This is a genomic window from Pseudomonas sp. SR18 (assembly GCF_023701505.1).
GTDB lineage: Bacteria > Pseudomonadota > Gammaproteobacteria > Pseudomonadales > Pseudomonadaceae > Aquipseudomonas > Aquipseudomonas cyclaminis.
Map to the genome: position 1 here is coordinate 1 of NZ_JAMQAU010000027.1, position 49,281 is coordinate 49,281.

42 protein-coding genes and 1 tRNA gene are annotated in these 49,281 nt (G+C 60.0%); 20 read left to right on the top strand and 23 right to left on the bottom strand.

Annotation, left to right across the window (positions count from 1 at the left end; all coding sequences use genetic code 11):
• The first annotated feature begins 34 nt into the window (after window positions 1–34).
• Both NDJ82_RS27570 and NDJ82_RS26615 read left to right on the top strand, forming a co-directional pair.
• Window positions 35–5,818, top strand: coding sequence for a type I secretion C-terminal target domain-containing protein (locus tag NDJ82_RS27570; RefSeq protein WP_250926617.1), 5,784 nt, complete (start codon window positions 35–37; stop codon window positions 5,816–5,818).
• 124 nt (window positions 5,819–5,942) lie between these two features.
• Complete coding sequence (locus NDJ82_RS26615) at window positions 5,943–6,281, top strand: tryptophan synthase subunit beta (protein ID WP_158879018.1); 339 nt, start codon at window positions 5,943–5,945, stop codon at window positions 6,279–6,281.
• A 52-nt stretch (window positions 6,282–6,333) separates the two neighbouring features.
• Here NDJ82_RS26615 and lapD read toward each other — a convergent pair whose 3' ends face one another.
• Together lapD and lapG are read right to left on the bottom strand one after the other, a co-directional pair.
• Window positions 6,334–8,280 (bottom strand): cyclic di-GMP receptor LapD, encoded by a 1,947-nt coding sequence (gene lapD / locus NDJ82_RS26620; protein WP_112193008.1) that lies wholly within the window; start codon window positions 8,278–8,280, stop codon window positions 6,334–6,336.
• 11 nt (window positions 8,281–8,291) lie between these two features.
• Window positions 8,292–9,008, bottom strand: coding sequence for a cysteine protease LapG (gene lapG / locus NDJ82_RS26625; protein WP_250926618.1), 717 nt, complete (start codon window positions 9,006–9,008; stop codon window positions 8,292–8,294).
• A 267-nt stretch (window positions 9,009–9,275) separates the two neighbouring features.
• On the opposite strand from lapG, the gene bcsQ reads away from it, so the two are divergent.
• Complete coding sequence (bcsQ, locus tag NDJ82_RS26630) at window positions 9,276–10,235, top strand: cellulose biosynthesis protein BcsQ (RefSeq protein WP_250926619.1); 960 nt, start codon at window positions 9,276–9,278, stop codon at window positions 10,233–10,235.
• A 241-nt stretch (window positions 10,236–10,476) separates the two neighbouring features.
• Here the strand turns inward: bcsQ and NDJ82_RS26635 are convergent, their stop codons facing one another.
• The 5 genes from NDJ82_RS26635 to NDJ82_RS26655 all read right to left on the bottom strand — a co-directional run bounded on the left by NDJ82_RS26635 (window position 10,477) and on the right by NDJ82_RS26655 (window position 14,640).
• Window positions 10,477–11,664, bottom strand: a complete 1,188-nt coding sequence (locus NDJ82_RS26635) for a methyltransferase (protein WP_250926620.1) — start codon at window positions 11,662–11,664, stop codon at window positions 10,477–10,479.
• Complete coding sequence (locus tag NDJ82_RS26640) at window positions 11,645–12,334, bottom strand: ABC transporter permease (RefSeq protein WP_099583882.1); 690 nt, start codon at window positions 12,332–12,334, stop codon at window positions 11,645–11,647. The genes NDJ82_RS26635 and NDJ82_RS26640 overlap by 20 nt, the downstream gene beginning before the upstream one ends.
• Window positions 12,334–13,026: an ABC transporter permease gene (locus NDJ82_RS26645; RefSeq protein ID WP_099583881.1), complete on the bottom strand. Its 693-nt coding sequence runs from the start codon at window positions 13,024–13,026 to the stop codon at window positions 12,334–12,336. Before NDJ82_RS26645 ends, NDJ82_RS26640 begins: the two co-directional genes overlap by 1 nt.
• Before the next feature lie 74 nt (window positions 13,027–13,100).
• Window positions 13,101–13,853, bottom strand: a complete 753-nt coding sequence (locus NDJ82_RS26650) for an ABC transporter substrate-binding protein (protein WP_003187758.1) — start codon at window positions 13,851–13,853, stop codon at window positions 13,101–13,103.
• Window positions 13,854–13,866: 13 nt separating this feature from the next.
• Window positions 13,867–14,640: an ABC transporter ATP-binding protein gene (locus tag NDJ82_RS26655; protein WP_065925764.1), complete on the bottom strand. Its 774-nt coding sequence runs from the start codon at window positions 14,638–14,640 to the stop codon at window positions 13,867–13,869.
• Window positions 14,641–15,193: 553 nt separating this feature from the next.
• On the opposite strand from NDJ82_RS26655, the gene gabP reads away from it, so the two are divergent.
• Window positions 15,194–16,585 (top strand): GABA permease, encoded by a 1,392-nt coding sequence (gabP, locus tag NDJ82_RS26660; protein ID WP_250926621.1) that lies wholly within the window; start codon window positions 15,194–15,196, stop codon window positions 16,583–16,585.
• Between the two features lie 72 nt (window positions 16,586–16,657).
• On the opposite strand, the gene NDJ82_RS26665 is transcribed toward gabP, so the two are convergent.
• Window positions 16,658–17,071 carry a hypothetical protein gene (locus NDJ82_RS26665; protein WP_099583879.1) on the bottom strand — a complete coding sequence of 138 codons (414 nt, stop codon included), beginning with the start codon at window positions 17,069–17,071 and terminating at the stop codon, window positions 16,658–16,660.
• 309 nt (window positions 17,072–17,380) lie between these two features.
• Between NDJ82_RS26665 and NDJ82_RS26670 the strand changes: the two genes are divergently transcribed.
• From NDJ82_RS26670 to NDJ82_RS26680, 3 genes are all read left to right on the top strand, one after another.
• Window positions 17,381–17,554, top strand: a complete 174-nt coding sequence (locus NDJ82_RS26670; RefSeq protein WP_250926622.1) for a type II toxin-antitoxin system RelE/ParE family toxin — start codon at window positions 17,381–17,383, stop codon at window positions 17,552–17,554.
• Between the two features lie 59 nt (window positions 17,555–17,613).
• Window positions 17,614–18,579: an arsenic resistance protein gene (locus NDJ82_RS26675; protein ID WP_250926623.1), complete on the top strand. Its 966-nt coding sequence runs from the start codon at window positions 17,614–17,616 to the stop codon at window positions 18,577–18,579.
• Between the two features lie 87 nt (window positions 18,580–18,666).
• A complete protein-coding gene (locus NDJ82_RS26680; protein WP_250926624.1) occupies window positions 18,667–20,271 on the top strand; it encodes an ArnT family glycosyltransferase in 1,605 nt (534 codons plus the stop codon).
• Window positions 20,272–20,324: 53 nt separating this feature from the next.
• On the opposite strand, the gene NDJ82_RS26685 is transcribed toward NDJ82_RS26680, so the two are convergent.
• The 5 genes from NDJ82_RS26685 to NDJ82_RS26705 form a co-directional block, all read right to left on the bottom strand.
• Window positions 20,325–20,645, bottom strand: coding sequence for a hypothetical protein (locus tag NDJ82_RS26685; RefSeq protein WP_099583874.1), 321 nt, complete (start codon window positions 20,643–20,645; stop codon window positions 20,325–20,327).
• 416 nt (window positions 20,646–21,061) lie between these two features.
• Window positions 21,062–21,137: transfer RNA gene (locus tag NDJ82_RS26690), tRNA-Phe, on the bottom strand.
• A gap of 103 nt (window positions 21,138–21,240) precedes the next feature.
• Window positions 21,241–21,513: an oxidative damage protection protein gene (locus NDJ82_RS26695; RefSeq protein ID WP_057010599.1), complete on the bottom strand. Its 273-nt coding sequence runs from the start codon at window positions 21,511–21,513 to the stop codon at window positions 21,241–21,243.
• A complete protein-coding gene (gene mutY, locus NDJ82_RS26700; RefSeq protein ID WP_099583872.1) occupies window positions 21,510–22,577 on the bottom strand; it encodes an A/G-specific adenine glycosylase in 1,068 nt (355 codons plus the stop codon). The genes NDJ82_RS26695 and mutY overlap by 4 nt, the downstream gene beginning before the upstream one ends.
• Complete coding sequence (locus NDJ82_RS26705; RefSeq protein ID WP_250926625.1) at window positions 22,574–24,787, bottom strand: AsmA family protein; 2,214 nt, start codon at window positions 24,785–24,787, stop codon at window positions 22,574–22,576. Before NDJ82_RS26705 ends, mutY begins: the two co-directional genes overlap by 4 nt.
• A gap of 325 nt (window positions 24,788–25,112) precedes the next feature.
• Here NDJ82_RS26705 and NDJ82_RS26710 point away from each other — a divergent pair, with 325 nt between their 5' ends.
• From NDJ82_RS26710 to NDJ82_RS26740, 7 genes are all read left to right on the top strand, one after another.
• Entirely contained in the window at window positions 25,113–26,774 is a 1,662-nt protein-coding gene (locus NDJ82_RS26710; protein ID WP_158879025.1) for an OFA family MFS transporter, read from the top strand.
• A gap of 233 nt (window positions 26,775–27,007) precedes the next feature.
• Window positions 27,008–27,601 carry an imidazoleglycerol-phosphate dehydratase HisB gene (gene hisB / locus NDJ82_RS26715; protein ID WP_003218037.1) on the top strand — a complete coding sequence of 198 codons (594 nt, stop codon included), beginning with the start codon at window positions 27,008–27,010 and terminating at the stop codon, window positions 27,599–27,601.
• A complete protein-coding gene (gene hisH / locus NDJ82_RS26720; protein WP_065910792.1) occupies window positions 27,601–28,239 on the top strand; it encodes an imidazole glycerol phosphate synthase subunit HisH in 639 nt (212 codons plus the stop codon). The genes hisB and hisH overlap by 1 nt, the downstream gene beginning before the upstream one ends.
• Window positions 28,240–28,497, top strand: coding sequence for a DUF2164 domain-containing protein (locus tag NDJ82_RS26725; protein WP_028615366.1), 258 nt, complete (start codon window positions 28,240–28,242; stop codon window positions 28,495–28,497).
• 39 nt (window positions 28,498–28,536) lie between these two features.
• On the top strand, window positions 28,537–29,274 hold the full coding sequence (gene hisA, locus NDJ82_RS26730; RefSeq protein ID WP_048723388.1) for a 1-(5-phosphoribosyl)-5-[(5-phosphoribosylamino)methylideneamino]imidazole-4-carboxamide isomerase: 738 nt from the start codon (window positions 28,537–28,539) through the stop codon (window positions 29,272–29,274).
• Between the two features lie 9 nt (window positions 29,275–29,283).
• Window positions 29,284–30,054, top strand: a complete 771-nt coding sequence (hisF, locus tag NDJ82_RS26735; protein WP_003171107.1) for an imidazole glycerol phosphate synthase subunit HisF — start codon at window positions 29,284–29,286, stop codon at window positions 30,052–30,054.
• A 66-nt stretch (window positions 30,055–30,120) separates the two neighbouring features.
• Window positions 30,121–30,876 carry a substrate-binding periplasmic protein gene (locus NDJ82_RS26740; RefSeq protein ID WP_099583868.1) on the top strand — a complete coding sequence of 252 codons (756 nt, stop codon included), beginning with the start codon at window positions 30,121–30,123 and terminating at the stop codon, window positions 30,874–30,876.
• Here NDJ82_RS26740 and NDJ82_RS26745 read toward each other — a convergent pair.
• From NDJ82_RS26745 to gpmI, 5 genes are all read right to left on the bottom strand, one after another.
• The gene (locus NDJ82_RS26745) at window positions 30,857–32,134 is read right to left on the bottom strand and encodes a Vps62-related protein (protein ID WP_250926626.1); all 1,278 of its coding nucleotides are present in this window, start codon (window positions 32,132–32,134) and stop codon (window positions 30,857–30,859) included. The genes NDJ82_RS26740 and NDJ82_RS26745 overlap by 20 nt on opposite strands.
• 71 nt (window positions 32,135–32,205) lie before the next feature.
• On the bottom strand, window positions 32,206–32,991 hold the full coding sequence (locus tag NDJ82_RS26750; protein WP_250926627.1) for a divergent polysaccharide deacetylase family protein: 786 nt from the start codon (window positions 32,989–32,991) through the stop codon (window positions 32,206–32,208).
• Between the two features lies 1 nt (window position 32,992).
• Window positions 32,993–34,321, bottom strand: coding sequence for a S41 family peptidase (locus tag NDJ82_RS26755; protein ID WP_099583866.1), 1,329 nt, complete (start codon window positions 34,319–34,321; stop codon window positions 32,993–32,995).
• A 30-nt stretch (window positions 34,322–34,351) separates the two neighbouring features.
• The gene (locus tag NDJ82_RS26760) at window positions 34,352–35,647 is read right to left on the bottom strand and encodes a murein hydrolase activator EnvC family protein (RefSeq protein ID WP_099583865.1); all 1,296 of its coding nucleotides are present in this window, start codon (window positions 35,645–35,647) and stop codon (window positions 34,352–34,354) included.
• A 259-nt stretch (window positions 35,648–35,906) separates the two neighbouring features.
• Entirely contained in the window at window positions 35,907–37,433 is a 1,527-nt protein-coding gene (gene gpmI, locus NDJ82_RS26765; protein ID WP_250926628.1) for a 2,3-bisphosphoglycerate-independent phosphoglycerate mutase, read from the bottom strand.
• Window positions 37,434–37,584: 151 nt separating this feature from the next.
• Here gpmI and NDJ82_RS26770 point away from each other — a divergent pair, with 151 nt between their 5' ends.
• Genes NDJ82_RS26770 through secB form a run of 3 tightly spaced genes read left to right on the top strand, consistent with a single transcriptional unit; the run spans window position 37,585 to window position 38,776 of the window.
• A complete protein-coding gene (locus NDJ82_RS26770) occupies window positions 37,585–37,998 on the top strand; it encodes a rhodanese-like domain-containing protein (RefSeq protein ID WP_032890134.1) in 414 nt (137 codons plus the stop codon).
• A gap of 1 nt (window position 37,999) precedes the next feature.
• Complete coding sequence (gene grxC, locus NDJ82_RS26775) at window positions 38,000–38,254, top strand: glutaredoxin 3 (protein ID WP_010213876.1); 255 nt, start codon at window positions 38,000–38,002, stop codon at window positions 38,252–38,254.
• A gap of 42 nt (window positions 38,255–38,296) precedes the next feature.
• A complete protein-coding gene (secB, locus tag NDJ82_RS26780) occupies window positions 38,297–38,776 on the top strand; it encodes a protein-export chaperone SecB (RefSeq protein WP_014716520.1) in 480 nt (159 codons plus the stop codon).
• A gap of 126 nt (window positions 38,777–38,902) precedes the next feature.
• Here secB and NDJ82_RS26785 read toward each other — a convergent pair whose 3' ends face one another.
• Window positions 38,903–39,358 carry a tRNA (cytidine(34)-2'-O)-methyltransferase gene (locus NDJ82_RS26785; protein ID WP_010563141.1) on the bottom strand — a complete coding sequence of 152 codons (456 nt, stop codon included), beginning with the start codon at window positions 39,356–39,358 and terminating at the stop codon, window positions 38,903–38,905.
• Between NDJ82_RS26785 and NDJ82_RS26790 the strand changes: the two genes are divergently transcribed.
• Window positions 39,357–39,797, top strand: coding sequence for a hypothetical protein (locus NDJ82_RS26790; protein ID WP_158879028.1), 441 nt, complete (start codon window positions 39,357–39,359; stop codon window positions 39,795–39,797). The genes NDJ82_RS26785 and NDJ82_RS26790 overlap by 2 nt on opposite strands.
• A 374-nt stretch (window positions 39,798–40,171) precedes the next feature.
• Here NDJ82_RS26790 and ntrC read toward each other — a convergent pair whose 3' ends face one another.
• The 4 genes from ntrC to glnA form a co-directional block, all read right to left on the bottom strand.
• Window positions 40,172–41,608: a nitrogen regulation protein NR(I) gene (ntrC, locus tag NDJ82_RS26795; protein WP_191946989.1), complete on the bottom strand. Its 1,437-nt coding sequence runs from the start codon at window positions 41,606–41,608 to the stop codon at window positions 40,172–40,174.
• Window positions 41,605–42,690: a nitrogen regulation protein NR(II) gene (glnL, locus tag NDJ82_RS26800; RefSeq protein WP_099583861.1), complete on the bottom strand. Its 1,086-nt coding sequence runs from the start codon at window positions 42,688–42,690 to the stop codon at window positions 41,605–41,607. The genes ntrC and glnL overlap by 4 nt, the downstream gene beginning before the upstream one ends.
• A gap of 252 nt (window positions 42,691–42,942) precedes the next feature.
• On the bottom strand, window positions 42,943–43,479 hold the full coding sequence (locus NDJ82_RS26805) for a chorismate mutase (protein WP_099583860.1): 537 nt from the start codon (window positions 43,477–43,479) through the stop codon (window positions 42,943–42,945).
• 141 nt (window positions 43,480–43,620) lie between these two features.
• A complete protein-coding gene (glnA, locus tag NDJ82_RS26810; RefSeq protein WP_032890148.1) occupies window positions 43,621–45,027 on the bottom strand; it encodes a type I glutamate--ammonia ligase in 1,407 nt (468 codons plus the stop codon).
• A gap of 334 nt (window positions 45,028–45,361) precedes the next feature.
• Here glnA and thiI point away from each other — a divergent pair, with 334 nt between their 5' ends.
• The gene (gene thiI, locus NDJ82_RS26815; protein ID WP_112193026.1) at window positions 45,362–46,816 is read left to right on the top strand and encodes a tRNA uracil 4-sulfurtransferase ThiI; all 1,455 of its coding nucleotides are present in this window, start codon (window positions 45,362–45,364) and stop codon (window positions 46,814–46,816) included.
• Window positions 46,817–46,955: 139 nt separating this feature from the next.
• Complete coding sequence (gene typA / locus NDJ82_RS26820) at window positions 46,956–48,776, top strand: translational GTPase TypA (protein WP_250926629.1); 1,821 nt, start codon at window positions 46,956–46,958, stop codon at window positions 48,774–48,776.
• Window positions 48,777–49,281: the final 505 nt, after the last annotated feature.

Below are 49,281 nucleotides of genomic sequence, written 5' to 3' on the forward strand. Positions count from 1 at the left end.
CAAAGACGAAGAGACCCCACGTGATGGTCTGACCGTGAGCTTCACCGCTGGCACCAACGCCGACGGCTACTACGCCATCTCCGGCAACAACGTTGTGCTGACCGCGAAAGGCGCCGAATTCGTCAACGCGGGTAACCCGCTGCCGAAAATCGACCTGACCGTCACCGACGCCGGTGGCCTCAGCTCCACTGGCGAAGGCCAGCCGACCGTAACTTTGGTCAACGACGTTCCGGTGATTGATGTAACGCCGACCACCATCGTTGAGAACGCTGCTGAAGCTGGCACCATCGCCGGTACCTTCAACGCCCGTGACGAAGAAACGCCGCGCGATGGTCTGACTGTTAGCTTCACTGCTGGTACTAACGCAGACGGCTTCTACGCCATCTCGGGCAACAACGTTGTGTTGACGGCTAAAGGTGCTGAATTCGTCAACGCGGGTAACCCGCTGCCGAAGATCGACCTGACCGTCACTGACGCTGGTGGCCTCAGCTCCACTGGCGAAGGCCAGCCGACCGTAACTTTGGTCAACGATGTACCGGTGATTGAAGTTACTCCGACCACGATCGAAGAAAACTCTGCCTCAGTCGGCACCGTCGCCGGTACCTTCACGGCCACCGACGAAGAAACTCCGCGCGATGGCCTGACCATCACCTTCACGGGCACCAGCAACGTTGATGGCTACTACAGCATCTCCGGCAACAACGTTGTGCTGACCCAAAAGGGCGCTGATTTCGTTAACGCCGGCAACCAGTTGCCGAAGATTGACCTGACTGTTACCGATCCATCGGGCGCCAACTCCAGTAACAGCGGCCAACCGACCGTCAACCTGCACAACGATGTGCCGGTGATCACGGTTGCAGCTAACACCCTGGAAGAGAACTCGGCTGCTGCGGGCACCGTCGCTGGTACCTTCGTTGCCAAAGACGAAGAAACCCCACGCGATGGCCTGACCATCACCTTCACGGGCACCAGCAACGCCGATGGCTACTACAGCATCTCCGGCAACAACGTTGTGCTGACCCAAAAAGGCGCGGACTTCGTTAACGCCGGCAATCAACTGCCGAAAATCGATCTGACTGTTACCGATCCATCGGGCGCCAACTCCAGCAACAGCGGCCAACCGACCGTCAACCTGCATAACGACGTGCCGGTCATCACGGTTGCTGCTAACACCCTGGAAGAGAACTCTGCGACTGCGGGCACCGTCGCCGGTACCTTCACCGCGACCGACGAAGAAACCCCACGTTCGGGCCTGACCATCACCTTCACGGGCACCAGCAACGCCGATGGCTACTACAGCATCTCCGGCAACAACGTTGTGCTGACCCAAAAAGGTGCTGACTTCGTCAACGCCGGCAACCAGTTGCCGAAAATCGACCTGACCGTCACCGACCCTCAGGGCGCCAACTCCAGCAACAGCGGCCAACCGACCGTCAACCTGCACAACGATGTGCCGGTGATCACGGTTGCAGCTAACACCCTGGAAGAAAACTCGGCTGCTGCGGGCACCGTCGCCGGTACCTTCGTTGCTAAAGACGAAGAAACCCCACGTTCGGGCCTGACGATCACCTTCACCGGCACCAGCAACGTTGATGGCTACTACAGCATCTCCGGCAACAACGTTGTGCTGACCCAAAAAGGTGCTGACTTCGTTAACGCCGGCAACCAGTTGCCGAAGATCGATCTGACCGTTACCGATCCATCGGGCGCCAACTCCAGCAACAGCGGCCAACCGACCGTCAATCTGCACAACGACGTGCCGGTCATCACGGTTGCTGCTAACACCCTGGAAGAGAACTCTGCGACTGCGGGCACCGTCGCCGGTACCTTCGTTGCTAAAGACGAAGAAACCCCACGTTCGGGCCTGACTATCACCTTCACCGGCACCAGCAACGCGGATGGCTACTACAGCATCTCCGGCAACAACGTTGTGCTGACCCAGAAAGGTGCTGATTTCGTTAACGCGGGCAATCAACTGCCGAAGATCGACCTGACCGTCACCGATCCTGATGGCGCGCACTCCAACAACAGTGGCCAACCGACCGTCAACTTGCATAACGACGTGCCAGTGATTGCAATCACGCCTGCCACAATTGTTGAGGACACCGCCAAAGTCGGCACCGTGGCCGGTACCTTCACGGCAAGCGACGAAGAAACCCCGGCCGCCCAACTGAAGATCACCTTCACTACCGGCACCAATGCGGATGGCTACTACAGCTTGTCCGGCAATAGCGTTGTGCTGACGCAGAAGGGCGCGGACTACGTCAACTCCGGTCATCAATTGCCGAAGATTGACCTGACCGTCACCGACGCTGACGGCGCCTACTCACACAGCATTGGCCAGCCGACCGTGACGTTGGTCGACGACACCCCTATCGCCAACAATGGCTACATCCAAGGCAACGAAGACACTTCGATCGAATTGATCTGGGCGAACTTCGGCGTCAGCGATGAAGACTCCGCAAACCCTAAAGTGGTGTTCACCAACCTGCCGGCGGGTTCGATCGAGTACAACGTCAACGGCGTGTGGGTTGCGCTGACCGCGTCTGACCTGAAAACCGCTACCTCGGCCGGCAAGTCGTTCAGCCAGGCTGATTTCGACAGTCACAACGTGCGTTACACCCCGGCGGCCAACGAGTCGGGCGATAACAGCTTCAGCGGCACAGGCGTGGGCAACAAGCAGAGCGATTACACCCAGCTGAAATTCCAGGCTACCGACGGTAATTCCTACAGCGACACCAAGATCATCACCGTGGATATCCACCCGGTGGCGGACGTGCCTGTCGTGGCGGTTGGCGCGTTCGGCGCTGTGCCGACAGGCCTGGTGATCCAGACCTGGACCGGCGGCACCCTGCGCAATGATTTGGGGACCAACGGTAACGGTGTGGCCAATTCCAGCGATCTGATCCGTGTGATCGACGCCAAGACAGCCGCCAGTGCGGCTTCCACCGGTGTGACCAACAACGTCAGCAACAGCAATGTGGTCGATGGCACCGCGACCAAGGTCTCCGGCCTGATCTACCTGGAAGCCGGCAAGAGCTACACCTTCACCGGTACGGCCGACGACAGCCTGGCCATTACCGTGGGCGGCAAGTTGGTTGCCACCGAGACCTGGAGCAAGGGCAGCGCGATTAGCGGGTCGAGCTACACGCCGACCGAGTCGGGTTACTACACCCTCGACATCTACCACTACAACCAGGCCGGCGGGGGCAACTACGACGTCAACGTGTCGATTAACAACGGCGTGTCGATGTCCCTGGGCAACAGCGGCCTGCAGACCTACACCAGCGTGGAAGCGTTGAAAGCCGCAGGTGCAGTGCTCGGCGATAGCCACGTGGTCAATGGCGAAGGCTATTACACCGGCTACGTCTACAACCGTGGCCTGGAAGACACCGCGATCAAGGTCAGCCCGATTACCACCACGTTTGTCGACAACGATGGCTCGGAGTCGCACAAGGTGCAAATCAGCGGCTTGCCTGCCGGTACGGTGATCACCGATGGCACCACGAGCATCACCTCCAATGGCAGCGGCACGCTTTACGATGTCAGCACCTGGAACCTGAAGACCCTGACAGTTACGCCGGCCAAGGATTCGACCGCCAGCTTCGACATCATCGTGAAAGCCACGGCCACCGAGTTGAGCACCGGCGCTTCGGCGGTGACGACCGGCAAAGTGAGCATCGTGATCACGGCGGTCAACGACGCCCCAACCCTGGACCTGAGCACTGCCGACGGTTCGGTCGCTACTGGCTTCAGCACCTCGTACACCGAACGTAGCACCAGCGGTGTTGCGATTACCGGCAGCGTGGCCATCGCTGACGTCGACAGCACCCAAATGCAAAGCGCCACCATCACCCTGAAAAACGCCAGTTCGGGCGATGTACTGAGCTCCAACCTGGTAGCCGTCGGGGGTACGTACAAAGGCATCACCGTGACCAGCGTCGGGACTGACGTCAGCGGCAAGATCGTGCTGACCCTGTCGGGCACGGCGGACGCGGCGACTTACAAGACGCTGCTTGAGTCGTTCCAGTACTCCAGCACCAGCAAGTACCCGACGCTGGGCGATCGCACCATTGATGTCTCGGTGACTGACAATGAGGGTGGCAACAGCCTGAGTTCGTTGGCGGCAACGACCACCATCACGGTCAAGCCTCAGGTCTACAGCCCTGTCACGGAAGGCGGCGCTGCGGTGGACACCATCGACCTGGGTAACAGCTCGGCGAACAATGTCGTGGTGGGTGACAAAGGGGGTATCACCACGCCGGGCACCAACTACAACATCGCGTTCCTCGTCGACACCTCGGGCAGTATAGGTAGTACCGCCATGAAGTCGATCAAGGCTCAACTGGCAAGCGTGTTCGATACGTTGATCGCCAATGCTGGCAGTAAAGATGCGGGCGTAGTGAAAGTGTTGCTGGTCGATTTCGACACTCGGGTCGAGGCGCAGGTCTCGGTCAACTTGGCTGACAAAACTGCCGCCAAAGCGGCCTTGCAGGCGGTATTGACCCAGATGACGTCCAGCTCGAGCGACATGACCAACTATCAGGACGCGTTCAAAGCGGCGACTGACTGGTTCAAGAGCAGCGACGCCACGAGCAACAAGGGCGCAACCAACCTGACGTACTTCATTACCGACGGCGCGCCGAACGTGTACACCGATGTGCGGGGCAACCCTACCCTGGGGACGAAAGACTATTACGGATGGGGGGCGAACGTTAACTTTGACAGTGTCGTCACCAACGCTACCTACGTCTTGGGTCAGAGCAACCCGCTCTATACGAGGGTCAATGGCTCGACGCAACTCATTGTCGATGGCGATGGCAAAGTTTATTCCTACGATGGCTACGGGAACCGGATCTACGAAGGCACCGTGGTGGCCAACAGCAGCGGCGGCTTTGACGTTGCGTCGGTCTACAACAACTCCAACACCGCATTGGCAAACGGCAAGACGGCCTACAACGATCTGGTCAACGCGGTTCCAGGCAAGGTCGTCGTTGAGGCCATCGGTCTTGGCAGCGACATTGATAGCACCGTTCTCAAACAGTTTGATACCGACAAGACGGTCTCCACCATCGACACCGCGAAGCTGGCGGATACCATCACCGGCCACACTGCCGATACCGGTGCCGACAACGTTTCCGGCGGTTCGGGCAACGACATCATCTTCGGCGACCTGATCAGCTACAAAGGCCAGGAAGGCAGCGCGGCGCTCAAGGCATTCGCTGCCGAGAAGCTGGCGACCACCGTCGATCAGATCGACGACCGCACCTTGCATCAGTACATCACTGAGCATGTGCAGGACGTCGGTGCCCTGGCCAACGCGTCGAACATCTACGGCACCAGCGATGGTGGCGACAACCTGATCGGCAACGCCGGCGATGACATCCTGTTCGGCCAGGGCGGTAACGACACGCTCTCCGGCGGTGCAGGCAATGACATCCTGGTGGGTGGCAAGGGTAACGACATCCTCACCGGCGGCGCGGGTGCCGATACCTTTGTGTGGCTCAAAGGCGACACCAACACCAGCGGTGGCTTTGATCGCATCACTGACTTCAAGCACGGCGAAGGCGACAAGCTGGACCTGTCCGACTTGCTGCAAGGCAATAACGACACCAACCTGTCGAGCTACCTGAGGTTGACCACCGACTCGGCGGGCAACTCGACGCTGAGCGTGAGCAGCACCGGGTCGTTTACCGGCACCAACGGCGGCACGGCAGATGTGACGATCAAGGTGGACGGCGCGAGCTGGGGCAGTGGCGCCGCTGCGATCAATAGCCTGATCGCCGGTGGCGACTTGACCGTCAAGCACCACGACTGATCACCAGCGGGGCGTCAATCTTTCGGGATTGGCGCCCCTTTGGCATGCGCTTTGGGGAAATGTGTGTAATCTCTGTGGGAGCCGTGTGCGGCGCCTGCAGGGATTTTTTATTGGGAGAGGGCTGATGTTCTACGTGCAACGCGATCAATACAACGCTTTGGTGCGTGTCGAGGCGCAGGCCTTCGCAGAAGCCACTGAGACGCTACCGGCTGACCATCATGAGATCCAGGCGTGGTTTGCCGACGATGAGATTGAGAACAGCCTAAAGCAGCTCAAGAGCAGTGACCTTGAGATGATCCGCGTACTGGACGACTTGATCCAGGTGCTGATCACCAAGAACGTGATGAGCATCACCGACTTGCCGCCGGCGGCGCAGACCAAGTTCCTGGAGCGTACCCATGCCCGGGCGGCGCTGGGTGGCTTGAGCGAACTGATCAATGACGAAGAAACCGGCCTGATCTGACGCGCACCTCCTTCACGGCGTGAGCGTCAAGGAGGCGTGATTATTCTGAGCTTCACTTCCAGGGCGCCGGTTCACCGACCAGTTGGCCTTGCACCCCTTCAATCCCCATCTCGCGGATCACCCGCAACTCTCCCTCGGTTTCCACGCGCTCGGCAATCAACGGCAGGTCAATGCTGTGGGCTGCACGCTGGATGGCTTCGATAAAGAAGCGTTTGTGGCTTTCCTGATCAATATCGCGGATGTAACTGCCGTCGATCTTGAGGTAGGCCAGGCCCAGGTGCGCGAGGTTGCCGATCATGCTGAAGCGCCCGCCGAAGCGTTGCAGGCCAAGGCTGTAGCCGAGGCCGCGCATGCGCCGGATCAAACGCTCCAGCTGCGTCTGTTCGGGCACTTGTTCTTCACCGATTTCCAGGGTCAGGCGTTCGCCCAACAGCGGGTGTTGGGCCAGGCGTTCGAACATGTGCTCCAGGGCTTGCGGGTCGTTCAGGGTGGCTGCCGACAGGTTCAGCGCGACCGATTGGTTATGCTGGCCCAAGTGGGCGATCACCAGATCGAGCATTACCTGGTCGAGGCGCGCGGTCCAGCCGAAGCGCTCCAGCCATGGCAGGAAATGCCCGGCGGCAATGGTCTGGTCCTGGCTGTCGAGCAGGCGCGACAGCACTTTGTAATGCAGGACCTGGCGGATATCGTTGCTGCTCACCACCGGCTGGAAGAACAGGCGGAAGCGACCCTGGCTCAGGGCGGTGTCGAGCAGGGTGTGCCAGCTGTGCGGGTCGTCACTGACGGTGTCGAGGGTTTGATGGGTCAGGCACACCCAGCTTTGCAGGCTGTTGGCTTCGGCCTGCGTGAGCGCCTGGTCAGCCAGCATCAGCAGGTCTGCCGAGGCGTCGCCGGGGTTGTAAGGGGCCAGGCCGATGTAGGCCACGGTGGGCATGTCGGTGGCGCCGGTTTCATGCAGGCTCTGCAAGGTGGCTTCCAGTTCCTGGGCCAACTGCACGGCCTCGTCACGCACCAGGCCCGGCGCGAGCACGGCAAACTCGCCACCTCGGCTGCGCGTGATCAGGTTGTGGGTTTCCGGGTATTTGGCGCAGGTGCGCACCAGTTGCTGGCTGACGGCTTGCAGCAACTGGTCGGTGCGCTGCCCGCCCAGACGCTGATTGAGGCCACCCAGGTCGTTGACCCGCAGCATCAGCAGGTAGCCTGAGCTGGACTCCTCCAGGTTGCTGACCCGCGATTGCAGCTGCATCTCGAAGTAGCGACGGTTGGCCAGCCCGGTCAGGCTGTCCTGGTAGGACTCCACCCGTAGCTTCTCGCTGCGCTCGGTCTGCTCGTGGAACAGCGCCTTGAGCTTCTCCACCATCTGGTTCATGGCCTGCACCACGCGGCGCAGTTCCGGGGTGCGGGGCAGGTCGGGCAAGCTGAGGAACTCTCGACGCGCGATAGCGTGGGACTGCTCCACCATATAGTCCAAAGGCCTGAGCTGACGACGCAGCAACAGCGCGCCCAGTACCGCACTCACCGCGCCACAGACCAGCAGCCAAACCAGGCTGCCCAGCGCGCTTTGCCAGAGTTTGGCCAGGGCAAACATCGGGTGACTGACCACTTCGACCCGCGCTGCCTGCTGCCAGCCACGGCTGACGATGGCATCGCCGCCGGCCGGCGCGAGGCCGATCATCTTGACGAACCAGGCCGGCACGCTGCTGGCATCCGGCTCGGCGGCACGCTCCACCAGCACCTGGTCATTGCTCAGGTCCACCACGCGAATGCTCGCGTAGTAGCCGCTGTCGAAGATCGAGCTGACCATCAGTTCGGTCATTGCCGGGTCATCGATGTTCGGCGTCAACGACAGGGCCAGCGCTGTGGCCGCGTCCTGCGCGTGGGAGCGCAACTGGTTGACGTACTGGGTACGCGAACTTTCCAGGCTGACGAAGAAGCTACCGCTGAACGCGACCACCAGGAACACGCAGATAGCGATCAGCAATTGTTTGAACAGTGACATCGTAGCTCCTGTTAATTATCCGAACTGGCCGGAAACCCTTCAGCGGTCATTTTTTTCAAGACGTCCAACCAGCGTGATAGACGCTTGGTGTCACCGACTTTTTTGTTCCCGCCTGCGCCGGTCAGCCACAGCCCTTCACCGTTGAACGCGTAGACCGGCAGCAGGTCTGCACGCTGGCTGGCGGGCAAAATGGCGTCCATCAGGCTGTCCAGCACCAGGGGCATGGCTTCGGGGCTGGCATAGTACGTCAGCACCATGTGTGCGCGATTCTGGCGTAAGGCTTTAACGTAGGTAATGCGCAGTTTTTCGGCGGGCACCCCCAAGTGACGCAGGCTGAAGTACTTGGCGATGGCGTAGTCTTCGCAATCGCCAGCGCCTTTCCACAGGGATTGAATAGGGGTCGCCCAATAATCAATTTCGTGCCACAGGTCGATGTCTTCTTCGTAGCGCAACTGGCGGTTGAAGAACAGATTCACCACGTTGAGCTGCTCTGCCTCACTCACCTGCTTCTGCGTCGCCAGCAATTGTTGCCAGGCATCAATGCGCTGGCGCCCCGGCCCCAGCGGCCCATAAAGCGACTCGGCGCGGCGGCTGATCTGGCTGAAATCCCAATCGGCGAGCAAATCGCCCAGCAGGCCGCCACCCAGCAACAGCGTGATGGCGAGGCCGTACAGAATCCGAGGGAGTTTAGAGCGTATCGCCACTGCGATTACCCAAGCTTGCAGCATTGAAGGTGCGGCAATGGTGCGGTGATATAGGGTAAAAAACAATGGCACGATGAAATCACCGCCATTGAATTGTAGTAATAGTCCGTCAGTAAATTGGCTAATTTCCGCTCGTCTGAAAGGCTGGCTCGACTTTCATCAAAATAATGACACTTCCCTAGCGCTGTCACAGAATGAAGCAATGAAAACGCCTACAAAAAGACCTGCGGTGAAGCCGTACCTTGCTGATCTTTCCACGTCTTTATATGGCGCCGTGAAGGAGCTCCGGCCATGAGCCGCACTGATGATCTATTTGCCCTGTTCGGCAAGAGCGTTTCCCGCGACCCCACGGGAAAAAACGCCCGCCTGCATTTTTTTGGCAGCATTCCTTTCGACGATGGCACACGGGTGAATCAGAAAGAGGGTTCGCGCTTTGGGGCCCATGCCTCCCACGCCAATGAACATCACCACCATGAGCCATTGACCGCGCTGCGCCCGACGGTAGTCGCGCTGGTGTCCGTCAATGGCGGCGTTGGCCGCAGTACGCTGGCCACGGCGCTGAGCAGCGGTCTGCAGCGTCTGGGTGAGTCGGTCGTGGCGCTGGACCTGGATCCTCAGAACGCTTTGCGCCAGCACTTCGGTGTGGACCATGAGCTTCCCGGCCTGGCCCGCAGCAGCCTGCTCAACACGCCATGGAACACCATCCTGCAATCGGGTTTTGCCGGTTGCCAGGTGATTCCCTTCGGCGACGCGGACACCCAGCAGCAGGAAAACCTGCAACGCTGGTTGACGCGGGAGCCGAAGTGGCTGGCCCAGCGCCTGGCGGCATTGGACCTGAGCGAACGGCACACCGTGATCATCGATACTCCCGCCGGCAACAACGTCTACCTCCATCAAGCGTTGAGCGTGGCCGATATCGTGCTGGTCGTCGCCCAACCGAACGCCGCCTGTCTCGGCACGCTGGATCAACTGGATGCGCTGCTGGCACCCCACCTTGAGCGTGCACGTCCACCGCGTTGCCACTTGGTGATCAACCAACTGGATGAAAACTCGGCGTTCAACCTGGACATGCTTGATGCGTTCAAGCTGCGTCGCAGTGAGTACCCTTTGGAAGTCATACACCGCGATCCGGCGATCAGCGAAGGCCTGGCCTTTTCTACCGACCCTCTGGACAACGCGGTTACAAGCCTGGCGGGTGATGACATCAACGACCTTTGCCGGTTACTGATCGCTCGCAAAAAACGCCTGTAAAGCGCGGGTTATACGCTTGACGCCAGATGCTTATGCACAATCGGTCGGATGCAGTTGTCATGAAATAGCCGTTTTGTGGAGCGGTTCTCAACACACTGCAACTGCCTGTTTTACCTGCGTTTTATGGTGTGAGTAAAAAATGAACATCGTGGCTTTTGGCCTGTAGCGTAGACGGCTACAGGCTCTGTAAAGAATTCATCAACAGAGTTATCCACAGGCTGGGGTGCGACAATTTCGCCCTTTAATCGCGCTCGGCAAGCACCAACAAGTTGCGCGGTGTCAACGCCGGGTCGCAGAAGCTGCCTACTTCAACCCTGTAGCCACGCTCGCTGAGAAACAGTGCCCGATCCAGCACCAGCCACACTTCCAGCGGGCGCCGAAACAGACCGCGCACCAATTCCAGATTCCTGACCTCAGCCAAACGCTGCCAACCGTGCGCCTCCAGTGCCGCCCAATCCTGTTCGCCTGTGGATAACCCTTTGAGGCCGGCCAGCTCGTGGCAGTAGTCGGCGAAGGGTTTGTCCAGCCAGTGGGCGGGCAGGGACGGCGTGGGCAGGTAGTCGTCGCAGCCGCGTAACTGGCGTTGCAACTGATCGAAACCGAGGCGCCGGGCCATGGACGTGTCCCGTTGCAGGCGCACGCGTTTGCCGGCGGTGACGGTTTCGCTGAGGGGCAGGCCGAGGTCGTCGACCGACAACTGCAAGGTGGAAGCGCGGGCGGCTACGGACAGCGGCTGGTAAGTGTGTGCATGGGTTCGGTTATAGCAGCACGGCGCCAATGCCAGTTGCTTGCAGCCGGCGGCGCTGGCCACTTGCAGCAGGCGTACGTGCAAATCGCCGCAGGCATGCAGGGCGACGGGGGTGTGTTCGGCGCTGATGGCGACATCGGCCATCACGTCTTGCAAACGATGGGTGACGGGCAGGCCGTGGTGCTCGCTCAAGGCTTGGCCGGACGCGACCAGGGCCGGGTCGTATTCCAGGCAGGTCAGCTGTTGGTCTGTGTGCAGCAGGCGGCGACCAAGGTGGCCTTTGCCGGCGCACCAGTCCAGCCAATGCCGGGGTGTTTGCGCAAAGTGCAGCGCCGCGCCGAAGGCTTCGATCTGTTGCCATTTGCGGCCGGGGACATCGACATTCAGGCGATGCGCGGCGGGATGCAGGGGCTGCGTCGGTAACTTATCCACAGTGCCGAGTTGCAGCGCTTGCAAGGCAATCTGTGGAAACGGCGCGGGAGCGGGCAGCTCATGGGGCTGGTTGTGGCTGGCTTCAGCCTCGGCCAACGAGCGTTGGCGCAGCCACTGGGCCAGCTCGGGGTATTCGCGTTCCCAGGGCAGTTGGCGATGCGTAAAGGGCCGTGGTCGCCACAGCCCTTGATGCTCGATCAGAAACGCATCCAGCGCCCGGAAGCGCGCTTCAACGTCCCTGGCAAGCATCGACGCGGAGCCAGCGTTCCAGCAGTTTGAAGCCGCGTACCAGCAGGAACGAGATCAACAGGTAGAACACGCCGGCGGTGAAGAACATTTCTACCGTCAGGTAGTTGCGCGCAATGATCGTGCGGGCCATACCGGTCAGTTCCAGCAGGGTCACGGTGCTCGCCAGTGAACTGGCCTTGAGCATCAGGATCACTTCGTTGCTATAGGCCGGCAAGCCGATGCGCGCCGCACGCGGCAAGATGATGTAGAACAGCGTTTTGGGCCTGGACATGCCCAGCGCCCGGGCGGCTTCGATTTCCCCAGGCGGAATGGCCTGGATGGCGCCACGCAGGATCTCGGCGATATAGGCCGCAGTGTGCAACGTCATGGTGGCGGTGGCACACCAGAACGGGTCGCGCAGGTATTTCCACATGAAGCTTGAGCGGATGCTGTCGAATTGAGCCAGGCCGTAATAGACCAGGAACAACTGCACCAGCAGCGGCGTGCCCCGGAAGAAGAAAATGTAGGCGTAGGGCAGCGAGCGCACATACCAGCGCTTGGACGAACGTGCGATGCCCAGCGGGATGGCGAGGATCAAACCCAGGATCACGGCGATGCTGACCAGTTCCAGGGTCAGGATGGCGCCCTGGATAAACTTCGGCAGCCACTTGATGATGACTTCCCATTCCATTACGTCGTCCTCACGAAGCCGCGGGCGGCGCGTTTTTCCAGGTAGTGCATGGCCACCATCGACAGTGAGGTCAGGCCCAGGTAGATGAGCGCGGCGACCATGTAGAAAGTGAACGGCTGTTTGGTGACGGTGACGGCGATCTGCGCGTGGCGCATGATTTCTTCGAGGCCGATGACCGTGACCAGCGCGGTGTCTTTCATCAGGATCAGGAACAGGTTGCCCAGCCCCGGCAGGGCGATGCGCCACATCTGCGGCATGATCAAGCGGGTAAAGATGCGGAACTTCGACAGGCCCAGCGCCACACCGGCTTCGCGGTGGCCCTTGGGAATGGAGATGATTGCGCCGCGCAGCACTTCGGTGGCGTAGGCGCCGAAACACAGCCCCAGCGCAATGACGCCGGCGGCGAAGGCGCTCAGGGACAGGTCGGGGATGTTGAACAGCTCACCCAGTTCGCGCATGGCGTTGATGGTGCCGAAGTAAATCAGCAACACCCACAACAGTTCCGGCACGCCGCGAACGATGGTCGAGTAAGTCCCGCCCAGCCATTGCAGAGGCTTGTACGCAGAAGTCTTGGCCAAGGCCCCGGCCAGGCCGAGGACCAGCCCCAGGCATAAGGCCGTGAGCGCCAGTTTGACGGTCATCAGCGCGCCGGCAGCGAGTGCGGGGCCGAATCCGTAGAGATCGAAATTCATGGTGTTTTCATATCGCGGCAGGCATTGCTGGAAGCCGACGCGCTCAAGCGAGCGCGCCGGTCAGGCCGTTCAGGTCATTCGATGCTGAACGGGAAGTACTTGTCGTTGATCTTCTTGTAGGTGCCGTCTGCCTTGATCTCTGCCAGGGCTTTGTTCAGGCGCTCGCGCAGTGGGTCGCCCTTGCGTACGGCGATACCGATTTTGTCGCTTTCTACAACTGGGTCACCCTTGAACTCGTAGGCCGAACCGTCTTTGCTCTTGAGCCATTCGTACTGCACGTACTTGTCGGCGAGAATCCCGTCCAGGCGACCAGAAGTCAGGTCGAGGTAGGCGTTTTCCTGGGTGTCGTAGAGCTTGGCTTCGGTATCCGGCAGCTTGTCTTCCAGGTAGGTACCGGCCAGCGTTGCGCGCTGGGCGCCGATGACCTTGCCCTTCAGGTAAGCGGCGTCGGTCTTGAAGTCTGCAGTGGCTTTAGGTGCGATGAACTGCAGTTTGTTGGAGTAGTACGGGTCGGTGAAGTCGACGGCTTGCTTGCGTTCATCGGTGATGGACAGCGAGGACACCAGGAAGTCGAACTTCTTGGCATTCAGGGCCGGGATGATGCCGTCCCAGTCGGACACGTACACTTCGCACTTTTCGACTTTCATCTTGGCGCACAGGGCGTCGCCGATGTCCTTGTCGAAGCCGACGACGTTGCCGCTGGCGTCTTTATTGTTGAAGGGCGGGTAGGCCGCTTCGATCCCCATTTTCAAGGTTTCTGCCATGGCCGTGGCGCTGAACGCCATCGAGACGGCCGCGGCCAGAAGGAATTTTTTATAGTTCTGCATGCATGTTGCTCCGTTAGCGGTTGCTGGACATGAATTGTTTGCAGCGCGCCGAAAGCGGGTTTTCAAACACCTGCTGTGGCGATCCTTGCTCTTCGATCAGGCCTTGGTGCAGAAACACCACTTCACTGGATACCTGACGGGCGAAGCCCATTTCATGGGTGACCAGCAGCATGGTGCGACCTTCCTCGGCCAGCGCGCGGATCACATTAAGTACTTCCTGGACCATTTCCGGGTCAAGGGCAGAAGTGGGCTCGTCAAACAGGATGACTTTAGGCTGCATCGCCAGGGTGCGCGCAATGGCGGCCCGTTGTTGCTGGCCGCCGGACAATTGCGCGGGGTAGGCGTGGCGCTTGTCGGCGATGCCGACCTTGTCCAGCAGGGCTTCGGCCACTTCTATGGCTTCGGCCTTGCTCTGGCCGAGCACACGGCGGGGCGCCTCGATGATGTTGTCGAGGATGCTCATGTGCGGCCACAGGTTAAAGTTTTGAAACACAAAACCGATTTCGCTGCGCAGGCGGTTGATCTGCTTGCCGTCGGCGGCCATCAACTCACCGTTTTTCGCGGCCTTGAGCTTGAGTTCTTCGCCGGCCACCAGGATTTGGCCCTGATGTGGGTTTTCCAGCAGGTTGATGCAACGCAGGAACGTGGACTTGCCGGAACCGGAGGAACCCAGGATCGAGATCACATCGCCGTCGCGAGCGGTCAGCGAGATACCTTTGAGTACCTCCAGCTCACCATAGCGTTTATGCAAGTTGCGGATTTCAAGCGCGGGCGTGGCCTCGGCCATGTGCGGTCCTCATTGTGTTCGTTGCGATCCTGCTGTTGGGACGCCTTCCTGGCGAGGCGCCAAGCTAGCATAGCGCCCGGACGACACCAACAGCCCCGCGGAGGGTAAACAGACGGTGTGCGGCAGGGTGTCGCATCGGCACAGCAGCGTGTCGCGCCATCAACAACCGAACAACCGTTTGATCCCGGTAAACCGCAGGCTTCGCGTAAAAAAGGGCGCGATGGTGCCAGCTTTGGCCGGGTGTTGGAAGGGTTAAACGGGCAAACGGTAGCTATCAGCCCCTTTATGGCGCGTCGCGTACTTCTTGTGTGTGTTTTTGGTGCGCTGGTTCGTCTTGAATGTGAGTCGCGCGGTAACGCTATAGCGGAATGCCATTATTATCAATGAGTTGCAATGGCCGACGAATCGTCCTACAGCCCGCGTCAATCGCGACTTCGTAACATTTTGGCGCAGATCTTGCGTAAAAAATAAAGAACGCCCTGTTGGTTTCTTTTCACGAGGAAGATCCCAGGCCGGGCGAACCGTTTTCGCAATTCCTCGCAAAGGTGTGTCAATGAGTAGTACGCAAAGCTCCAATGACCTCGAACAGGGGCTCAAACCGCGTCACGTCACCATGCTGTCGATTGCCGGCGTTATTGGTGCCGGTCTGTTTGTTGGCTCCGGCCACGCGATTGCTGCCGCCGGCCCCGCTGTCCTGTTGGCGTATGCCGCTGCGGGTACGCTGGTGGTATTGGTGATGCGTATGTTGGCCGAGATGGCCGTGGCGTCGCCGGATACCGGTTCGTTTTCCACCTATGCCGACCGTGCGATCGGTCACTGGGCCGGTTTCACCATCGGCTGGCTGTACTGGTGGTTCTGGGTGCTGGTGATTCCGTTGGAAGCCAACGCCGCTGCGACCATCCTCCACGCTTGGTTTCCGGATGTGGCCATCTGGGCCTTTACCCTGATCATCACGTTGTTGCTCACGGCGACCAACCTGTTCAGCGTGAAGAACTACGGCGAGTTCGAGTTCTGGTTTGCGCTGATCAAGGTCGTGGCGATTGTGGGCTTTGTGATCCTTGGCCTGGCCGCGATTTTCGGCTTCCTGCCGACCAGCCAGGTCAGTGGTGTTTCACACCTGTTCGACACCCAAGGCTTTATGCCGAACGGCATGGGCGCCGTATTGGCTGCGATCCTGACCACCATGTTCTCGTTCATGGGCACCGAGATCGTCACCATTGCAGCGGCTGAATCGAAGAACCCAGGGCAGCAAATCACCAAGGCCACCAATTCGGTGATCTGGCGGATTGGCTTGTTCTACCTGTTGTCGATCTTCATCGTCGTGTCCCTGGTGCCGTGGAACGATCCGAGCCTGGCGGCGGTAGGTTCCTACCAGACTGTGCTGGAACGCATGGGTATTCCGAATGCCAAGCTGATCGTCGACCTGGTGGTATTGGTTGCCGTGACCAGCTGCCTGAACTCGGCGCTGTACACCGCTTCGCGCATGCTGTTCTCCTTGGGCCGTCGCGGTGATGCACCGGCTGTGGCCAAGCGCACCAACAAGAGCGGCACGCCTTACTGGGCGGTGTTGCTGTCCACCGGTGCTGCGTTCCTGGCGGTGTTTGCCAACTATGTGGCGCCGGCGGCGGTGTTCGAATTCCTGCTGGCCAGCTCCGGCGCCATCGCATTGCTGGTGTACCTGGTGATCGCGGTGTCGCAACTGCGCATGCGTCAGAAGCGTACGGCGGCGGGCGAGAAAATCGTCTTCAAGATGTGGCTGTTCCCTGGCCTGACCTATGCGGTGATGGTGTTTATCGTGGGTACGTTGACCATCATGCTGTTCCAGGAAGCGCACCGGGTCGAGATTATCGCGACGGGGGTTTTGAGCTTGCTGGTCGTGGTCGCGGGGTTGGTTGTGGCGAGCCGTCGCAAGGCGCAGAGAGCCGGCGCTGCGGTGCTTAACTGACGAAATGCGGTAAAAAATGTGGGAGGGGCGGTGCGACGATTCGACTTGCCCCCTCCCACATTGGGTTCTGCGTCAGTCTTGCGAGTTGGTCAGCGCTTGGGACGCCGCCAGGTAATCCGCCTGGAACTCTGGCGACTCGATCCACGCCAGTGCCGCCGCTTCATCGTCACTGTCCGTGGCCCACTGCCGATACTCGATCAGCGCCGCCAGGATAAAGTCCGTGGCTTCTTCTTCGCCTTCCTGTTCCAGCACCAGCGCCAGCAGCGGGTGTGCCAGGAATGCTGCGCACAATGCCTGTTGGCTGGTCTCGCCAGCGGTGCGCATCTCCACAAACAGCTCGGTCAAGTCCACCGACTCAAGGTCAATGCGGCTGTCATCACCTGCAAACGCATCCGGCTTGGTCGCCACGGCGCGTTGAGTACGGTTTTGCTTGGCCTTGGTCTTTGCCCGCTGGGCACGTTTTTGCTGCTTGTTCGGCGAGGCCATGGGCTCAACGTCCTAAGGTTCTGGATCTGGGTGGGTATTGAAGCGCAGGTTGGGGCAAATCCCAAGGGTTGCGGGTGTGTTTCGTCATGCGCAGCCCTGTGCTCCAGTTTTATTTTTTAGTAACCGTTAACCGATTTGCCAGCACTTGTCTGAGCTTTTGCTGGGTCATTAACCTCCGACGCTCGCGCCACTCGTTGGACGGACCGTGGATCGTTTCGGCGTGCGGCTTTGGAAAAACCACACATCTGAGAGAGACGACAGCGAACCATGCACAGATTAGACTGGCAGGCATCCAATACGGAGGTCTCTATGAGCATCCCACTTTCTCCTATCGTTTCGGAGTTTGAAACAGAAGAGCAGGCCGCGAGAATGGTTGTTCATTCCAATTATTTGGTGATCTGTCGAGTGATAGAGCAAGTCGAGATACTGGCGGTGCTGCATACTCGTCAGGAATATCCCTCGGATGCTATTGGGTTGCACTAGTTGGCCTCGCGCCATTAGGCGCATAGGCTGGTGTCTCTGCAGTTTTCTTGAGTGCACCCATGAACCGCGACACCCTCGAACACCACCAGATCCCCCTCTATTTCCTCACCGTCCTCCTGGCTGCAGTCGTTGGCCTGCTCGCGCCTTTATCGGCTCACACTCTCAGCGTATGGATCACGCCCGTCATCGCGATACTGATGTACGCAATGTTCCTGCAAATCCCCTTTCTGGACCTGCGTACAGGCTTGGGCAACAAGCGCTTCCTATCGGCGTTGTTGCTGGCCAATTTCATTCTGGTGCCGGTGCTGGTGTGGGTATTGACCCGTGGCCTGGCGGAGCGCCCGGCGTTGCTGGTGGGAGCGTTGCTGGTGTTGCTGACACCGTGCATCGATTACGTGGTGGTGTTCACTCACATCGGTAAGGGTGACTCGCGATTAATGCTGGCGGCCACGCCGCTGCTGCTGTTACTGCAGTTGGCGCTGTTGCCGGTGTACCTGGGTTTGATGTTGGGCACGCAGTCGCAGTTAGTGGTGCAGGTGGGGCCGTTTATCGAGGCGTTCGTGTTGCTGATTGTGCTGCCGATGGTGCTCGCGGTGCTGACGACTGCGCTCGCGCGGCGCTCGACGGTTATCAGCGTTTGGAATGACGCATGGGCTTGGTTGCCCGTGCCTGCGATGGCGATGGTGCTGTTTGTGGTGATCGGCTCGCAAATCACCTCGGTGGTGCGTGATATAGGCCTGCTGATGCCGGTGATCCCGATTTATGTGGCCTTTGTGTTGCTGGCGCCGCTGATGGGGATGCTGGCGGCGCGGCTGTTCGCGCTACCTGCGGTCACGGCGCGGGCGGTGACGTTCAGCGCCTCCACGCGCAATTCGTTGGTGGTTTTGCCGCTGGCCCTGGCCCTGCCCGAAGACGTGCGCGGGTTGGCCGCCACGGCGGTGATCCTGCAGACCTTGGTCGAGTTGGTGGCCGAGTTGATCTATGTGCGCCTTATTCCTCGGCTGGTGTGGCCCGCAGGTCGGTAACCGGGTGAATGTTCAGGTCTGTTCAGGCGCTATTCAGGGGTGTGCTCGGCAACATAAGTCGGCGCTCCCCACCTGACAGGTCTACCGATGGATCACCGCAACCGTTTTCGCCTGGAATCCCTGGGCATTTTCCTGTTTGCCCTAGTGCTGTTCACCTTTGGAATCTGGGATCAGCAGCCCCAGGGATTTGACGGGCGCTGGGCGCTATTCCTGCAGGAAATGTTTCGCCATGGCGCGAGCCTTTTCCCTACCACCTACGGCCAGCCCTACGCGGACTACCCTGGCACCGCGACCTTCTTCAGCTTTGTGTTTGCCCGGTTATTCGGTGCGCCCAATCACTTGGCGAATGTACTGCCCACCGCAATGGCGTCCGCCGGGGTGGTTGCGCTGCTGTATCGCTTGCTGGTCCCTGCGAGTCGACAGTGGGCACTGCTCGCCGTTTTGTTGACCTTGCTCACCACTCAACTGCTGGAGAAGTCCCGTTCAGTGTGCCTGGACCAGATGGTCGCGCTGCTCTGCGTGGGCAGCTTCTACCTGCTGCACAGCGGCGAGCGCGTGGGTTCGCGACTGAGGCGGTTGGCGGTGTTTCCGTTGTTCGTCCTCGGCTTTGCCGTGCGTGGGCCATTGGGCTTGATTGAGGTCTGCGGCGTGGTCTGTGTGTATTGGGCGCTTGGCAAACCTGGGGCGCGGGTCAGGCAAGTGCTGGTTCACGGCCTGGTTGGTCTGGCGTTGTTGGCGGCCTGTTGGTGGCTGCTGATAAAGCTGGCGCGCATCAGTGGGGGTGATGCATTTGCCGATGAGGTGTTCAAGATGCAAGTGGGCGGGCGCCTGGATGAAAGTGGCGAGCCGTTCTATTTCTATCTTCAATTGAGTTTGTATCGCTACTTCCCTGTGGTGCCGCTGGCGCTGGCCACGTTGGTTGCGTTGCGTCATCGCTGGCACGAACGGTTTGATGGGCACGTGCAATTGGTTGTGCGGCTTGGTGCCTGCGGGTTGATGATTCTGCTCGGGTTGTCGCTGCCGCACTTCAAGCGCGCCTATTACATCTTGCCGATGGTGCCGATGTTTGCCGCTGTCGCTGCCTATGGGCTCCTTCAGGCGCAAGGGTGGCTTACGGGCGTGCGCCGATGCTACGAAGGGCTTGTCGCAGCGCTACCGGCGTTGTGTGTGGTTGTAGTCTTTGTCTGCCGGCATGGGTGGCAGAAGCACGGTTACTGGCCAGACGTTTCGCTGCCGTTACTGGTCGGCGTGCTGGTGGTGCTGCAAGTCGCTGCGTTGATTGCTTGGCGGCGTTTGGGGCGGCTGGTGTCGCTCAGCTTGATTGCACTGGCGGCGCAGTGGTTACTGCTGGTGGCTGTGGTGGAGCCGGCCAAGGACTTGCAGTTCGATACCCGGCAGTTTGTCAGCCAGGTTGAAGCGCTGCGTGCAACGCAGCCGGGCCCTCTGGTGTTTATCGACCTCGGCCGGGATACCTGGGCGGTGCGCTACATGATGAACCTGGATCACGACGAGCAGCCGGTGTTCATCGGCGGTCATGAGCTTGGGCAACTAGCCGATGTACCTCGGCCAGCCTGGGTGGTCGTGGCGCGCAAGGAGACCGCGTTGCTGGCGGGGACGCCGTTGGAGCACCAGGGCCCGGATTTTGAAGGTCGGTTAAACGACAATCCATTGATGGTGTTTTTGTTGAGGTGAGTCAGCCAGTCAGCAAAAAGCCTGCGTTCAGCAGGCTTTTTGTCGAATACGGTTTACGCGGTTTCCAGCTGAGGGATCTGCATGCCGATCTTGGCCGAGGCAAAGTTCATGTCGCCGCTGGCGATGGACTGAGCCTTGAAGCCTTGGCCGATCAGATCCTTGATGTAGAGCTTGTTGTAGATGAACGCGAAGACGATGTTGCTGACGCCCATGGTGATCATCGCAATGACGAACTGGATCAAGCCATATTTCACGTCGCCGCGAAACAGTGCCGGGAAGCAACCGAAAAAGAAGGTTGTCCACGAAAAGCCGACTGGAGCTTCCTTCATCGCGCCCGTATTCGGGTTTTTGAAAATGATCGATGTGTATGCCATTTATTTCTCCATGTGCCCGTATGAGTAAGCGATACGCCGGGCTGCGCGTCGCCGGATGATGTGTCCTTGTTCCGCTGCTCTTGCGCGCACGCTCTCACCGTTTGGGCATGACCCAAGATGGTGTCGAAGCGGGGGTGTGGAGTTGCAGCGTTTTGGGCGAGGAGCGCGGGGATACTGGATCCGCCGTCGTTGCCTGTTCCGATGCTACGTGGCAATGGCTGACGGGTTACAGGAGGGATGCATCCGCATACTGTTAATCGCCTACCTTGGCACATTTTGAATCATATCATAGCGCTACTAGTGCGCGGGGTAACGGGACAGGGCATTGGGGGTTAAATCCCAGGCAACAAAAAACCCGCACTTGGCGGGTTTCTTGTGTGTTTCAGATGACGTTTGCACCACCTGAAACTAATTAGTGGTGCCCAGAGACGGAATCGAACCGCCGACACGGGGATTTTCAATCCCCTGCTCTACCGACTGAGCTATCTGGGCAACGGGGCGCATTAAACGGGTTTTTCAGGGGGTCGTCAAGCAAGTTTTCAAAAAATATTTAATTATTACCGTCGCTTACGAGTCGACCCCGGTTTTTGATCAATTATTGAGCAGGTGGAACGTAGCCGTCGGCCTTGGCGTATTCCTCGCCGGAAAAGAACTTGTCCATCTCGCCCGCCAGGTATTTGCGGTCTTCGGCGTTCATCATGTTCAGGCGTTTCTCGTTGATCAGCAGGGTCTGGTGTTTGAGCCAGTCGCCCCAGGCTTTGGCGGAGACGTGGTCGTAGATGTCCTGGCCCTTGGCGCCTGGGTACGGAGGGCGTTCCAGGGCTGGCAGTTCTTCTTTGTACTTGCGGCACATTACGGTGCGGGTCATGACGACACTCCTGCGTTCAATACTTCAGCCGCGCGCTTCAGCAGTTTCTTCACCGGGGCGGCAAGGCCCAGGCGCGGCGGGGTGGCGAGGTTATACCAGAGCCAGTCGGCCTCGGCCACGTGATGGGCGGATTCCTCGACCTGGACCAGCCAGGGTTCGATGGCCAGCTGGAAGTGGCTGAAGGTATGGATCAATCCTGGCAGCTCCTGGTGCTTGCCCAGTTCGAGCGCATGCTGGATGGCCAAGTGATCGAGGTCTTCCAGGTTGTCCAGCTCCGGCAGGCTCCACAGGCCGCCCCACAAGCCGGTGGAGGGGCGACGGTAAAGCAGGATCGCGCCCTCGGCGTTGGCCAGCATCGGCATCAGCGTGCGCTTCTGCGGGATGGTCTTGCGCGGCTTGGGGATCGGGTAGCGTGTCTCCAGGCCGAGCATGTGGGCTTCGCAGCCTTTTTCCAACGGGCACAGCAGGCAGCTGGGTTTACTGCGCGTGCACAGGGTGGCACCCATGTCCATCATCGCCTGGGTGTAGGCATTGACGCGATCATGGGGCGTGAAGCGTTCTGCGGTGGCCCACAGCTGCTTGGCTACCTTGGGTTCGCCTGGGTAACCCTCTTGTGCGGTAAAGCGCGCCAGTACGCGCTTGACGTTGCCGTCGAGGATCGGCGCGCGAAGGCCCATGCTCAGGCTGGCGATGGCGCCGGCGGTGGACAGGCCGATGCCGGGCAGTTCGGTGAGCTTTTCGACATCCCTGGGAAACTCGCCACCGTATTCGGCCACGACGATCTTCGCGGTCTTTTGCAGGTTGCGCGCCCGGGTGTAGTAGCCAAGGCCGGTCCACAGGTGCAGCACTTCGTCCTCCGGCGCAGCGGCCAGGGCTTCGACCGTTGGCAAAGACGCCATGAACCGGTCGAAGTAATTGAGCACGGTGCTCACCTGAGTCTGTTGCAGCATGATCTCCGAGACCCACACCCGGTAAGGCGTGATGCCCTGCTGCCAGGGCAGGTCATGGCGACCGTGGCGGTCGTACCAGTCGAGCACCGCCTGTGAAAACTGCTCGTTTCTCATCGCTTGAACAGGCCCTTCAATGCATCTTTCAATTGCGGGTTTACCTTGTCGAGCTTCTCTTCCAGCTTCTCGCTGAGCTTGTTACCCGCCGCCTTGATCGCGACCTGGCTCAAGCCGTCCTTGTCCAGGCGGCAGGCCTTGGCGCCCAGTTCCAGCGGGCCACGGCAGCGCAGCGGCACTTCGATGTTGCGGAAGTTGGAGCCCACTTCGCAGGCCGGGTCCGGCACTTCGCGCTGGTCGCCTTCGACGATGATGCCGACGCGGTAGTCCATGCCCAGTACGCGCAGGTCGATATCACCGTTGCCGTTGATCGCCAGGCCGGGGATGCGCACTTTCAGGTCGGGGTTATTGGCCACGCCGTTACGGAAGCTCAGGTTGCCCTTCAACTCCTGGAAAGGCGTGTCTTTGCCGCGCTGTTCGCCGCTCAGGGTTTTGCGATTGAGCATGGCGATACCAGTGCACAGTTGCTGTTCAAGGTTGGCATTGAGCAGCACACCGTTGTTGATCACAAAGCTGGCGGTACCGTTGAGGCTGTCGATCAGCGCCTTTTGGCTATTGCCACGGCCGCTGAGGTTGCTGTCGAGAGTGACCTGGCCTTTTACGGGCGGCGTTTGCCCCTGGGCTTGCAGGATGCGTTCGACCGGGACCTGCTTGATCCGGCTTTGCAGTGCCAGCACTGGAATGTCCTGGCGCACATCGAGCGTGCCGTTGGCCTGGAAGCTGCCGTTGTAGAGGCCACCGCTCAGGGTGTCGAGCTTGAGTTGGCCGTCGATGCCGGACGCTTTGAGCACGGCATCCTGGATCGGCAATTTGCTCAGGATCAGTTGGCCGAACGCAAGGTCGGCATTCACGTCCAGCTTGCGCAGATGGGCCAGGGGCAGCAGTTTGTCAGTGCTCCAGGCGCCTTTTGTCGGTGCATCCGGCAGCGGTGTGGTCCCGCCGGCCGCCATGGCGCCGGCTTCGCTGTTCTGTACTTCAGCCTGGCGGGCGGCGGTCGCGCCCTTGGCGGATTCGGACTTGGCCGGCAGATAGTTGTCGGCGTTGAAGGTATCGCCCTTGAGTTGCACGCGCAGCGACTGCTTGGCGAAATCATCCACGGCGACGCGGCCGGTGAAGGTGCTGCCGTCGAGCTTCAGGTTCAGGTCTTCCAGGGCCAGGCTGGTCGGCGTGCCCTGGAGGCGGCTGACCAGTTCGACCTTGCTCAGGCTGCCTTCGGCCATGGGTGGCAGGGGGTTGCCGACGCTGTCGAGGAACTTGGCCAGGTCGAACTGGGCGATGGACAGGGCGCCACTGAGCTGCGGGGTTTTGTCCAGATCATTGACCTTCAGCTCACCCAGTGCGCGCAATTGGTTGGCCGAGAGTTTCAGGTTGGTCCATTCGGCGATGTTAGCCGCCTGGTCCACCAGCAACTGGCCCTGGGTGGAAAAGGTCACGGTCTTGCCTTGCAGCGGTTCGCCGGTGGCTTCGCCGCTGATGCGCATGTCTTCAAACTGGTAGCGCTTGAGGGCGCGCTGGATGCGCAGATTGCCGTTGAGCTCGGTCTTGACGCGCATCACCGGCTGGTTGCTGCCGAAGAATGCGGTGAGCTTCACCGGAATGCTGGCGCCTTCGTGCACGGCGCCGGCGCTCAACTGGATGCTTTCGGCACTGAATTGCTTGCCGGTCTGCTCATCGTTGTATTCAACGCGGGCGTTGTTGATTGTCAGGCTGTCGATGTCCAGGCGGATCGGCTGTGCAGGCTTCTCCGGCTTGGCTTCGGGTGCCGGCTCTGCTGGAGCTGGCGCAGTGCTGGCGGTGGCATCGGGCACATTCTTGCCGATGTCTTCCCAGTTGCCATGGCCCTGCTTGTCGCGGTTGAGGCGCAGGTTGAGGCCTTCGACACGTACATCGCTCATCTGCACTTCGCGGCGCAGCAGCGGCAGTACGCGCACCGACAGGCCGAGCATCTGCAGGTCGGCGAAGGGCTGGGTTGGCGCGGTCAGGGTCGCCACGCTGGCTTCGTGCAGTTCAAGGCCGAGCCAGGGGAACAGGCTCCAGCCGATATCGCCATTGAGCGTCAGCTCGATGTGGGCCTTGTCGCGGGCAATCTGGCGAATCTCTTCTTTGTAGTCGTTGGGATCGAAAAGATGGGTCAGGGCAAAGCCCAGAGCCACGATGATCAGCAACAGCCCGAGAAGTACCAGACCCAGGATTTTGCCGAACGCTTTCATGGGCGAGTCCTTGTATGTCGATTTCAAAATTTAGCCGAAGAGTATAACGCCCGATGGCCGGCGTCAGGTCACCGATCGTTACATTGTATCTACGGGCGCGGAGGGCGGGATTCTGGCGTCAATAAAAGAGAATTTCCTGAAAAAGTGATATCAGTTTGGTTTTTCTCGCGTCCGCAGGTGCTAATCTCTGCGCGTTCGTCCGCCTTCTGCGACGTATCGTCGCGCCAAAATGGAGCTTCACTCAACAAAAACGGCCACGCTCTGCGTGCTAGGCCGAGGGGGAGAGCGCCTGACGGACGCATACCAATAACTGGGGGAAACACCAATGAGCACTAGCACTGTGGCCGGTTCTGCCGCCGCACAGCCGGCGTTCCTGTCCAAGGAACGCATCATCGCCAAGCCCGGGTTCAACCGCTGGCTGGTTCCACCGGCCGCCCTGGCCATCCACCTCTGCATCGGCATGGCCTACGGTTTTTCGGTGTTCTGGCTGCCGCTGTCCAAGGCGCTGGGTATCACCAAGCCGGTTGCCTGCGCGCCGGACATGAGCTTTATCGCCCAAGTCTTCTCGTCCCAGTGTGACTGGCCTATCTCCATGCTGGGCTGGATCTACACTCTGTTCTTCATCTTCCTGGGCTGCTCGGCAGCGATCTGGGGCGGCTGGCTGGAACATGCCGGGCCACGCAAGGCCGGCGTTGTATCGGCGCTGTGCTGGTGCGGTGGCCTGTTGATCTCGGCGTTGGGCATCTATACCCACCAGATCTGGTTGATGTGGATCGGCTCCGGCGTGATTGGCGGTATCGGCCTGGGCCTGGGCTATATCTCGCCCGTGTCGACCCTGATCAAGTGGTTCCCGGACAAGCGTGGCATGGCCACCGGCATGGCGATCATGGGTTTCGGTGGCGGCGCGATGGTCGGTGCACCGTTGGCCGCAGCGCTGATGGGGCACTTCGCTTCGCCGACCAGCGTGGGCGTATGGCAGAGCTTCCTGGTGATGGCGGCGATCTACTTCGTGTTCATGATCGGCGGCGCACTGTCCTACCGCGTGCCACCAACCGGCTGGAAGCCTGAGGGCTGGACCGCGCCGGCGAAAAAAGCCAGCAATGCGATGATCACCCACCGTCACGTGCACGTGAACGTGGCCTGGAAAACCCCGCAATTCCGCCTGGTATGGCTGGTGTTGTGCCTGAACGTATCGGCCGGTATCGGCATCCTCGGCATGGCTTCGCCGCTGCTGCAGGAAGTGTTTGGCGGCAAGTTGCTGGGTGTGGACGTGCCCTTCGGTCAACTGGACGCCGGGCAGCTGGCGTCGATCGCGGCAATCGCGGCGGGTTTCACCGGTCTGCTGAGCCTGTTCAACATCGGTGGCCGGTTCTTCTGGGCGTCGTTCTCCGACTACCTGGGCCGTAAAAACACCTACTTCGTGTTCTTCGCCCTGGGCTTTGCCCTGTACGCGCTGATCCCGAACCTGGGTCACCTGGGCAACGTGGCGCTGTTCGTAGCGGCGTTCTGCGTCATCCTGTCGATGTACGGCGGCGGTTTTGCGACCGTCCCGGCTTACCTGGCCGATCTGTTCGGCACCCAGATGGTCGGCGCGATCCACGGTCGCCTTTTGACCGCCTGGGCTGCGGCGGGCGTATTGGGCCCGGTGTTGGTGAACTACTTGCGTGAGTATCAACTGAGCATCGGCGTTGAACGTGCTGCGGCCTATGACATCACCTTGTACATCCTCGCCGGCTTGCTGGTGCTGGGCTTTATCTGCAACCTGCTGGTGCGTCCAGTGGCCGACAAGTACTTCATGACCGACGCGGAACTTGCCGCCGAACAGGCGCTGGGCCATGACAAAGGTGCTGATGCCAGCACATCCCTGGAGTGGAAAGCAGCTCCCGGCACGGTGCCAATGGCGATAGCCGCCTGGCTGGTGGTGGGTATTCCGCTGGCGTGGGGTGTGTGGGTGACCCTGCAGAAGACGGCTGTACTGTTCCACTAACACTGCAAAACCCTTGTGGGAGGGGGCTTGCCCCCGATAGCGGTGGATCAGTCACTGCATTACTGACTGAGACTCCGTCATCGGGGGCAAGCCCCCTCCCACATGTATACACATGTCTATCCCCCGACATTCCTCGCTCAACTCGTCAGTCTTATCCCCTCCGATGTTTCTGTTTAGCGCCCGCGCCCCTATAATGGCTGCCTTTTTCGCCCAATGATTTTGCGGAGCTGGTGATGGCCGAACGTAAGGCGTCCGTCGAGCGCGACACTCTGGAAACCCAGATCAAAGCCTCGATCAACCTGGATGGCACCGGAAAGGCCCGATTTGATATCGGTGTACCTTTTCTTGAGCACATGCTGGACCAGATCGCCCGTCACGGGCTGATCGACCTGGATATCGTCAGCAAGGGCGACCTGCATATCGACGACCACCACACGGTGGAAGACGTAGGCATCACCCTCGGCCAGGCATTTGCCAAGGCCATCGGCGACAAAAAAGGCATCCGTCGCTACGGCCATGCCTATGTCCCGCTGGACGAAGCGCTGTCGCGCGTAGTCATCGACTTCTCTGGCCGCCCAGGCCTGCAGATGCACGTGCCCTACACCCGCGCCACCGTGGGCGGCTTCGACGTCGACCTGTTCCAGGAATTCTTCCAGGGCTTCGTCAACCATGCACTGGTCAGCCTGCACATCGACAACCTGCGCGGCACCAACACCCACCACCAGATCGAAACCGTGTTCAAGGCCTTCGGCCGTGCGCTGCGCATGGCTGTAGAGCTGGACGACCGCATGGCCGGGCAAATGCCCTCGACCAAGGGCGTTCTGTAATGCAGACGGTCGCGGTTATCGATTACGGCATGGGTAACCTGCACTCGGTGGCCAAGGCCCTCGAACACGTGGGCGCCGGCAAGGTGCTGATCACCAGCGACGCCAACGTGATTCGCGAAGCCGACCGCGTGGTGTTCCCCGGCGTTGGTGCGATTCGCGATTGCATGGCCGAGATCCGTCGCCTGGGCTTTGACAGCCTGGTGCGCGAAGTCAGCCAGGATCGTCCGTTTCTCGGGATCTGCGTGGGCATGCAAGCCTTGCTCGACAGCAGTGAAGAGAACGACGGCGTCGACTGCATCGGTCTGTTTCCCGGCCAGGTGAAGTTCTTCGGCAAGGACCTGCATGAAGACGGCGAACACCTGAAAGTCCCGCACATGGGCTGGAACGAAGTCCGCCAGACGGTGGATCACCCGCTGTGGCACGAAGTGCCCGACATGGCGCGTTTCTACTTTGTGCACAGCTACTACATTGCCGCCGGTAAACCGGGCCAGGTAGTGGGTGGCGGACACTACGGCGTGGATTTTGCCGCAGCGCTGGCCGAAGGGTCGCGTTTTGCCGTGCAGTTCCACCCTGAGAAGAGCCATACCCATGGCCTGCAATTGCTGCAGAACTTCGCCGCCTGGGACGGGCGCTGGTAAATGGCCAGGAAGCCGAAGCCGCCGATCTTGAATCTCACGCCCGAGCAGGAGAGTGAGGCTACCCTCAAGATCAAGCGCTTCATGGAGGATCGCTTCGAGCTCAAGCTGGGCTCGTTCGAGGTCGCCGAGATTCTTGAGCTGTTTACCACCGAAGTGGCTCCGCACTATTACAACAGGGCGATTTTCGACACGCAGACGCTCCTTAAAGAAAGGTTCGAAAGCATCGAAAGCGACCTGTGGTCGCTTGAGAAACCCTGATTTCCCAAGCATTGCTGAATATCGAATAAGGTTTGCCAGATGCTGATTATCCCCGCTATCGATCTCAAGGACGGCGCTTGCGTCCGTCTGCGCCAAGGCCGCATGGAAGACTCCACAGTGTTCTCCGATGACCCGGTGAGCATGGCTGCCAAATGGGTGGAAGGGGGCTGCCGTCGTCTGCATCTGGTGGACTTGAACGGCGCCTTCGAAGGCCAGCCGGTCAATGGCGAAGTGGTTACCGCCATCGCCAAGCGCTACCCGAACCTGCCGATCCAGATCGGTGGCGGTATCCGCTCCCTGGAAACCATCGAGCACTACGTCAAGGCAGGCGTGAGCTACGTGATCATCGGCACCAAGGCTGTGAAAGATCCGGCCTTCGTTGCTGAAGCCTGCCGCGCGTTCCCAGGCAAAGTCATCGTGGGCCTGGACGCCAAGGATGGTTTCGTCGCCACCGACGGCTGGGCTGAAATCAGCACCATCCAAGTGATCGACCTGGCCAAGCAGTTCGAAGCCGACGGCGTGTCCGCCATCGTTTATACCGACATCGCCAAAGACGGCATGATGCAGGGCTGCAACGTACCGTTCACCGCCGCGCTGGCTGCGGCCACCAGGATTCCGGTGATCGCTTCCGGCGGTATTCACAACCTGGGCGACATCAAGTCGCTGCTCGACGCGAAGGCGCCGGGAATCATCGGTGCCATCACCGGCCGTGCGATCTACGAAGGTACCCTGGACGTCGCCGAAGCCCAGGCTTACTGCGATGCCTACAACGGCTGAGGACTGACCATGGCGCTGGCCAAACGCATCATCCCTTGCCTGGACGTCGACAATGGTCGCGTGGTCAAGGGCGTCAAGTTCGAGAACATCCGTGACGCCGGCGACCCGGTGGAAATCGCCCGTCGCTACGACGAGCAGGGTGCCGACGAGATTACCTTTCTCGACATCACTGCCAGCGTCGATGGCCGCGACACCACGCTGCATACCGTTGAGCGCATGGCCAGCCAGGTGTTCATCCCGCTGACCGTGGGCGGTGGCGTGCGCACCGTGCAAGACATCCGCAACCTGCTCAACGCCGGTGCGGACAAGGTCTCGATCAACACCGCCGCCGTGTTCAACCCCGAGTTCGTCGGCGAAGCCGCGCAGCACTTTGGCTCGCAATGCATCGTCGTCGCCATCGACGCCAAGAAAGTTTCCGGGCCGGGCGAAACCCCGCGCTGGGAGATCTTCACCCACGGCGGTCGCAAGCCCACCGGGCTGGACGCGGTGGAGTGGGCGATGAAGATGGAAGGCCTGGGCGCAGGGGAAATCCTGCTGACCAGCATGGACCAGGACGGCATGAAAAACGGCTTCGACCTGGGCGTAACCCGTGCTATCAGCGATGCGCTGGGCATTCCGGTAATCGCTTCCGGCGGTGTCGGCAACCTGCAGCACCTGGCCGACGGCGTGATCGAAGGCCATGCCAGCGCAGTGCTGGCGGCGAGCATTTTTCACTTTGGCGAATACACCGTGCCTGAGGCCAAGGCCTACATGGCGGCACGCGGTATCGTCGTTCGCTAAACGTTGCTGGACAGCATGGCAGGCGCGCGGCACTCTCTGCGCTTGCCATGGATTCCGGTAACTTTCATGTTCAAACACCTGCTGCTCGCCCTCGCCACTACCTGCGTGTTAATGGTCGGTAACGCCCAAGCCAACGAACCGTCTGACGCCTCCCTGGTGTTACTGACGGAAAACTTCCCGCCGTACAACATGGCGAAAAATGGCAAGAACTTCGCCAAGGAAGAGAATATCGAAGGCATCGCCGTGGACATTGTGCGCGAAACCTTCAAGCGTGCCGGCATTTCCTACAACCTCACCCTGCGTTTTCCCTGGGAGCGAATCTACAAACTCGCCCTGGAGAAACCCGGCTATGGCGTCTTCGTGATGGCGCGCCTGCCGGATCGTGAGGCGCTGTTCAAGTGGGTCGGCCCCATCGGCCCGGATGATTGGGTGCTGCTGGCCAAGGCCGACAGCAAGATCCAGCTGGATGACCTGGAACACGCGCGCCGCTACAAGATCGGCGCCTACAAGGGTGATGCCATCGCTGAGACTCTGGAGAAACAGGGGCTCAACCCGGTGGTGGTGTTACGCGACCAGGACAACGCGCAAAAGCTGCTGGATGGGCAGATCGACCTGTGGGCCACGGGTGATCCTGCCGGGCGTTACCTGGCGCGTCAGGTCGGCGTGACCGGGCTCAAGACGGTGTTACGGTTCAACAGTGCCCAGCTCTATCTGGCATTGAACAAGGACGTACCGGACGAACTTGTGACCAAGCTGCAGGCGGCGTTGGATCAGTTGCGTCAGGACGGTGTCGTCGATCAGATCATGGCGCGCTACCTCTAGTGCTTGTTGTTGGCTCAGGTAATGCGTTGCAGGTGACCTGGCATTCTCTGGTGGGCGGGTATTCACTCCAATAGACGCTGTCGCCGTCGGTGTAGCTGACATCGGTTGCTACCTGTGTGCCGTTTTCACGTAGCAGCCGGTAGTCACTCTGGATCAGGTAGACCGCCACTGCCTTGTTGGCCGGCACAGCCGCAGCAATTTCAAACGCAGTCGAGGTGACCCAGCCGCTGGATGAGGTTTCGGTGTGGGTAAGGCCTTTGCTTAACTTGGCTGAAAACTTGATCGACGTGCCCCAAAGATTGAACTGCCACTCACCGCCAACTTCGATGGATGTTGTTTCGGTAAGTGTCTTGGATTTTCCACCATTCTCTCCACGGGTAGCAGTCCATTTGAAGGTCTGGTTGATTGACGTCTTGTTGTGTCCGAAGCCGACCAGCACATAGCGATCCGTTCGTTCCAGGCGATAGGTGGGTGACGTGAACAACTGTTCGGCCGGGCGCAGGTTGGGGTCCTTCACCGTAAACCACGGGATCTCACAGGTATGGGTGATGTGCGCCGCTTCGAACGGCGAGGGCTGCCGGTAATCGGGTAGCGCCGGCGCTGGTGGAGCGGAGCTGACGGTCTGCCGGATTTGCATGCGCAGAGAGTAGGCGGCGACATGGGTTGACGGTTTGGTGTAGCTGTCGGCGCCGACAAAGGTACCTGCCGAAAAGTACGCCTCCCCGGAGGCGGCGCCAGGCGGTGAAATGCTCCAGGCGCTGAAATCCTTCTGGGCTCCGCTGCCCCTATCGTTCCAGATCAGGTCGCTGATGTAGGAGGCGATGACCAAGTCTGCTCGTACGCAACGAATGGCGTTGCGCGATGGTTTGTCGTGGCCGGTGCCGCACACCAGCCCCAGCGCCACATAGCCTTCGGGTGGAATCGGTCGCCAGATGGCACCATCGGTATGAGCGCGGGAGCCGGAATCATTCCAGACCAATTCATACTCCACGGGCGCGCTCAGAGCCTTTTCCAGGCGAGGCGCCCCGGGGATTAGTGGCGCTTCACTGGCCACTGCGACGATGCGTTTTCGGTTGATGTTGTCGTAGTTGCCAACCGCCAAGTCCCCGAGGGGGTAGAAACCATTCAAAAAGTCCGACGACGCTACGGGTCGCCAGAAGCTGACAGGCTTTGTGCTGCCGGCGCCTTTATCGTTCCAGAGTGGCGTGAATTCGCTGGTGAAGTTGATCAGCAGGTTTGAGTAGCAGATAGAGTCCATGGCGTGTCGCGTCCTGAAAGTGTAGGCCGTAAAGGTCTACTATTCAGGAGCGACTACGTCCTATGTGGTACTTACTTGCGCACCGGTTGGTAGGTACCGTTTTTTCCGTGTCCGCTCATGGCCTGATTACTGCGCACACTGATCATCAACTTGATATCAATCCACTCCACGCCTTGGGCCTTGAGCTTGGGCAATTCGCGCTCCAGCACCGCCAGGGTCTGTGGGTAAGGGTGCCCGATCATCACCGCCGAACCCTGCTTGTGCGCCAGCTTGATTGCGGTTTGCAGTTGCGTGGTGATCGCTGCCTCGGTGCGTTCGTCATCAAGGAACACATCCCGCGAAACATGCGCCAGCCCGATCTTCTGCGCCTCGGCGGCGGCCACGGTCTGCGCGCTGGTGCGGCTGTCGACGAAGAACTTGTTGCGCCGTTGCAGCTCCGCCATCAGCCAGGCCATGGCGGCCGGTTGCGCGGTCATGCGGCTGCCCATGTGGTTGTTGATGCCGGCGGTGTAGGGCACGGCGTTGAATGCGGCGTCCAGACGCTTGCCGAGTTCTTCGATGGGCAGCTCAGGGTGCCAGGCGAACGGGCCGGTGGCTGGGTCCATGGGCATGTGCAGGATTACGATTTTGCCGGCCTTGTGCGCTTCACGGGCGAATTCGGCGGAGTGGGGTGTGTCGGGCATGATCGCCGTGGTGACCGGGCCCGGCAGGGCCAGCACGCGCCGATCCCGGGGCAGGTTTTGCCCGAGGTCGTCGATGATTAGGGTCAGGTAGGCTTTGTGGGATTCGCTGGCAGGGGCCGCTTGGGCGACCCCTGCCAGGCTGCACAGCACAGCGATGATCAGGGCAAAACGCATATCAACGGCTGCGCGTAATGCTCAGGCCTTTGAGCAGGCTCAGCGCCTGGGCCAGCTGGTAATCGTCGTCCTGCGGCATCGGCTTGGCTTTCTTGCTGCTGCCGGTCGGCTGGTCGGCGCCGCCGTTGCCATTGCCCAGGTGACCTTGCAGGTCGGCCTCTTTGTAGTACTCGCTGTCGATCTCGTTAGTGATCTTGGCCTTGCGCACTTCGATGTCCGGCACGATGCCCTGGGCCTGGATCGAACGGCCATTCGGCGTGTAGTACAGCGCGGTGGTGATCTTCAGTGCGCGGTCATTGTTCAACGGAAGTACAGTCTGCACCGAGCCTTTGCCGAAGCTGGTAGTGCCCATCAGCACGCCGCGTTTCTGGTCTTGCAGGGCGCCGGCGACGATTTCCGAGGCCGAGGCGCTGCCGCCGTTGATCAGCACGGCCAATGGCACGTTCTCGCTGAGGTCGTTGCCGGTGGCCGAGAAACGCAGCTCGGAATTGGCGATACGGCCCTTGGTGTAGACGATCAGGCCTTTGGTGATGAAGTGGTCGACCACTTCCACAGCCGACTGCAGCACGCCGCCTGGGTTGTTGCGCAGGTCGAGGACGATGCCGTTGAGTTTTTTGCCATTGTCCTTGCGCAGCTTGGCCAGGGCCTTGGCTACTTCGTCGCCGGTCTTGACTTGGAATTGGGTGATGCGGATGTAACCGTAGCCCGACTCCAGCAACTGGCTCTTCACGCTCTTGACCACGATGGTCGCGCGGGTGAGTGTCACGTCGAACGGGTTGCCGCCGTCGCGTACCAGGGTCAGGGTGATTTTCTGGCCGATCTTGCCGCGCATCTTGTCGACGGCTTCCGTCATGGTCTGGCCACGTGTCGGCTGGCCGTTGATCTTGACGATAAAGTCGCCAGCCTGGATACCGGCCTTGGACGCCGGGGTGTCGTCGATGGGGGATACCACTTTGACGTTGCCGTCCTCGGCGCCGACTTCAATGCCCAGGCCGCCGAATTCACCGCTGGTGCTTTCCTGCAGCTCGGCGAAATCTTCAGGGCCCAGGTAGGCGGAGTGCGGGTCGAGGTTGCTGAGCATGCCCTTGATGGCATTCTCCAGCAGGGTCTTGTCGTCTACGGGTTCGACATAGGCTGCCTTGATCCGGTCCATGACCTCCGCGAAGGTACGCAGCTCGTCCAGCGGCAACGGTGCCTTGGTGGTCGCGGCAGAGCTGGCGGCCGTGGCGGCAGGTGCTGCCGGAGCGGCCTGGTCGGCGAAAGCCAGAGGCGCGCCGATCACCAGGGCGATCGTCAGGGCCAGCGAAGTGAGGCGGGACAAATGCAGCATGTCGAACGAACTCCTAATGTAGATGCGGCCCTATCCTTGGGAACGGCACCATTGTGCGGGATCGCTCGGGCGACCCTGCTGACGAATAGCGAAGTACAGCGCCGGGGTGTCCTGGCCACCACTGTTACCGACAGTGGAGATGGATTCACCGGCTTTTACAACATCACCTGCCGACTTGAGTAAAGTCTGATTGTGGCCGTAAAGGCTCAAATAGCCATTACCGTGGTCGAGAATCACCAACAAACCGGCGCCCCGCAGCCAATCGGCAAACACCACGCGCCCACCGTGGACAGCGTGGACCTGGCTGCCGGCGGAGGCGCTGATCATCACGCCATCCCACTTGGCGCGGGTGTCATCACCACGGGTTTCACCGAAGCGTGCCAGTAATCGACCATCAACTGGCCATGGAAGTTTGCCCCGCGCTGAAGCAAAAGGGCCGCCGAAGGATTCGCCGGCGCTGGAAACCAGCGGGCCAGGCGCTGCATGCGCCGGTTTACGGGGTGCCGGAGCGTCCGTGGTGGCTGCCAGTTCGGCCTCACGCTGGCGCTTTTTTTCGGCTTCCTGCTGGGCGATCAGCGCTTTTTGCCGCGCCTCTTCAGCCTCGCGTGCCTGGCGTGCCAGGGTTTCCTCGATGGTCTTGAGGACTTTGCCCAGGTCGGCCTGGTCCTGCTCGCGGGCCTGTAGCTTGGCGTCACGGGCCTTCACGTCGTCGTTGAGCTTGGCCAGTGCCAACTGACGCTCCTTGCGGACCTTGTCGAGTTCGTCGCGCTGAGTGTCCAGGGCGAGTTTCTGATCCTGCAACTGCGATTGCTGGTTGGCAATTTCCTGTTCCACGTTGACCAACTGGCGCAGCGTCTCGTTGAAGCTTTTAAGTTGCTCCAGGCGGGCCTTGCTCAAGTAGTCGTAGTAGGTCAGGGTGCGCGCGAATTTCTCGGGGTTCTGCTGGTTGAGCAGCAGCTTGAGGTATTCCTGGCGGCCGCTCTGGTAGGCGGCGCGGGCCTGGATCGCGATCAGGCGTTGCTGTTCAACGCGTGCGCTCTGGAGTTTTTTTTTCTCAGCGTCGAGTCGCTCCAGTTCCGACTCGCTCTTCTTTAGTTCTTTTTGCAGCTCCTGGACCTGCTTCTCCAGCTTGCCCATTTCGGTTTCAGTACCGCGCAGGTCTTTCTGCACCCCGGATTTTTCTTCCTGGAGCTTGCCGAGCAGTTTTTTCAGCTCGGTAATGTCCTGACGCGTAGCGTCCAACTGTTGTTGGGTTTGTGCACGCTCGTCGGCAAACGCCGGTTGGAGCAGGCAGACAAGAGCAAGGGTAATCAAGGCGCGAAGCATAGAGGCGGGCGACACCAGGGAAAGGGACGGCCTAGTATGCCCGCCAAGCGCAGCAAAAAAAACGCCCAATTCGGGCTGGCGGGCAAGTTAGGCGCCGAGTGGCGGTGGTATGGCAAAAAGACATCTACCAAACCCAGAGGATCAAAATGTGGGAGGGGGCTTGCCCCCGATGGCGGTGTACCAGTCGACATAGCTGCAAACTGATACTCCGCTATCGGGGGCAAGCCCCCTCCCACACTGATTTTCAGTGAGGCTGACGTCAGACCAGGATCGAAGTGCCCGTCATCTCAACCGGCTTATCGAGCCCCATCAGCATCAACATGGTCGGCGCCACATCCGCCAGCACGCCGCCGTCACGCACTTTGAAATCGCGCTTGCCGACATAGATGAACGGCACCGGCTCGGTGGTGTGGGCCGTGTGTGCCTGGCCGGTGGATTCGTCGGACATCTGTTCACAGTTGCCGTGGTCGGCGGTGATCAGCGCTTCGCCGCCGACCTTTTCCAGGGCGTCGACGATGCGACCGACGCACAGGTCCAGGCATTCCACGGCCTTGGTCGCGGCTTCCAGGTTACCGCTGTGGCCGACCATGTCGCCGTTGGCGTAGTTGACCACTATTACGTCGTAGCGCTGGTGCTCAATGGCGTCGACGATCTTGTCGGTGACTTCCGGCGCGCTCATTTCCGGTTGCAGGTCGTAGGTGGCGACTTTTGGCGACGGGATCAGGATGCGCTCTTCGCCGGGGAACGGTTCTTCACGCCCGCCCGAGAAGAAGAAGGTCACGTGAGCGTATTTTTCGGTTTCGGCGATGCGCAGTTGGGTCTTGCCGTTTTTCGCCAGGTAATCACCCAGTACGTTGTCCAGGCTGCCCGGAGCAAACGCGGCGGGGGCCGGAATGCTGGCCGCGTATTGGGTCAGGCCGACGTAGTGCACTTTTGGCTGGCGGGCGCGTTCGAACTCGCTGAAGCCGTCTTCGACAAACACGCGGCTCAGCTCGCGGGCGCGGTCGGCGCGGAAGTTCATGAACACTACGGCGTCGCCGTCTTCAACTTTCACCGGCTCGCCGATGGTGGTGGCTTTGACGAATTCATCGCTCTCACCACGGGCGTAGGCGGCTTCCAGGCCTTCCTGGGCGGTGGCGGCGTTGAATTCGGCCTGGCCGTCGACGATCAGGTTGTACGCCTGGGACACGCGGTCCCAGCGGTTGTCGCGGTCCATGGCGAAGTAACGGCCGACGATGCTCGCGATACGGCCCTTGCCCAGGGCGGCGAAGGTGGTGTCCAGCAGTTCGATGGAGGTTTGCGCGCTTTTCGGCGGCGTGTCGCGACCGTCTAGGAAGGCGTGCAGATAGATCTTGTCGGCGCCGCGCTTGAAGGCCAGCTCGGCCATGGCCACCAGGTGGTCCTGATGGCTGTGTACGCCGCCGTCCGACAGCAGGCCCATGAAATGCACGGCCTTGCCGGCGGCCACTGCTTTATCTACCGCGGCGCAGATGGTCGGGTTCTCGAAGAACTCGCCGTCGCGGATCGCTTTGGTCACACGGGTGAAGTCCTGATATACCACTCGTCCGGCGCCGAGGTTCATGTGGCCGACTTCCGAGTTGCCCATCTGGCCGTCCGGCAGGCCAACGTCCATGCCCGAGCCGGAGATCAGGCCGTTGGGGACGCTGGCGGTCAGGCGGTCCAGTACAGGCTTCTCGGCCGCGTACACCGCGTTGTCGTGGTGGCTTTCACTGTGTCCAAAGCCATCGAGAATTATCAGGACCAAAGGTTTAGGCGTGGTAGTCATAGATCCTCTCGCGGCGGTAATAAAGGAAGGCAATTGAAAAGTGAGTGGCAGTTTAAAGCGAAGTTCCGACCACGTCACCGCTTTACGGGGGTTGGCCCCCCCTGACGGCTGTGTATACTTACCGCCATTTTAACGCCCTGGAACCTCCTTGATGGTTGATCACCTGATTGCATTTGCCACTGCCCACTATCTGCTCGTGGGCGCCTTCGTCATCCTGCTGGCGCTGCTGATCGCTCACGAATTGAGCCGTGGTGGCCGCAGCCTGAGCACATCGGAGCTGACCGCACTGGTCAACAAGGATGAGGCCATCGTGGTGGATATCCGCCCCGCCAAGGAATTCGCTGCCGGCCATATCGTCGGTGCCCTGAACATTCCACAGGACAAGCTGATTGCGCGCCTGGCCGAGCTGGAAAAGCACAAGGCCAAGACCATCATCCTGGTCGACGCCCAGGGCCAGCACGCCGGCACCCACGCCCGCGAAATGCTCAAGACCGGTTTCACCGCCGCCAAGCTGTCCGGTGGCATCAGCAGCTGGCGCGCCGATAACCTGCCGCTGGTGAAGTGATATGAGCCAGGTTGTCGTGTATTCCAGTGATTGGTGCCCTTACTGCATGCGGGCCAAGGCCTTGCTGGAGAAGAAGGGCGTTGCCTTCGAAGAGATCAAGGTCGACGGCAAGCCCCAGGTGCGCGCCGAAATGGCCCAGAAGGCGGGGCGCACGTCCGTGCCGCAGATCTGGATCGGCGCCAAGCACATCGGTGGTTGCGACGACCTGTTTGCCCTGGAGCGCGCCGGTAAACTCGATGCGCTGCTGCTCGTCTGACTCCTAAACCCTAAAAGACCCCAAGATCAAGAAGGATCTGCGATGACTGACCAACAGAACACCGAAGCAGCAGAAGCTCAAGGCCCACAGTTCTCGCTGCAGCGTATCTACGTGCGTGACCTGTCGTTCGAAGCGCCGAAAAGCCCGGCCATCTTCCGCCAGGAATGGACCCCAAGCGTTGCGCTGGACCTGAACACCCGTCAAAAAGCATTGGAAGGCGACTTCCACGAAGTCGTGCTGACCCTGTCGGTCACGGTCAAGAACGGCGAAGAAGTGGCCTTCATCGCTGAAGTGCAACAGGCCGGTATCTTCCTGATCCAGGGCCTGGACGAAGCGTCCATGAGCCACACCCTGGGTGCGTTCTGCCCGAACATCCTGTTCCCGTATGCCCGTGAGACCCTGGACAGCCTGGTCACCCGTGGCTCGTTCCCGGCGCTGATGCTGGCACCGGTGAACTTTGATGCCCTGTATGCTCAAGAGCTCCAGCGCATGCAACAGGAAGGCGCGCCGACGGTTCAGTAATCTCGAACCCGACGCATAACCCAATGTGGGAGGGGGTTTGCCCCCGATGACGGTGGATCAGTCACATAGATGTCGACTGACGCTCCGCCATCGGGGGCAAGCCCCCTCCCACATTTGTTATGTGTGTTACTTGAAGCCGAGCTGGCGCCAGCCTTCGTAAACAGCGACGGCCACGGTGTTGGACAGGTTCAGGCTGCGGCAGCCCTCGCGCATCGGCAGGCGCAGGCGATGGCCGTCGGGCAGGGCATCGAGTACCTCGGCGGGCAGGCCACGGCTTTCCGGGCCGAACAGGAAGGCATCGCCCTCGGCAAAGCTGGCATCATGGAATGGCCGCGAACCTTTGGTGGTGAACGCGAACAACCGTGGATGCCCCAGGCTTTCCAGGCAGCTTGCCAAGTCGGCGTGACGCTGGAGCGTAGCGTACTCGTGGTAGTCCAGCCCGGCACGACGCAGGCGCTTGTCGTCCATGTCGAAGCCCAGGGGCTCGATCAAATGCAGGTGGCAGCCACTGTTGGCGCACAGCCTGATAACGTTGCCGGTATTCGGCGGAATTTCTGGTTGAAAAAGGATGACGTGAAACATGCACGGCTCCGAAGGCAAAGATGCGCTGCATTCTACCCCTGAAGAAGACCCAAGACCGAAGCTATTGCCAAGAGTCATGGGCTCGCTGGCGATTGTCGGCCTGATGGTGGGCCTGATGATCGGCCGCCTGACCACGGCGGACCCGGTCGAACTGCTGCAGGTGGAAACGACCGCGGACGGCGTCGTGGTGTGGTTCAACAGCGAGCCCAAGCTGCACGGCGAGCATATCGATGGCACCGTGGCGTTGCTGTTTGACGCCCAAGGCAAGGCCGGTACCGGGCAACTCAAGGTCAACGACAAAGACGTGAACTGGCGCGTGCGCAAGACCGATGGCGGCCTGCTGCTGAACCTGGTGGCGGCTCGGCCATTGCGCGGAGAGTGGAAGGGGGAGGAGGTCGATGACCGCTGGCGGTTGGAGATCCATCTCCAGGAGCAATAAAAGAGGGAGTTCCCGGCCTGCCTGTACCAGGGCTCCCAAAACGGTTGAAGCCAAAGGCTTCGGTGTTAAAGAGGGGATTCTCGGCCTGCCTGTACCAAGGTCCCCGAAACTGGGTTGTACTGGGGTTATTGCAGGGCGCGTGCCAGACTCGTCAAGTTTTGCCAAATAATTTCACCACAAAGCGCAAAGCCCCGGAATACGGGGCTTTGGTGGTTTCGGCTGGCGAGGGTTTTTCAGCGATAGCGGTGTTTCAGGTATCTGGCCCGTGCCCAATGCCGGTTCATGGTGCATTGAAGCGGTGCACAGCCCCGAAACCAGATTACGAGTGTGGGAGGGGGCTCCCCTCCCACATTGGATAGTGGTGAGGTCCAGAATCAGGCGTCGTCGCCCTCATCATCATCCCCGCCATCAACCTTCATCCCCAACTCCTTGATCTTGCGTGTCAGGGTATTACGGCCCCAACCGAGCAACACAGCAGCGTCGCGGCGGCGGCCGGCAGTGTGCTTCAACGCAGTCTCAATCATGATCCGCTCAAACGCCGGCACGGCGCTGTCCAGCAGGTTCGACTGGCCGCGTGCCAACGCCTGGTCGGCCCATTGGCGCAGCGCTTGTTCCCAGTTGGTCACGGGGGCAGAGTCTTGCGGCAGGCTTAACAGCTCCGGTGGCAGGTCGCTGATATGCACTTCGCGCCCGGACGCCATCACGGTGATCCAGCGGCAGGTGTTCTCCAACTGGCGCACGTTGCCTGGCCACGGCAGGTTTTTCAGGTATTCCTCGGTTTCGCTTTTGAGCAGCTTCGGCTCGACGGCCAGCTCCTGGGCGGCGCGGCTGAGGAAGTGGCGGGCGAGGGTCGGGATGTCCTCGCGGCGGTCCGACATGCGTGGAATGTGGATGCGGATCACGTTGAGGCGGTGGAACAAGTCCTCACGGAACTTGCCCGCGTTTACCAGGGTTTCGAGGTTCTGGTGGGTCGCCGCGATGATGCGTACATCAACCTTGACCGGCGTGTGGCCGCCGACGCGGTAGAACTCGCCGTCCGCCAGTACGCGCAGCAGCCGGGTCTGGGTATCGGCCGGCATGTCGCCGATCTCATCGAGGAACAAGGTGCCGCCGTCGGCCTGTTCGAAGCGGCCGCGACGCAGGTTGGCCGCGCCGGTGAACGCGCCTTTTTCGTGGCCGAATAGCTCGGATTCCATCAAGTCCTTGGGAATCGCCGCCATGTTCAATGCGATAAACGGCGACGCCGCCCGTGGGCTGTGACGGTGCAGGGCATGGGCCACCAGCTCTTTACCGGTACCCGACTCGCCGTTGATCAGCACGGTGATGTTGGAGTGGCTCAAGCGCCCGATGGCGCGAAACACTTCCTGCATCGCCGGTGCTTCACCGATGATTTCCGGGGTGCGGGTCAGGGCCGGTGGGGCTTCCTGGTTCTGCTGTTCCTGGGCGTGCTGGTTGGCGCGCTTGACCAGCGCGACGGCCTCGTCCACGTCAAACGGCTTGGGCAGGTATTCAAACGCACCGCCCTGGTAGGACGCGACAGCGCTGTCCAGGTCCGAGTGCGCGGTCATGATGATTACCGGCAGGCGCGGGTGCTGCTCGCGAATCCGCGCCAGCAGGTCCAGGCCGCTGGCGCCGGGCATGCGGATGTCGGAGATGATCACGTCGGGCTGCTGGCGCGCCAGGCGGCTCATCACGCCATCGGCGCTATCGAAGCTCTGGGTGGTCATGCCTTCCTGTTGCAAGGCTTTCTCGAGGACCCAGCGGATGGAACGGTCGTCATCGACGATCCAGACGGTTTCACTACGGCTCATGTCGAAGGGGCTCCTTGTTCCAGTGGCAGAAAGATCGAGAACGTGGTGTGACCCGGATGGCTCTCACACTCGATCAAGCCCTGATGCTGGCTGATGATGTTCTGGGTAATGGCCAGGCCCAGCCCGGTACCGTCCGGGCGGCCGCTGACCATGGGAAAGAAAATGGTTTCCTGCAGTTCCACAGGAATGCCCGGGCCGTTGTCGATGATCTCGACCTTGGTCACCAGACGATGGCGCACGTGGCCGATGGTGAACTGGCGCAGGGCGCGGGTACGCAGGCTGATGCGGCCCAGGCGCAGTTCGTTCTGGCTGCTGATGGCCTGCATCGCGTTGCGCACGATATTGAGCACCGCCTGGATCATCTGCTCGCGGTCGATCAACACGTCAGGAATGCTTGGGTCGTAGTCGCGCACCAGGGTGATGCAGCCCTGGCTCTCGGCGTCGACCAGTTGGCAGACGCGCTCCAGCACCTCGTGCACGTTGGTCATCGCCAGGGACGGCAGCTTGTTGGAACCGAGCATGCGGTCCACCAGGTTACGCAGGCGGTCGGCTTCTTCGATGATGACGTTGGTGTAGTCCTTGAGGTGCTCCTCCGGCAGCTCGCGGGCCAGCAACTGCGCTGCGCCACGGATGCCGCCCAACGGGTTCTTGATCTCGTGGGCGAGGCCGCGCACCAGCATCTTGCTGGTTTCCTGCTTGGACAACTGTGCTTCCTCTTTGGTGATGCGCAGCAGGCGATCACGCGGATGCACTTCGAGCAGCAGCAAGGTGGTGCCGTTGCTCAGGATCGGGGTCACGGCGTAGTCGACAGTCAATGTCTGGCCGGTAAGGGCAGTGAGCATCGCTTCGCGCTTGGTGAACGGGTGTGCCTGCTCCACGGCCTGGCGCAACGAGCTCAAGGCTTCGGCCGACTCGGTGAACAGCTCGCTGATGAACTGCCCATGGCTGCGCTGGCCGCTGATGGCCAGGAGCATTTCCGCCGCCGGGTTCATGTACTCAAGACGCAAATCGTCATTGAGCAGGATGGTCGCGGTGGTCAGGTTGTCGAGTAGCAAACGGTGCAGTGCATCGCTGATGGTCATCAGGACCTCTTTTGGAGCAAGGCGCGGGCTTGAGGCACACGCTGATACAAGGAAAATGCAAAAACCAAACCAAGGCTCCGAAAAGAAGCGTTAAAGCCTTGAAATAGGGGTTTGAGGCGCGAAACTGTGGCGTTCTGCCAGCCTGCGCGGGAAGTTTCGAACCAAAATGGGCTGGACAGGTGGGAAGGGTGCAGCTCATCGCACCAATATAGTGCGATTTGCTGCAGTCTGTTCAGGTAGCCGAAAAAAGCTTTAGCCGGGGTAGATGCACAGCTCGGCCGTAGCGCGGATCATGGCCAGTTGGCGAAGCGGGTCATTCAGTGGTTCGTGTACGGCTGCCGCCAGCCATTGCGGGCATTGTGGGTCTTTGCGCTGGGGCGTGAAGTCCGCCAGTTGTTGCAGCAGGCGTTTTTGCAATTGGTCCAGCTGCGGTCGAATCTGCTTTACCAGGTCCGGGCGCGGATCGTCGGGTGCCTTGCCCTGGAACTGCCAGTCGGACAGGTGGGTGTATTGCACCAGCTTGTTCGCCTCGATCTGCGCCGAGAAAAACTGTTCGGCGGTGGCGGGGTCGAGTTTGTAGCTTGGGGCCTGGGCGACGACGCTGGCGATCACCTCTTGTTCACGTTTCTTATCTTCCACCGGTTTGTGGCTGTCCCATTTGCTCAGGGCCACTTGGTCGGCGATTTCCAGGCGCTCGGCGATGCTGTTGAGCAACGGCTCAAGCGTAGGCGGCGCGGCACTCGCACTTGCGCTGACAAATAACAGAGCGAATACAAATCGACGTTTCAATGGATATCTCCTTATGGGAGGGGGGCGCTGATGGTTAGCCGTATGCTCGACCGCCAAGCGGCCATCTGACAATCACCAGGCAAAAAAAGACCTCCCGAAGGAGGCCCTTTTCATCACGCTACGTCAAGCAGCGCTACCGGATCAGCAGCTGTAGTACAGCTCGTATTCCAGTGGGTGTACGAAGGTGCGAACCTTGATTTCTTCTTCGCTTTTCAGGCCGATGTAAGCGTCGATGAAGTCGTCGCTGAACACGCCGCCTTTGGTCAGGAACGCACGGCCCTTGTCCAGCTCTTCCAGGGCTTCTTTCAGGCTGCCGCACACTTGTGGGATCTCTTTGGCCTCTTCAGGCGGCAGGTCGTACAAGTTTTTGTCGGCGGCGTCGCCTGGGTGGATCTTGTTCTGGATACCGTCCAGGCCAGCCATTACCAGGGCAGCGAAGGCCAGGTACGGGTTGGCTGCTGGATCCGGGAAGCGGGCTTCGATACGACGAGCGCGAGGGCTGGACACGTAAGGAATACGGATCGAAGCGGAACGGTTGCGCGCCGAGTAGGCCAGCATTACCGGTGCTTCGAAACCTGGGACCAGACGCTTGTAGGAGTTGGTCGACGGGTTGGTGAAGCCGTTCAGGGCCTTACCGTGCTTGATGATACCGCCGATGAAGTACAGGGCAGTGTCGGACAGGCCGGCATAACCTTCGCCAGCGAAGGTGTTCTTGCCATCTTTGGCAATGGACAGGTGAACGTGCATACCCGAACCGTTATCGCCGTACAGCGGCTTAGGCATGAAGGTAGCGGTACGGCCGTAGGCAACGGCAGTGTTGTGTACGCAGTACTTCAGGGTCTGAACTTCGTCAGCCTTGGCTACCAGGGTGTTGAACTTCACACCGATTTCGTTCTGGCCGGCAGTCGCCACTTCGTGGTGATGCACTTCGATGACCAGGCCCATGTCTTCCATGGCGTTGCACATGGAGGTACGGATTTCGTGGTCGTGGTCGAACGGTGGAACCGGGAAGTAACCGCCTTTGATACCTGGACGGTGGCCATGGTTGCCGCCTTCCACGTCCTGGTCGGACATCCAGGAGCCTTGTTCGGAGTAGATCTTGAACATGGAACCGGAGATGTCGGACTTGAACTTCACTTGGTCAAAGATGAAGAACTCTGGCTCCGGGCCTACGAATACAGTGTCACCGATACCGGTCGACTTCAGGTATTCCTCGGCGCGCTTGGCGATCGCACGAGGGTCGCGGTCGTAGCCTTGCATGGTCGAAGGCTCGATCACGTCGCACACCAGGATCAGGGTGGCTTCTTCGGTGAACGGGTCGAGCACGGCAGTGCTGTCGTCCGGCATCAGGATCATGTCGGAGGCTTCGATGCCTTTCCAGCCAGCGATGGAGGAACCGTCGAACATTTTGCCTTCTTCGAAGAAAGCATCATCCAGCGCATCGCGAGCCGGCATGGTCACGTGGTGCTGTGTGCCTTTGGTGTCCGTGAAGCGCAGATCAATCCATTTAACGTCATGATCTTTGATGAGTTGAACCGACTTCGACATAGTGTCCTCCGGGTGGCTTCGGGCTGGGGTAGTGGAGTTAGCCCTTAGAATGTGGGTGATGCCGGCGCGGATAGTCCGCCATGGCAACCTGCCTCACAAGAGAGCAAATTGCATGCCAGTGCGCCAACATGGGTTTTCTGCTCCAAAAACGCCCCTATAAAGGTGCATTGCGACAAAAGCCCGAAATTGGCGCACCGCAATGTGGCGCACGCGCTCGCAAATGCACCGCTTTAGTGCGAGTTGAGTGCTGTGCATATTAACTGGTTAAACCTTGAGCGATTTCCGCTATAATCCGCGCCCCCCTTTTTCAGCAGGCCCGGCGCGCGCTGTTTCCATGAAATTAATCGTTAAAGTCTTCCCCGAGATCACCATTAAAAGCCGACCGGTACGGACGCGTTTCATCCGTCAGTTGGCCAAGAACATCCGTGCCGTGCTCCGCGATCTGGACCCGGCTGTGGTGGTGAACGGTGTGTGGGACAACCTCGAACTGGAAACCCGTGTCACCGACGCCAAAGCCTTGAAGGACATGACCGAGCGCCTGAGCTGCATGCCGGGCATCGCGCATTTCCTGCAGGTGGACGAGTACCCGCTGGGCGACTTCGACGACATCACCGAGAAGTGCAAGCAGCACTTCGGCAATGAGATCGAGGGCAAGATTTTTTCGGTGCGCTGCAAGCGCGCCGGCAAGCACCCATTCAGCTCCATGGATGTAGAGAAATACGTCGGCAGCAAGCTGCGTCGTGAGTGTGGCGCCGCTGGAATTTCCTTGAAAGCGCCAGAAATTGAAGTGCGCATGGAAATTCGCGACCAACGGTTGTTTGTGATCCACAGCCAGCACAACAGCATCGGCGGCTACCCGCTGGGCGCCTTGGAACAGACCCTGGTATTGATGTCCGGCGGTTTCGATTCCACGGTGGCGGCTTACCAGATCATGCGCCGCGGCCTGATGAGCCACTTCTGCTTCTTTAACCTGGGCGGGCGTGCACACGAATTGGGCGTGATGGAAGTCGCGCACTTTATCTGGAAGAAGTACGGCAGCTCCCAGCGCGTGCTATTTGTGAGCGTACCGTTCGAGGAAGTGCTGGGCGAAATTCTCGGTAAAGTCGATAACAGTCATATGGGCGTAGTATTGAAGCGTATGATGTTGCGCGCCGCGTCCCGGATCGCCGATCAGTTGCAGATCGACGCCCTGGTGACCGGCGAAGCGATTTCCCAGGTTTCCAGCCAGACGCTGCCGAACCTGTCGCTGATCGACTGCGTCACCGAGAAGCTGGTATTGCGCCCGCTGATCGCCAGCCACAAGCAGGACATCATCGATTTGGCAGAAGAAATCGGCACCGCCGACTTCGCCAAGCATATGCCTGAATACTGCGGGGTCATCTCGGTGAACCCCAAGACCCACGCCAAGCGCAACCGCGTGGAGTATGAAGAACAACAGTTTGATATGGCCGTTCTGGAGCGTGCGCTCCAGAACGCCAAGCTGGTCCCGATCGATCGAGTGATCGACGAATTGGGCCAGGATGTGCAGATCGAAGAAGTCAGTGAAGCCCTGGCCGGTCAGATCGTTGTCGACATCCGTCACCCGGATGCCGCTGAAGATGAGCCGCTGGAGATTCCTGGCATCGACGTACAAACGCTGCCGTTCTATGCATTGAACGCGCGTTTCAAGGAACTGGATGACAGCCGTCAGTACCTGCTGTATTGCGACAAAGGCGTGATGAGTCGCCTGCATGCCCACCATTTGCTCAGTGAGGGGCATGCCAATGTGCGCGTTTATCGACCGAGCTAAGAGCCCGGGGCTGTTTGCCTGTGGCCTGCGTCACCGGCCCCCCGACTCTGCCGTCAAGCTGTAACGGCAAGGCCTGACTCTACTGTTAATCGCTGCCACGACCTGTCAGCACACCGAATCCTCTGATCGAGATACACAAGTGATCGAAAATCTACGTAACATCGCCATCATTGCTCACGTTGACCATGGTAAAACCACCCTGGTAGACAAACTCCTGCGTCAATCCGGCACCCTGGAGCGCAACGAGCTCAACGACGAGCGCGTGATGGACTCCAACGACCAGGAAAAAGAGCGCGGTATTACCATCCTGGCAAAAAACACCGCTATCAACTGGAACGGCTACCACATCAACATCGTGGATACCCCGGGCCACGCCGACTTCGGCGGCGAAGTAGAACGCGTAATGTCGATGGTTGACTCCGTTCTGCTGCTGGTTGATGCCCAGGACGGCCCTATGCCGCAAACCCGTTTCGTGACCAAGAAGGCTTTCGAAGCCGGCCTGCGTCCGATCGTGTGCATCAACAAGGTTGACCGTCCAGGCGCGCGTCCGGACTGGGTTCTGGACCAGATCTTCGACCTGTTCGACAACCTGGGTGCTACCGAAGAACAGCTGGACTTCAAAGTCGTCTACGCCTCGGCCCTGAACGGCATTGCCGGTCTGGAACACACCGACATGGCTGAAGACATGACCCCGCTGTACCAGTCGATCGTCGACAACGTACCGGCTCCAAAAGTTGACCGTGATGGCCCGTTCCAGATGCAAATCTCGGCGCTGGACTACAACAGCTTCCTGGGTGTTATCGGCGTTGGCCGTATCGCTCGTGGTAGCGTCAAGCCGAACACCCCGGTTGTTGCTATCGGCGCCGACGGCAAGAAGCGTAACGGTCGTATCCTGAAGCTGATGGGTCACCACGGTCTGCACCGTGTAGACGTTGAAGAAGCTTTCGCTGGCGACATCGTCTGCGTGAGCGGTATGGACTCGCTGTTCATCTCCGACACCCTGTGCCAGCCGGACAACGTCGAGGCGATGAAGCCTCTGACCGTTGACGAGCCAACCGTTTCCATGACCTTCCAGGTAAACGACTCGCCTTTCTGCGGTAAAGAAGGCAAGTTCGTGACTTCCCGTAACATCAAGGAACGTCTGGACAAAGAGCTGCTGTACAACGTTGCACTGCGCGTTGAAGAAGGCGACTCGGCTGACAAGTTCAAGGTTTCCGGCCGTGGTGAGCTGCACCTCTCGGTACTGATCGAAACCATGCGTCGCGAAGGCTTCGAAATGGGCGTTGGTCGTCCAGAAGTGATCATCCGTCAGGTTGACGGCGTGAAGCAGGAACCGTTCGAAAACGTCACCATCGACACCCCGGAAGAATCCCAGGGCAAGGTGATGGAAGAGATGGGTCTGCGTAAAGGCGACCTGACCAACATGGTGCCGGATGGCAAAGGCCGTGTGCGTCTGGAATACAACATCCCTGCTCGTGGTCTGATCGGTTTCCGTAACCAGTTCCTGACCCTGACCAACGGTGCTGGCATCCTGACCTCGATCTTCGATCGCTACGACACCATGAAGTCCGGCGACATGTCCGGCCGTCAGAACGGTGTTCTGGTATCGGTAGAAACCGGCAAGGCACTGACCTACTCCCTGGAAACCCTCCAGGCGCGTGGCAAGCTGTTCGTTGAGCACGGTCAAGAGATCTACAACGGTCAGATCGTTGGTCTGAACAGCCGTGACAACGACATGGGCGTCAACCCAACCAAAGGCAAGAAGCTCGACAACATGCGTGCTTCGGGCAAAGACGAAACCATCGCTCTGGTTCCACCTGTTCGCTTCACCCTGGAACAGGCCCTGGAATTCATCCAGGACGACGAGCTGTGCGAAGTTACGCCTAAGTCGATCCGCCTGCGTAAGAAGATCCTGGACGAAGGCGAGCGTACCCGCGCTGCCAAGAAAGCCAAGAACTGAGTTAACTCAGGCTGAATGAAAAACGCCCCCGGTCGAAAGGCCGGGGGCGTTTTTTTATGTCTGCAGTTTCTGTGGTGGCTGTACTGGCCCCATCGGGGCATGGGTATCTACACAACTCTCAAAGGCTTATACATAACTCTGTGGTGAGCGGGCTTGTCCCGCGCTGGGCTGCGCAGCAGCCCCAAAACCAGGCAACTTGGTTTTTCTGAAAAAACGCGGTGGCTTTGATGGGGCTGCTTGGCAGCCCAGCGCGGGACAAGCCCGCTCACCACAACAGCCCATTTGCCATAGATTCAGCATCCACGGGAAGTTGTGTAGATACCTATGCCCATCGGGGGCAAGCCCCCCCTCCCACATTTTGATCTGTGAATACATTCAAAGGTGGGAGGGGGCTTGAACTGGTCAAGTAATCTTGGACACTGATTACGGTTCACGCCGCCAACCTTTCCTTCATGACCGGCGACCGGTAGTCGTTATAGCTGTGAGGCCTGCTGATGTTGTAGCG

Excerpts from the sequence above, each read along its gene's own strand:
- mutY (WP_099583872.1), bottom strand. The coding sequence starts at position 22,577 with ATGAGAAACGAGCAGTTTTCACAGGCGGTGCTCGACTGGTACGACCGC.
- NDJ82_RS26770 (WP_032890134.1), top strand. The coding sequence starts at position 37,585 with ATGGTTGATCACCTGATTGCATTTGCCACTGCCCACTATCTGCTCGTG.
- NDJ82_RS26750 (WP_250926627.1), bottom strand. The coding sequence starts at position 32,991 with ATGCGTTTTGCCCTGATCATCGCTGTGCTGTGCAGCCTGGCAGGGGTC.
- NDJ82_RS26655 (WP_065925764.1), bottom strand. The coding sequence starts at position 14,640 with ATGGCCGAGGCCACGCCCGCGCTTGAAATCCGCAACTTGCATAAACGC.
- grxC (WP_010213876.1), top strand. The coding sequence starts at position 38,000 with ATGAGCCAGGTTGTCGTGTATTCCAGTGATTGGTGCCCTTACTGCATG.
- ntrC (WP_191946989.1), bottom strand. The coding sequence starts at position 41,608 with ATGAGCCGTAGTGAAACCGTCTGGATCGTCGATGACGACCGTTCCATC.
- NDJ82_RS26705 (WP_250926625.1), bottom strand. The coding sequence starts at position 24,787 with ATGAAAGCGTTCGGCAAAATCCTGGGTCTGGTACTTCTCGGGCTGTTG.
- NDJ82_RS26745 (WP_250926626.1), bottom strand. The coding sequence starts at position 32,134 with ATGGACTCTATCTGCTACTCAAACCTGCTGATCAACTTCACCAGCGAA.
- lapD (WP_112193008.1), bottom strand. The coding sequence starts at position 8,280 with ATGTCACTGTTCAAACAATTGCTGATCGCTATCTGCGTGTTCCTGGTG.
- NDJ82_RS26640 (WP_099583882.1), bottom strand. The coding sequence starts at position 12,334 with ATGGAATGGGAAGTCATCATCAAGTGGCTGCCGAAGTTTATCCAGGGC.
- NDJ82_RS26675 (WP_250926623.1), top strand. The coding sequence starts at position 17,614 with ATGAACCGCGACACCCTCGAACACCACCAGATCCCCCTCTATTTCCTC.
- NDJ82_RS26650 (WP_003187758.1), bottom strand. The coding sequence starts at position 13,853 with ATGCAGAACTATAAAAAATTCCTTCTGGCCGCGGCCGTCTCGATGGCG.
- NDJ82_RS26785 (WP_010563141.1), bottom strand. The coding sequence starts at position 39,358 with ATGTTTCACGTCATCCTTTTTCAACCAGAAATTCCGCCGAATACCGGC.
- thiI (WP_112193026.1), top strand. The coding sequence starts at position 45,362 with ATGAAATTAATCGTTAAAGTCTTCCCCGAGATCACCATTAAAAGCCGA.
- NDJ82_RS26755 (WP_099583866.1), bottom strand. The coding sequence starts at position 34,321 with ATGCTGCATTTGTCCCGCCTCACTTCGCTGGCCCTGACGATCGCCCTG.
- NDJ82_RS26760 (WP_099583865.1), bottom strand. The coding sequence starts at position 35,647 with ATGCTTCGCGCCTTGATTACCCTTGCTCTTGTCTGCCTGCTCCAACCG.
- NDJ82_RS26740 (WP_099583868.1), top strand. The coding sequence starts at position 30,121 with ATGTTCAAACACCTGCTGCTCGCCCTCGCCACTACCTGCGTGTTAATG.
- secB (WP_014716520.1), top strand. The coding sequence starts at position 38,297 with ATGACTGACCAACAGAACACCGAAGCAGCAGAAGCTCAAGGCCCACAG.
- lapG (WP_250926618.1), bottom strand. The coding sequence starts at position 9,008 with ATGCTGCAAGCTTGGGTAATCGCAGTGGCGATACGCTCTAAACTCCCT.
- NDJ82_RS26645 (WP_099583881.1), bottom strand. The coding sequence starts at position 13,026 with ATGAATTTCGATCTCTACGGATTCGGCCCCGCACTCGCTGCCGGCGCG.
- NDJ82_RS26615 (WP_158879018.1), top strand. The coding sequence starts at position 5,943 with ATGTTCTACGTGCAACGCGATCAATACAACGCTTTGGTGCGTGTCGAG.
- NDJ82_RS26635 (WP_250926620.1), bottom strand. The coding sequence starts at position 11,664 with ATGCTTGCCAGGGACGTTGAAGCGCGCTTCCGGGCGCTGGATGCGTTT.
- glnL (WP_099583861.1), bottom strand. The coding sequence starts at position 42,690 with ATGACCATCAGCGATGCACTGCACCGTTTGCTACTCGACAACCTGACC.
- hisA (WP_048723388.1), top strand. The coding sequence starts at position 28,537 with ATGCTGATTATCCCCGCTATCGATCTCAAGGACGGCGCTTGCGTCCGT.
- NDJ82_RS26695 (WP_057010599.1), bottom strand. The coding sequence starts at position 21,513 with ATGACCCGCACCGTAATGTGCCGCAAGTACAAAGAAGAACTGCCAGCC.
- hisB (WP_003218037.1), top strand. The coding sequence starts at position 27,008 with ATGGCCGAACGTAAGGCGTCCGTCGAGCGCGACACTCTGGAAACCCAG.
- NDJ82_RS26685 (WP_099583874.1), bottom strand. The coding sequence starts at position 20,645 with ATGGCATACACATCGATCATTTTCAAAAACCCGAATACGGGCGCGATG.
- hisF (WP_003171107.1), top strand. The coding sequence starts at position 29,284 with ATGGCGCTGGCCAAACGCATCATCCCTTGCCTGGACGTCGACAATGGT.
- glnA (WP_032890148.1), bottom strand. The coding sequence starts at position 45,027 with ATGTCGAAGTCGGTTCAACTCATCAAAGATCATGACGTTAAATGGATT.
- NDJ82_RS26670 (WP_250926622.1), top strand. The coding sequence starts at position 17,381 with ATGAGCATCCCACTTTCTCCTATCGTTTCGGAGTTTGAAACAGAAGAG.
- NDJ82_RS26680 (WP_250926624.1), top strand. The coding sequence starts at position 18,667 with ATGGATCACCGCAACCGTTTTCGCCTGGAATCCCTGGGCATTTTCCTG.
- gpmI (WP_250926628.1), bottom strand. The coding sequence starts at position 37,433 with ATGACTACCACGCCTAAACCTTTGGTCCTGATAATTCTCGATGGCTTT.
- NDJ82_RS26665 (WP_099583879.1), bottom strand. The coding sequence starts at position 17,071 with ATGGCCTCGCCGAACAAGCAGCAAAAACGTGCCCAGCGGGCAAAGACC.
- hisH (WP_065910792.1), top strand. The coding sequence starts at position 27,601 with ATGCAGACGGTCGCGGTTATCGATTACGGCATGGGTAACCTGCACTCG.
- NDJ82_RS26790 (WP_158879028.1), top strand. The coding sequence starts at position 39,357 with ATGCACGGCTCCGAAGGCAAAGATGCGCTGCATTCTACCCCTGAAGAA.
- NDJ82_RS26725 (WP_028615366.1), top strand. The coding sequence starts at position 28,240 with ATGGCCAGGAAGCCGAAGCCGCCGATCTTGAATCTCACGCCCGAGCAG.
- bcsQ (WP_250926619.1), top strand. The coding sequence starts at position 9,276 with ATGAGCCGCACTGATGATCTATTTGCCCTGTTCGGCAAGAGCGTTTCC.
- gabP (WP_250926621.1), top strand. The coding sequence starts at position 15,194 with ATGAGTAGTACGCAAAGCTCCAATGACCTCGAACAGGGGCTCAAACCG.
- NDJ82_RS26710 (WP_158879025.1), top strand. The coding sequence starts at position 25,113 with ATGAGCACTAGCACTGTGGCCGGTTCTGCCGCCGCACAGCCGGCGTTC.